Source organism: Maribacter sp. 4U21 (assembly GCF_002742365.1).
Classification (GTDB): domain Bacteria; phylum Bacteroidota; class Bacteroidia; order Flavobacteriales; family Flavobacteriaceae; genus Maribacter.
Genome location: NZ_MDGN01000015.1, coordinates 1 through 57671, shown reverse-complemented (window position 1 = coordinate 57671; position 57671 = coordinate 1). Strand labels below are relative to the sequence as shown.

55 protein-coding genes and 2 tRNA genes are annotated in these 57671 nt (G+C 40.3%); 29 read left to right on the top strand and 28 right to left on the bottom strand.

Features of this window, described 5'->3' with window-relative positions:
* Window positions 1-125: 125 nt before the first annotated feature.
* From hemL to BFP77_RS02900, 4 genes are read right to left on the bottom strand one after another with little or no spacing between them, the layout of a single operon-like run.
* Window positions 126-1406, bottom strand: coding sequence for a glutamate-1-semialdehyde 2,1-aminomutase (gene hemL, locus BFP77_RS02915; protein ID WP_099572575.1), 1281 nt, complete (start codon window positions 1404-1406; stop codon window positions 126-128).
* Window positions 1407-1409: 3 nt separating this feature from the next.
* A complete protein-coding gene (locus BFP77_RS02910; RefSeq protein WP_099572574.1) occupies window positions 1410-2255 on the bottom strand; it encodes a glucosaminidase domain-containing protein in 846 nt (281 codons plus the stop codon).
* Window positions 2252-3157: a 1-aminocyclopropane-1-carboxylate deaminase/D-cysteine desulfhydrase gene (locus BFP77_RS02905; protein WP_099572573.1), complete on the bottom strand. Its 906-nt coding sequence runs from the start codon at window positions 3155-3157 to the stop codon at window positions 2252-2254. The genes BFP77_RS02910 and BFP77_RS02905 overlap by 4 nt, the downstream gene beginning before the upstream one ends.
* 12 nt (window positions 3158-3169) lie before the next feature.
* Window positions 3170-3499 (bottom strand): hypothetical protein, encoded by a 330-nt coding sequence (locus tag BFP77_RS02900; RefSeq protein ID WP_099572572.1) that lies wholly within the window; start codon window positions 3497-3499, stop codon window positions 3170-3172.
* A 201-nt stretch (window positions 3500-3700) separates the two neighbouring features.
* Between BFP77_RS02900 and BFP77_RS16905 the strand changes: the two genes are divergently transcribed.
* Window positions 3701-3859 carry a DUF5522 domain-containing protein gene (locus BFP77_RS16905; RefSeq protein ID WP_180272293.1) on the top strand — a complete coding sequence of 53 codons (159 nt, stop codon included), beginning with the start codon at window positions 3701-3703 and terminating at the stop codon, window positions 3857-3859.
* Between the two features lie 75 nt (window positions 3860-3934).
* A complete protein-coding gene (locus BFP77_RS02895; RefSeq protein WP_099572571.1) occupies window positions 3935-4528 on the top strand; it encodes a DUF4136 domain-containing protein in 594 nt (197 codons plus the stop codon).
* Between the two features lie 61 nt (window positions 4529-4589).
* On the opposite strand, the gene BFP77_RS02890 is transcribed toward BFP77_RS02895, so the two are convergent.
* Window positions 4590-5057, bottom strand: coding sequence for an Lrp/AsnC family transcriptional regulator (locus tag BFP77_RS02890; protein ID WP_099572570.1), 468 nt, complete (start codon window positions 5055-5057; stop codon window positions 4590-4592).
* Between the two features lie 145 nt (window positions 5058-5202).
* Here BFP77_RS02890 and BFP77_RS02885 point away from each other — a divergent pair, with 145 nt between their 5' ends.
* Together BFP77_RS02885 and BFP77_RS02880 are read left to right on the top strand one after the other, a co-directional pair.
* The gene (locus BFP77_RS02885; protein ID WP_099572569.1) at window positions 5203-5676 is read left to right on the top strand and encodes a DUF3291 domain-containing protein; all 474 of its coding nucleotides are present in this window, start codon (window positions 5203-5205) and stop codon (window positions 5674-5676) included.
* Window positions 5673-7421: an aromatic amino acid hydroxylase gene (locus tag BFP77_RS02880; protein ID WP_099572568.1), complete on the top strand. Its 1749-nt coding sequence runs from the start codon at window positions 5673-5675 to the stop codon at window positions 7419-7421. Before BFP77_RS02885 ends, BFP77_RS02880 begins: the two co-directional genes overlap by 4 nt.
* Before the next feature lie 96 nt (window positions 7422-7517).
* Here the strand turns inward: BFP77_RS02880 and BFP77_RS02875 are convergent, their stop codons facing one another.
* Genes BFP77_RS02875 through alaS form a run of 3 tightly spaced genes read right to left on the bottom strand, consistent with a single transcriptional unit; the run spans window position 7518 to window position 11826 of the window.
* Window positions 7518-8132, bottom strand: coding sequence for a DUF4230 domain-containing protein (locus BFP77_RS02875; protein WP_099572567.1), 615 nt, complete (start codon window positions 8130-8132; stop codon window positions 7518-7520).
* A gap of 55 nt (window positions 8133-8187) precedes the next feature.
* Complete coding sequence (locus BFP77_RS02870) at window positions 8188-9150, bottom strand: GSCFA domain-containing protein (protein ID WP_099572566.1); 963 nt, start codon at window positions 9148-9150, stop codon at window positions 8188-8190.
* Window positions 9151-9207: 57 nt separating this feature from the next.
* The gene (gene alaS / locus BFP77_RS02865) at window positions 9208-11826 is read right to left on the bottom strand and encodes an alanine--tRNA ligase (RefSeq protein ID WP_099572565.1); all 2619 of its coding nucleotides are present in this window, start codon (window positions 11824-11826) and stop codon (window positions 9208-9210) included.
* Window positions 11827-11930: 104 nt separating this feature from the next.
* Here alaS and BFP77_RS02860 point away from each other — a divergent pair, with 104 nt between their 5' ends.
* The 5 genes from BFP77_RS02860 (at window position 11931) to BFP77_RS02840 (ending at window position 15186) form a co-directional block, all read left to right on the top strand.
* Entirely contained in the window at window positions 11931-12908 is a 978-nt protein-coding gene (locus BFP77_RS02860; RefSeq protein WP_099572564.1) for a M23 family metallopeptidase, read from the top strand.
* Window positions 12908-13237, top strand: a complete 330-nt coding sequence (locus tag BFP77_RS02855; RefSeq protein ID WP_099572563.1) for a MerR family transcriptional regulator — start codon at window positions 12908-12910, stop codon at window positions 13235-13237. The genes BFP77_RS02860 and BFP77_RS02855 overlap by 1 nt, the downstream gene beginning before the upstream one ends.
* A gap of 49 nt (window positions 13238-13286) precedes the next feature.
* On the top strand, window positions 13287-13886 hold the full coding sequence (locus BFP77_RS02850; RefSeq protein ID WP_099572562.1) for a LemA family protein: 600 nt from the start codon (window positions 13287-13289) through the stop codon (window positions 13884-13886).
* A 9-nt stretch (window positions 13887-13895) separates the two neighbouring features.
* A complete protein-coding gene (locus tag BFP77_RS02845; protein ID WP_099572561.1) occupies window positions 13896-14333 on the top strand; it encodes a TPM domain-containing protein in 438 nt (145 codons plus the stop codon).
* Between the two features lie 61 nt (window positions 14334-14394).
* Window positions 14395-15186: a TPM domain-containing protein gene (locus BFP77_RS02840; RefSeq protein ID WP_099572599.1), complete on the top strand. Its 792-nt coding sequence runs from the start codon at window positions 14395-14397 to the stop codon at window positions 15184-15186.
* A 107-nt stretch (window positions 15187-15293) separates the two neighbouring features.
* Here BFP77_RS02840 and der read toward each other — a convergent pair whose 3' ends face one another.
* The 3 genes from der to BFP77_RS02825 all read right to left on the bottom strand — a co-directional run bounded on the left by der (window position 15294) and on the right by BFP77_RS02825 (window position 18910).
* The gene (gene der, locus BFP77_RS02835) at window positions 15294-16598 is read right to left on the bottom strand and encodes a ribosome biogenesis GTPase Der (protein ID WP_099572560.1); all 1305 of its coding nucleotides are present in this window, start codon (window positions 16596-16598) and stop codon (window positions 15294-15296) included.
* A 76-nt stretch (window positions 16599-16674) separates the two neighbouring features.
* Window positions 16675-17559, bottom strand: a complete 885-nt coding sequence (era, locus tag BFP77_RS02830) for a GTPase Era (protein ID WP_099572559.1) — start codon at window positions 17557-17559, stop codon at window positions 16675-16677.
* On the bottom strand, window positions 17546-18910 hold the full coding sequence (locus BFP77_RS02825) for an alanine/glycine:cation symporter family protein (RefSeq protein ID WP_099572598.1): 1365 nt from the start codon (window positions 18908-18910) through the stop codon (window positions 17546-17548). The genes era and BFP77_RS02825 overlap by 14 nt, the downstream gene beginning before the upstream one ends.
* Window positions 18911-19141: 231 nt before the next feature.
* Here BFP77_RS02825 and BFP77_RS02820 point away from each other — a divergent pair.
* From BFP77_RS02820 to BFP77_RS02805, 4 genes are all read left to right on the top strand, one after another.
* Window positions 19142-19214, top strand: a tRNA-Met gene (locus BFP77_RS02820).
* A gap of 220 nt (window positions 19215-19434) precedes the next feature.
* On the top strand, window positions 19435-21078 hold the full coding sequence (locus BFP77_RS02815; RefSeq protein WP_180272292.1) for a hypothetical protein: 1644 nt from the start codon (window positions 19435-19437) through the stop codon (window positions 21076-21078).
* A 23-nt stretch (window positions 21079-21101) separates the two neighbouring features.
* The gene (locus BFP77_RS02810) at window positions 21102-22583 is read left to right on the top strand and encodes an APC family permease (protein WP_218963446.1); all 1482 of its coding nucleotides are present in this window, start codon (window positions 21102-21104) and stop codon (window positions 22581-22583) included.
* A gap of 3 nt (window positions 22584-22586) precedes the next feature.
* Entirely contained in the window at window positions 22587-24038 is a 1452-nt protein-coding gene (locus BFP77_RS02805) for an aldo/keto reductase (protein WP_099572557.1), read from the top strand.
* Here BFP77_RS02805 and BFP77_RS02800 read toward each other — a convergent pair.
* The 5 genes from BFP77_RS02800 to BFP77_RS02780 form a co-directional block, all read right to left on the bottom strand.
* The gene (locus BFP77_RS02800) at window positions 24025-24900 is read right to left on the bottom strand and encodes a flavin reductase family protein (protein WP_099572556.1); all 876 of its coding nucleotides are present in this window, start codon (window positions 24898-24900) and stop codon (window positions 24025-24027) included. The genes BFP77_RS02805 and BFP77_RS02800 overlap by 14 nt on opposite strands.
* A gap of 107 nt (window positions 24901-25007) precedes the next feature.
* Complete coding sequence (gene fahA, locus BFP77_RS02795) at window positions 25008-26228, bottom strand: fumarylacetoacetase (protein ID WP_099572555.1); 1221 nt, start codon at window positions 26226-26228, stop codon at window positions 25008-25010.
* An 81-nt stretch (window positions 26229-26309) separates the two neighbouring features.
* Window positions 26310-27491, bottom strand: a complete 1182-nt coding sequence (locus tag BFP77_RS02790) for a homogentisate 1,2-dioxygenase (protein ID WP_099572554.1) — start codon at window positions 27489-27491, stop codon at window positions 26310-26312.
* 74 nt (window positions 27492-27565) lie between these two features.
* Window positions 27566-28699, bottom strand: coding sequence for a 4-hydroxyphenylpyruvate dioxygenase (gene hppD / locus BFP77_RS02785; RefSeq protein ID WP_099572553.1), 1134 nt, complete (start codon window positions 28697-28699; stop codon window positions 27566-27568).
* Between the two features lie 68 nt (window positions 28700-28767).
* Window positions 28768-29853: a pyridoxal phosphate-dependent aminotransferase gene (locus BFP77_RS02780; protein WP_099572552.1), complete on the bottom strand. Its 1086-nt coding sequence runs from the start codon at window positions 29851-29853 to the stop codon at window positions 28768-28770.
* Window positions 29854-29964: 111 nt separating this feature from the next.
* Here BFP77_RS02780 and BFP77_RS02775 point away from each other — a divergent pair, with 111 nt between their 5' ends.
* Window positions 29965-30411, top strand: a complete 447-nt coding sequence (locus BFP77_RS02775) for a MarR family winged helix-turn-helix transcriptional regulator (protein ID WP_099572551.1) — start codon at window positions 29965-29967, stop codon at window positions 30409-30411.
* 168 nt (window positions 30412-30579) lie between these two features.
* Window positions 30580-30653, top strand: a tRNA-Arg gene (locus tag BFP77_RS02770).
* A 125-nt stretch (window positions 30654-30778) separates the two neighbouring features.
* On the opposite strand, the gene BFP77_RS02765 is transcribed toward BFP77_RS02770, so the two are convergent.
* Together BFP77_RS02765 and BFP77_RS02760 are read right to left on the bottom strand one after the other, a co-directional pair.
* Window positions 30779-31492 carry a ribonuclease activity regulator RraA gene (locus BFP77_RS02765; RefSeq protein ID WP_099572550.1) on the bottom strand — a complete coding sequence of 238 codons (714 nt, stop codon included), beginning with the start codon at window positions 31490-31492 and terminating at the stop codon, window positions 30779-30781.
* 6 nt (window positions 31493-31498) lie between these two features.
* Entirely contained in the window at window positions 31499-32443 is a 945-nt protein-coding gene (locus BFP77_RS02760) for a sugar phosphate isomerase/epimerase family protein (protein WP_099572549.1), read from the bottom strand.
* 275 nt (window positions 32444-32718) lie between these two features.
* Here BFP77_RS02760 and BFP77_RS17440 point away from each other — a divergent pair, with 275 nt between their 5' ends.
* The 11 genes from BFP77_RS17440 to BFP77_RS02705 all read left to right on the top strand — a co-directional run bounded on the left by BFP77_RS17440 (window position 32719) and on the right by BFP77_RS02705 (window position 47675).
* Window positions 32719-34773 carry a polysaccharide lyase family 7 protein gene (locus tag BFP77_RS17440; RefSeq protein ID WP_099572548.1) on the top strand — a complete coding sequence of 685 codons (2055 nt, stop codon included), beginning with the start codon at window positions 32719-32721 and terminating at the stop codon, window positions 34771-34773.
* 124 nt (window positions 34774-34897) lie between these two features.
* On the top strand, window positions 34898-35275 hold the full coding sequence (locus BFP77_RS02750) for a cupin domain-containing protein (RefSeq protein WP_099572547.1): 378 nt from the start codon (window positions 34898-34900) through the stop codon (window positions 35273-35275).
* Between the two features lie 171 nt (window positions 35276-35446).
* On the top strand, window positions 35447-36211 hold the full coding sequence (locus tag BFP77_RS02745; protein ID WP_099572546.1) for an SDR family NAD(P)-dependent oxidoreductase: 765 nt from the start codon (window positions 35447-35449) through the stop codon (window positions 36209-36211).
* A gap of 655 nt (window positions 36212-36866) precedes the next feature.
* A complete protein-coding gene (locus BFP77_RS02740) occupies window positions 36867-40025 on the top strand; it encodes a SusC/RagA family TonB-linked outer membrane protein (RefSeq protein WP_099572545.1) in 3159 nt (1052 codons plus the stop codon).
* Window positions 40026-40035: 10 nt separating this feature from the next.
* On the top strand, window positions 40036-41352 hold the full coding sequence (locus tag BFP77_RS02735; protein WP_099572544.1) for a RagB/SusD family nutrient uptake outer membrane protein: 1317 nt from the start codon (window positions 40036-40038) through the stop codon (window positions 41350-41352).
* A 224-nt stretch (window positions 41353-41576) separates the two neighbouring features.
* Window positions 41577-42278 carry a FadR/GntR family transcriptional regulator gene (locus BFP77_RS02730; RefSeq protein WP_099572543.1) on the top strand — a complete coding sequence of 234 codons (702 nt, stop codon included), beginning with the start codon at window positions 41577-41579 and terminating at the stop codon, window positions 42276-42278.
* A gap of 228 nt (window positions 42279-42506) precedes the next feature.
* Window positions 42507-43802: an MFS transporter gene (locus tag BFP77_RS02725; protein ID WP_099572542.1), complete on the top strand. Its 1296-nt coding sequence runs from the start codon at window positions 42507-42509 to the stop codon at window positions 43800-43802.
* Between the two features lie 22 nt (window positions 43803-43824).
* Complete coding sequence (locus BFP77_RS02720; protein WP_099572541.1) at window positions 43825-44586, top strand: SDR family NAD(P)-dependent oxidoreductase; 762 nt, start codon at window positions 43825-43827, stop codon at window positions 44584-44586.
* A gap of 98 nt (window positions 44587-44684) precedes the next feature.
* Window positions 44685-45725, top strand: coding sequence for a sugar kinase (locus tag BFP77_RS02715; RefSeq protein ID WP_099572540.1), 1041 nt, complete (start codon window positions 44685-44687; stop codon window positions 45723-45725).
* A gap of 2 nt (window positions 45726-45727) precedes the next feature.
* The gene (locus BFP77_RS02710; RefSeq protein WP_099572539.1) at window positions 45728-46396 is read left to right on the top strand and encodes a bifunctional 4-hydroxy-2-oxoglutarate aldolase/2-dehydro-3-deoxy-phosphogluconate aldolase; all 669 of its coding nucleotides are present in this window, start codon (window positions 45728-45730) and stop codon (window positions 46394-46396) included.
* A 4-nt stretch (window positions 46397-46400) separates the two neighbouring features.
* Complete coding sequence (locus BFP77_RS02705) at window positions 46401-47675, top strand: NRAMP family divalent metal transporter (RefSeq protein ID WP_099572538.1); 1275 nt, start codon at window positions 46401-46403, stop codon at window positions 47673-47675.
* 58 nt (window positions 47676-47733) lie between these two features.
* Here BFP77_RS02705 and BFP77_RS16900 read toward each other — a convergent pair whose 3' ends face one another.
* From BFP77_RS16900 to BFP77_RS16895, 7 genes are read right to left on the bottom strand one after another with little or no spacing between them, the layout of a single operon-like run.
* Window positions 47734-47871 (bottom strand): hypothetical protein, encoded by a 138-nt coding sequence (locus tag BFP77_RS16900; RefSeq protein WP_180272291.1) that lies wholly within the window; start codon window positions 47869-47871, stop codon window positions 47734-47736.
* 34 nt (window positions 47872-47905) lie between these two features.
* Window positions 47906-48109 carry a hypothetical protein gene (locus BFP77_RS02700; protein WP_099572596.1) on the bottom strand — a complete coding sequence of 68 codons (204 nt, stop codon included), beginning with the start codon at window positions 48107-48109 and terminating at the stop codon, window positions 47906-47908.
* Between the two features lie 19 nt (window positions 48110-48128).
* On the bottom strand, window positions 48129-48299 hold the full coding sequence (locus tag BFP77_RS17205) for a hypothetical protein (RefSeq protein WP_257212841.1): 171 nt from the start codon (window positions 48297-48299) through the stop codon (window positions 48129-48131).
* A 27-nt stretch (window positions 48300-48326) separates the two neighbouring features.
* A complete protein-coding gene (locus BFP77_RS17200; RefSeq protein ID WP_257212840.1) occupies window positions 48327-48563 on the bottom strand; it encodes a hypothetical protein in 237 nt (78 codons plus the stop codon).
* An 11-nt stretch (window positions 48564-48574) separates the two neighbouring features.
* Window positions 48575-49783 carry a Pycsar system effector family protein gene (locus tag BFP77_RS02690; protein ID WP_099572537.1) on the bottom strand — a complete coding sequence of 403 codons (1209 nt, stop codon included), beginning with the start codon at window positions 49781-49783 and terminating at the stop codon, window positions 48575-48577.
* Between the two features lie 27 nt (window positions 49784-49810).
* Window positions 49811-53542: a ShlB/FhaC/HecB family hemolysin secretion/activation protein gene (locus BFP77_RS02685; RefSeq protein ID WP_099572536.1), complete on the bottom strand. Its 3732-nt coding sequence runs from the start codon at window positions 53540-53542 to the stop codon at window positions 49811-49813.
* A gap of 48 nt (window positions 53543-53590) precedes the next feature.
* Window positions 53591-53758 carry a hypothetical protein gene (locus tag BFP77_RS16895; RefSeq protein ID WP_180272290.1) on the bottom strand — a complete coding sequence of 56 codons (168 nt, stop codon included), beginning with the start codon at window positions 53756-53758 and terminating at the stop codon, window positions 53591-53593.
* A gap of 279 nt (window positions 53759-54037) precedes the next feature.
* Between BFP77_RS16895 and BFP77_RS02680 the strand changes: the two genes are divergently transcribed.
* From BFP77_RS02680 to BFP77_RS02670, 3 genes are read left to right on the top strand one after another with little or no spacing between them, the layout of a single operon-like run.
* Window positions 54038-54370 carry a YtxH domain-containing protein gene (locus BFP77_RS02680; RefSeq protein ID WP_099572535.1) on the top strand — a complete coding sequence of 111 codons (333 nt, stop codon included), beginning with the start codon at window positions 54038-54040 and terminating at the stop codon, window positions 54368-54370.
* On the top strand, window positions 54371-54718 hold the full coding sequence (locus BFP77_RS02675; RefSeq protein ID WP_099572534.1) for a hypothetical protein: 348 nt from the start codon (window positions 54371-54373) through the stop codon (window positions 54716-54718).
* Window positions 54719-54721: 3 nt separating this feature from the next.
* Complete coding sequence (locus BFP77_RS02670; RefSeq protein WP_099572533.1) at window positions 54722-54916, top strand: hypothetical protein; 195 nt, start codon at window positions 54722-54724, stop codon at window positions 54914-54916.
* Between the two features lie 9 nt (window positions 54917-54925).
* Here the strand turns inward: BFP77_RS02670 and BFP77_RS02665 are convergent, their stop codons facing one another.
* From BFP77_RS02665 to BFP77_RS02655, 3 genes are all read right to left on the bottom strand, one after another.
* Window positions 54926-55972 carry a helix-turn-helix transcriptional regulator gene (locus tag BFP77_RS02665; RefSeq protein WP_099572532.1) on the bottom strand — a complete coding sequence of 349 codons (1047 nt, stop codon included), beginning with the start codon at window positions 55970-55972 and terminating at the stop codon, window positions 54926-54928.
* A 173-nt stretch (window positions 55973-56145) separates the two neighbouring features.
* Window positions 56146-56637 (bottom strand): Dps family protein, encoded by a 492-nt coding sequence (locus tag BFP77_RS02660; RefSeq protein WP_099572531.1) that lies wholly within the window; start codon window positions 56635-56637, stop codon window positions 56146-56148.
* 94 nt (window positions 56638-56731) lie between these two features.
* A complete protein-coding gene (locus BFP77_RS02655) occupies window positions 56732-57346 on the bottom strand; it encodes a DUF2652 domain-containing protein (protein ID WP_099572595.1) in 615 nt (204 codons plus the stop codon).
* Window positions 57347-57671: the final 325 nt, after the last annotated feature.

Here is a 57671-nt window from a genome sequence, read left to right as displayed (position 1 = left end):
ACCTGCTGCAGAAACCATATCCTCTATCTTGAAAAAACTAAACCTAGAGCACATTAATTATACTTGGCATCTTTTAATAGGAGAAAGAGGTAGGTTCTACCATTTATGAGACCAGTTTCAAAATATCAAAAATCTATCTTTTCTAATGCCATGATGGTTTTATCCAAATCCTCATAACTTAAGGCATCATTTAAAAAGTAGCTTTCAAAGGCACTTGGCGGTAAATAAACGCCCTGTGCCAACATGCCATGGAAATATTTTTTGAATTTATCATTGTTCCCCTTGGCCGAGGTTTTAAAATCTACTACGGGCGCATCAGTAAAATGCACGGATAGCATACTTCCAAAACGGTTGATTTGATAAGCTACCTCCTTGTTAGATAAAATCTCATCCAATCCCTTGTGTAAATACGCGGTTTTCTTCTCTAGGCTTTCAAAAATCTGAGGCTTGTTGTTCAGTTCGGTAAGCATCGCTAATCCAGCGCTCATGGCCAAAGGATTACCGCTCAACGTACCCGCCTGGTACACAGGTCCGTCCGGTGCTAAATGATTCATGATTTCCGCTTTGGCAGCGAAAGCACCTACGGGCAGACCACCTCCAATAACTTTACCAAAAGTGACGATATCCGCTTGAATTCCCAAAGCTTCCTGTGCTCCACCTCTTGCCAAACGAAAGCCTGTCATTACCTCATCAAAAATGAGTAAAATGTCCTCTTGTGTACATAAGGTGCGAAGCCCTTTGATAAACTCGTCCGTGGGAACAATGCAACCCATGTTCCCTGCTACGGGTTCAATAATAATAGCTGCGATTGCTCCCTTATTGGCTTGGATGAGATTTTGAACGCCCACTAGGTCATTATAATCAGCCAACAAAGTGTCTTTTGCGGTTCCTTGGGTAACCCCTGGACTATTAGGACTCCCAAATGTAACGGCACCACTACCTGCCTGAATCAGAAAAGAATCCGAATGTCCGTGGTAGCAACCAGCAAATTTTATAATCTTATCCTTACCGGTATAGCCACGGGCCAAACGTACGGCACTCATACAGGCCTCCGTACCACTATTTACGAATCTAATTTTATCAATATTGGGCACCATGCTAATGGCCAATTTGGCCAACTCGGTTTCAATTTCGGTAGGCATTCCGAAAGAAGTTCCTTTCTGTGCTTTTTCTATAATGGCATCGATTACCGGAGCATGGGCGTGACCCAAAATTAACGGCCCCCAAGAAGCGATATAATCAATCAACTTGTTCCCATCCTCATCGTACAAATAAGCACCCTTGGCCTCCTTCACAAAAATGGGGTCTCCTCCTACCGCTTTGAAAGCTCTTACAGGAGAATTTACACCTCCCGGAATATACTGCTTTGCCTCCGCGAAAAGGGCACTGCTTCTTTTATATATCATTTGTTAATTGTTAATATCGGTAGTTCTTACCATAAGTTTTTGTCCAACGGAAAGATTGGCGTTTTTAAGATTGTTCATCTGCATCAACTGATCTACAGAAACGTAGTATTTACGCGAAAGTGCGTACAGGGTGTCTCCCTTTTTTACAACATGTACGGCATCGGTTTCCGTGGCGACTACTATTTTATTGCCGTACCCCGCTTTTGAAATTTCGGTATCGTACTTGTATAATTGATGTTTTTCTATGAGATAAATTAATTTCTGTGGATACCTTTTATCCGTCGCATATCCCGCTTTGCGAAGTCCATACGCCCATTTTTTATAGTCCGTATTTCGATAATTGAACAAAAAAGCATAGCGACTTCTGGTCGTCAGGAAAATACTATGGTCTCGAAAAGAGAACATAGGGTGATTGTATTTTCTAAAACATTCTCCTTTTTCATCATCATCATGAAAATCATAATCACCTTGCCATCCCTTGTGACATTTAATGCCAAAATGATTATTGGTCTTCATGGCCAACTCACCCTTACCATAGCCACTTTCCAAAAGTCCCTGTGCCAGTGTAATACTTGCAGGTATCCCGTAGGCCTTCATTTCTAACTGTGCGATCTCTGAAAAGGTATCAATATATTCCGGAATGGATGCTATGCTGAAGGCAGTAAACTTTCCGGAATCATTGGGTAAGGAAGTGTCCGTATTGGAAGAAGTTGCCCGGGTCTTCGTTTTTTTTCTTTTACGTTCAGAAAGTACATTCTTCGTACGTAGATTATCGGAGTAGGCCTTCTTCGATTTACAACCCACCACAAGGATGCTCAGCATCAAAAGCGTTACTATATTCTTGTTCATATATGTAGCAAAGGTAATTTTTTCTTTTTCAGCCTAAGGTTCATTCCCGCAATACCCTGAAGCCCTCCTGTATGAATGGCCAATATCTTGGTTCCTTTTGCAAAATTATCATTCTTAATCATATCCAACAACCCATAGAGCATTTTTCCCGTATAGACGGGGTCTAAAGGTATACCTGTTGTTCGTTTGAATTTATTGATAAAATGTACCAGTTCGCCAGTAACCTTACCGTATCCGTTAAAATGATAATCGGATATCAGTTTCCAGTGCTTTTCGGTAGTCATTTTGGTAATCTCCCCTTCTAAGAATTCCCCTTTCAACGCTGCAAACCCAATAACTTGTTGATGCGGTCGTGACGAATTTATCAGGCCGGCCATGGTACCACCTGTCCCCACGCAAGTACAGACCATATCAAAATCTTCGTCGGCCTGGGTCAAAATCTCCTCACAGCCTTTTATCGCCAAAGAGTTAGTGCCTCCCTCGGGAACTAGGTAAAAAGGGCCATACTCCTCTTCAAGTGTAAGGAGAAAGTCCGAATCGGTTTTGTTCCTATAAGCTGCCCTAGAAATAAATTTAAAGACCATACCGTTCTGGTGCGCCATGGCCAATGTTGGGTTATCTTGCCATTTATCCATTAATTCCTCTCCTCGGATGATCCCTACTGTCGCCAGACCCTTTTCCATTCCGGCATAGGACAAAGCGACAATATGATTAGAATACGCCCCTCCAAAGGTGATTAAAGTCCGTAGGTGTAGATTTTGAGCCTCTTGGAGATTATATTTTAATTTTCGGTATTTATTTCCAGAAATCAATGGATGCAGCAAATCCTCTCGCTTCAGAGCCAGTGTAATTTCTTTTTCTTTTAAAACTGGAAGGCCTAGGTAACTATTTTTGGACTGCAATTGAACTTACTTTCAGCGACAAAGATATTTAATAAAGCTAAACGGTTTGCGTTGCGTTAAATAGTTCAATTGATTTTCATTCGCATAGGCCTCTCTTTCAAAACTTATATTCTGATAGGCACGATATGTATCCAAGTACAGTAAAGAACGTAAAAGCCATTCCGTCATATATAAAATATAGAAAGGAAGTAACAGTAATTCTTGCTGTTGCCTTAAATGTATTTTCTCATGATTTATAAGAACAGCATCCTCTTTTAAGGAATTACTTTTCAAGAATATAAATGGCCAGAGGGAAAGGCCCACATAGTTTTTATAAAAAAAATGTTTAAAAACTAAAATCATTACTGCATTAAGAATTGATGCTAAACAAAGATAATTCTTACAAGGGAGTCTACGTTAACTTAATTGTTTTCTTGCCAACAAAACCGGTAAAGGGTAAAATAGTTTGATATCCATAATAAAACTAGTGTTTTCCAAGGGTTGTAAAAATGGTTATCAACAGAAATTCTTTAACTTTACCTGTACTACAATGCAAGGGCTCGAATGAAAAAAATAATTCCTATTGAAGAAGGGGACTTTTACTGGTCCGATGAAGGTTACCGGGTTTTTACAAAGCAGTTTCATTTAAAAAGAGGCTACTGTTGTGAAAGTGGCTGCAGGCATTGTCCTTACGGGTACGACCCAAAAACTAATACCCAATAGCGAACAAGCTATGTTCGGCATGATTTTTGAAGCTTAAGTAAACAAGAAAAAGTCCGTAAACTTAAAAATATTGTTATGAATAAATTAAAATTACTAGCGCTACCAATCCTAGCCCTGCTATTCTTAAGCTCCTGTTCTTCAGTTCGTGTGTTATCCGATTATGACCAGAAAGCTGATTTTAACGGCTATAAATCATATGCCTTTTATAAAACGGGTATAGATAAGGCACAAATATCCGACTTGGATAAAAAAAGGATTCTTAGAGCTATAGAAACGGAAATGGCTTCTAGAGGATTCGTAAAATCTGAAAATCCGGATATACTCGTGAGTATTTTTACCAAAGAACAAGAAAGAGTTGATGTCTACAATAACAACTTCGGCTGGGGAGGCTGGGGAGGTTTCGGCGGATGGGGCTGGGGCTGGGGAGGTCTCGGATGGGGACCTGGACTCGGCTGGGGCTGGGGAGGTGGCAACCTTGTAAGTACTTCAACCGAAGGATCGCTTTACATAGACCTTATCGATACCAAGAGTAAGGAACTGGTATGGCAAGGAAAGGGAGAAGGAACACTCGCCAACACCAAGAACATTCAAAAGAAAGAACAACGTATTCAACAATTTGTAGCACAGATTTTGGAACAATATCCACCTGATGCACTAGTATCGAAATAAGAGAAACATACTTTTCAAAAAGCCTGCACGGTACATTGTACTATGCAGGCTTTTTATATATCTACAACAAAGGAAAATATTGCTGATTTTTAGCCTCATTGAGTACAAAGGCACTTTTTACCGCACCTATGTTCGGTAAGGTTGCAATCTTTGATTTCGCAAAATCATAATAGGCATCCAAATTTTTTACGGTTACCTTCAACAAAAAATCGAACTCCCCTCCTACCACATAACACTCGGAGACTTCGTTGAATTGCTTTACTTTTTCCAGAAAATCGTCCATTAAACTGCCTTTTTGAGCTTCGAGGGACACAAAACTGAACACGGTTATACTTTGTTCAATTTTATCCGTATCCAAAACAGCTACATAATTCTTAATATAACCTTCCTTTTCTAACCTTTTGATACGTTCATAAACGGGTGTTTTGGTGAGACCCAACTGCTCTGCTATGGACTTTGCGACCGTCTTTGCATCCTTTTCCAGGATTTTTAAAATTCCACGGTCAATAGCATCCAATTTCTCTAACATACAAGTTCCTTTTAATTCGTTCAAAAACCTTCAAATTCTATACTATTTCCTTTTTATAACTACTATTAAAGGAAATATCCCTAAAAAATTATAATCTATATACAATAATAACCAAAATAAATATCTTTATTAGAAAACTGTTTTTATGTATCATCTTGCGCAGGCCAACATAGCTCGTTTCAGAGCTCCTTTAAGTCATCCAACGATGAAGGAGTTTGTAGACTTCTTGGAGCCGGTGAATAAATTTGCGGAGGAAAGCAAAGGCTTTGTTTGGCGTTTAAAAGACGAGGAAGGGCGCTCTGCCTCGTATCTAGAGTCACCCTTTCAAGATGAAATGATGGCCATAAACATAAGTGTCTGGGAAGATATGGAATCTTTTAAAGGCTTCGTTTACGGCTCTGTGCACAGTTATTTTTTAAAGCATAAAAAGAAATGGTTTGACCTTTCCAAACCATCACAATTTATATTATGGTGGATAAAAGCCGGTGATACACCAACGTTAACCGCTACCAAAGAAAAATTAGAACTTCACCAATCACAGGGAGATTCTCCCGAGGTATTTTCAATGCGCTCCTTGTACGATGCGGAGGGAAACCCTATTAAAACCCACTACCGATGACCTACGAAAGCAATCCTATTCTAGACAAGCTTCCCAAACATCTGAAGCAGTATATAAAGCCTCAAAATTACGAGGAGTACACTGCTATAAACCAAGCGGTATGGCGTTATGTTATGCGCAAGAACGTAGATTACCTTAGTCAGGTAGCGCATGGTTCTTATCTAGATGGTTTGCGAAAAACCGGTATCGCCGTTGACCATATCCCAAATATGTATGGCATGAACCGTATACTAAAAGATTTAGGATGGGCGGCCGTTGCCGTGGACGGATTTATTCCTCCAGCGGCATTTATGGAATTCCAAGCTTATAACGTTTTGGTCATTGCATCGGATATTCGCCAGTTGGCGCATATTGAATACACGCCCGCACCCGATATTATTCATGAAGGTGCCGGCCATGCTCCCATTATCGCCAATCCCGAGTATGCTGAATATCTAAGACGTTTTGGTGAAATTGGCTGTAAAGCGGTCTCTAGCGCAAAGGATTTTGAACTCTACGAAGCAGTGCGTCATTTATCCATTATAAAGGAAGCTCAGGGCACAACGCCGTCAGAAATACAAAAAGCCGAAAAACATATCGAAGAATTACAGGAGCATATGGGAGTGCCCAGCGAAATGGCCCTCATACGAAACCTACATTGGTGGACCGTGGAATACGGCTTGATAGGTACCGTTGAAAATCCTAAAATTTACGGGGCGGGACTTTTATCCTCAATAGGGGAAAGTGCTTGGTGCATGACGGATGAAGTAAAAAAAATACCCTATTCCATTGAAGCTGCCCATACCCCTTTTGATATTACCAAACCGCAACCTCAACTATTCGTAACTCCGGATTTCGCTTTTCTAAGCCAGGTGCTTGAAGATTTCGCGAATACTATGGCCTTGCGCACGGGGGGACTTAGCGGAATTAAAAAACTTATCGACTCAAAAGAATTAGGTACTATCGAACTGAGTACGGGGCTCCAGGTTTCTGGAAATTTCGATAATGTCATCGCCCATAACGGAGCACCCATCTATTTTCAGACGAAAGGAAAATCGGCCTTGGCCTTCAGAGAAAAAGAACTAGTAGGCCAGGATACCAATCAACACGTGACAGGTTTTGGTTCCCCCATAGGCAGGTTAAAGGGTATCAATATTCCTATAGAAGAAATGAGTCCAAGGGATTTAAAGGCTTATAAAATCTATGAAGGCGAGCACGTTTCCCTAGATTTTGTAGGCGGTATCAACGTAAGCGGAAAGATTATTACCGGTACTAGAAACCTACAGGGACAAATAATTCTAATCACTTTCGAAAACTGTACCGTGCGCCACCACGGCAAAGTATTATTTAAATCTGACGAAGAACTATATAACATGGCCATTGGGGAGCGTATAGTATCGGCCTTTAACGGGCCTGCCGACCTGAAGAGTTTTGACCTTCTGGACCACGAACTCAGTAAAACCTTTTCAGATAAAAAGAGCGACAATGAAAGTGAATTGGAAGGATATTACCAACAAATCAGGGATTTTAGGGAAGGTAAAAACACTACTATTTCCAGAAATAAGGTGTTTAAAGAAGTACAACAAAACTTTCCTAAGGACTGGCTATTATCTGTAGAACTTTACGAACTGGCGATTACCAACGGAGATACCGGTTTTGCCACGGAGATAAAGCATCACCTAGAAAAAGTGAAACAGGATAACCCTAGCTTGGGACACCTCATCGATGATGGCTTAAATCTTGTAGAACCCGTAAAAACCACTTAAACCACCCTGCTCTTTATATATTTTATTTGACCGTTTTGGATAGAACGGTGCTATATAAAAAATAATTTTTGGAACCTAATTCCTAAATAATTGCGCTTAGTCCTCTAAAAGGATTGGATTAAAGTTTTTCTCAATTTCTTTATCCTGATAGGTCAGAGTCCAACCCAAGCTATTGGTCAAGACATAAAATTGTTGAAGCTCGCTCAACAACCTGTTCCGGGCATTCGTTCTCAACGTAGATGCCGCTACTTTTTTCATCAAGGATGCTTTTACGTTATTCTTAATAGTATTGTAGTCATCGGCTTCAAAGGGGTTGAGATAGTCCGCAGTGACATCATAATACTCAAAATCCGGGTTTAAGCTAATTTCAGGTTCGGGAATTTGGTCAATATTAAGCGTGCGCTTATCCGCATCCAACGTAAACTCAATTTTTGATAAATCATAGGCGATGGTCACCGCGGCGTTAACGACCACCAATGCTTTTTTATCCGCAGTCAAGAAGGGTCCAAAGAGTTCTTTGGAATCCTTGTAATTATAGACTTCCGCAAAATGACCTTCCGTAACAATAAGCTTGGAAACGTTAGCTATTTGTTCTTGAATGAGCATGGAATTTTCCTTAAGGATTGCTTCAGATTCCTTTTCCTTGGCACAGGAACGAAATACCAAAACTATGGCCAGTGTAACTACTGCTCCTATTAAAATTCTTTTCATATAATTCGCTTTAAACAAATAGTTTGCCCATAAAGGCGGTAACGCTAACCCCCTATTAGAAAGTCATAGCAGGATGTTCTTTTTTAATATACGAGATTTTCTCCTTGAGCGACTCTAGAAATTTTTGATGTTGTTCCGAATTTGGATTAAAAGGTCTATGTTCCAATCCTCTTTGTATTTCTTCCACCAGTTTCATGGTAACCTGTGCATCATCTGAGACCCACACCTCGGAAAATTTTTCCCAGATATAATCAATAGCTAAGGTATTTGGATGAATCATATCCGCTTTATAAAAACGATAATCCCGCAGCTCGTCCATCATCAATTCATAGCTTTCAAAATAGGCTACCCTGCTTTTTTCTTCGTCAGCATAAGCGTTTACGATGTCGTGCACTGCAGCAATCAGATGCGCCTTACTTCGTTGATTTTCTACAAAACCGTCTTTTAGATGACGTACTGGGGAAATAGTGAAAACGAGTTGTGCGTTTTTGTTAACGGTTCTAATTTGTTGTATTGCCCGTTGCAGACTAGCCGTGATTTCATCAACGGTCAGCAACTGTTTTTTAAATTCTTTTTGGGGTATTTTGTGACAATTGGCCACCGTTACACCTGTTTCCCTTTTTTGATAGGTCCACCCCGTACCCAGCGTGATGATGATATGGCTTGCCTTAGACAAAAGTTGTTCTGTCTTCCGTAACTGCCCGTTTAGGCCTTCCAAAACTTTTTCGTTAGAAACATTGCTCGTATTGGAGTGGGCATCAAAACAATGCCAACGCTCATTATGATAAAAAAGGTCTTCCGGCGTATACCCTCGCTTTTGAATGGCCCTTGTAATCAAATTTTCTATAGCCAGTGGATGAAAAAAGATGCCAAAGGGGTTTTGTAGTGTCCGGAATTTAAAGTAATCCAACTTTGCCCCAATATGTTCCGAGAAACAAGACCCTAAGAGCATTAACTCACTAGCGTAGTCTATTTGCTTGTCGGCTTTCCGAAAAGAAATCTGGGTTTGGAGGTTCATGTTATCTAGTATATCGCGTTTTGCTTTACGTAATGCTTAAGATTCCCCCTTTGGGGATTACGGGGCTAAATATCCTTTTGCCTTTTCCAAGGCCTCGGCTATACCGTTCGGGTTTTTACCCCCTGCCGTTGCAAAGAAAGGCTGACCACCGCCTCCGCCCTGAATAAATTTCCCTAGCTCGCGGACTATGATACCGGCATTCAAATTTTTGGATGCAACCACTTCCTTTGAAATATAACAGGACAACAAGGCTTTACCGTTCTGTTCCGTACCAAAAAGCAAGAACAGATCATCTTGATTCTGCCCCATTTCAAAGGAAAGGTCCTTAATTCCTGCGCCATCTAAATCTATTTTCTTGGCCAAGAACCGAACCCCATTTACTTTCTCTAATTCCTGCGCCAATGCTCCTTTTAAGTTCTTGGCTTTTTCTTTGAGCAATTGTGCTACCTGCTTCCTCAAATCCGCATTTTCTTCCTGCAGACTGGTTACCGCTTTTACAGGGTCTTGAGCATTGCCCAACGCATCCTTTATCTCATAAAGCGATCGGTTATTTTCAAAATAAAAATCCTTTACCGCGTCACTGGTTATCGCTTCAATTCTTCTGATACCTGCCGCAACGGCACTTTCCGATTTTATCTTGAAATGCCATATTTCACTGGTGTTCTTTACATGGGTTCCACCGCATAACTCTACGGACTGCCCAAATTTTATGGTCCTGACCGTATCTCCATATTTTTCTCCGAACAAGGCCATAGCTCCGGATTCCAAAGCTTCTTTCATAGGAATGTTGCGCTGCTCTTGCAAGGGCAATTGCCCCTCGATACGGGCATTTACAAAATCCTCTACTTGGCGTAATTCTTCTACGCTAAGTTTGGAAAAATGTGAAAAATCGAAACGTAGGTATTTAGAGTGTACCGCAGAACCTTTTTGTTCTACATGGGTTCCTAAAATTTCTCGCAAAGCCTGATGCAGTAGATGCGTGGCCGTATGGTTCGCTTCTGTTCTTTGACGTTGCTTTATATCTACCACGGCCTTAAAACTACCATCCAATTTTTTCGGAAGGTTTTTGGTAAAATGTACTATTTCGTTATTTTCTTTTTTCGTATCAATGATATAGACCACATCACCATCAGCTGGCTCCAAGTAGCCCTTGTCCCCCACTTGTCCGCCACCTTCTGCATAGAAAGGGGTCAAATTAAAGACCAGTTGATACTGAACCCCTTCTTTCTTAGATGTAATCTTGCGATACTTCACAATTTTCACATCCGCCTCTAACAGGTCATAGCCAACAAATTCCTGTTCCGTATCAATCACCAATACCTCCCAATCTTGTTTGGAAATTTCTGATGCCGATTTAGAACGGCTCTTTTGCTTTTGCATGGCCGCATCAAATCCAGCTTCATCCAATTCGTAACCCTTTTCATTGAGGATCAAGGCCGTTAAATCTATAGGAAATCCAAAAGTATCGTACAGCTCAAATGCTTTGGCTCCGTCCACTTTTTTATCTTCTGAATTGGCGATAATGGAATCCAAGAGTACTAATCCTTGGTCCAGCGTTTTCAAAAAGGAATGTTCTTCTTCTTTGATAACATTCTGTATCAACTGCTTTTGCTCCTTAAGCTCGGGAAACGCATCTCCCATGCTTTGGGTAAGCACATTGACCAAGCGGTACATAAAGGGTTCTTTGGTTCCCAGAAAGGTAAAACCATACCGCACTGCACGCCTTAGAATACGACGAATAACATAACCAGCGCCCGTATTGCTCGGCAATTGGCCATCTGCAATAGAAAATGCCACCGCCCTAATATGGTCCGCAATAACCCTAATGGCGATATCTATTTCTTCACCCTTACCGTAATCGGCATCCGTAATGGTCTCTATCTCTCTAATCAACGGCGTAAAAACATCGGTATCGTAGTTAGATTTTACGTTCTGAAGCACCATACACAGACGTTCAAAACCCATTCCGGTATCTACGTGTTTGGCAGGCAGGTTTTCTAAGGTACCGTCCGCCTTACGATTGTACTGCATAAAGACCAAGTTCCATATTTCTACCACCAAGGGATGATCGGCGTTGACCAAACTTGCTCCGGGAACTTTAGCCTTTTCCTCTTTAGAACGTATATCTACATGAATTTCAGAACAAGGACCGCAAGGACCTTGATCGCCCATCTCCCAGAAATTATCCTTCTTGTTGCCCATGATGATACGTTCCTCGGGAACGATTGCTTTCCATAAACCAAAAGCCTCGTTATCCTTCTCCAAATTATCTGCGTCATCACTACCTTCAAAAACAGAAACGTATAAACTGTCCTTGTCAATTTTCAGCACGTCGGTCAGCAATTCCCAAGCCCAGTTAATGGCTTCTTCCTTAAAATAATCGCCAAAACTCCAGTTACCCAACATCTCGAACATGGTGTGGTGGTAGGTGTCCTTGCCAACCTCTTCCAAATCGTTATGCTTGCCACTTACCCTAAGGCACTTTTGCGTATCTGCCACGCGTGCATTTTTTGGTATGGAAATCCCTAAAAAATACTCCTTGAACTGATTCATTCCGGCATTCGTAAAAAGCAGGGTTGGGTCATCCTTTATGACCATTGGAGCAGAAGCCACGATCTTGTGCTTTTTGCTTTCAAAAAAGTTTAAAAATTGCTTTCGTATATCCTTGGAATTCATCTAAAATGCTAAGCTTTTACAAATTTTAACTGTTTATTGAAAACAATTTTTATATTTGTTTGTTATGTTAAAACGAAAGAACAAAAATAGAATAAAATCTATTCATGTCTAAAGTAAAATACTATTACGACCCGGATACACTTTCTTACCGGAAAATTGAACCTGAAAAATCCAAGCGATACCGGAACATCGCCTTTTTCTTTTTGGGATCCCTACTTTTCGGTTTTCTAGGTCTGCTATTACTTTTGAACACTAATCTAATCAATACGCCCAGAGAACTTTCATTACAACGGGAAGTAAAAAATTACGAACTTCAGTTTGACCTGTTGGATAGAAAAATGGGCCAAATCGAAGAAGTCCTTGCCAACATTGAGGACCGTGACAACAATATCTATCGGCTATATTTTGAAGCCAACCCAATTCCAGAGGAGCAACGTAAAGCCGGATTCGGTGGTATAAACAGGTATAAGTCCTTAGAAGGTTTCAATAACTCCGAGATGATTATCTCCACCACCAAGCGCTTGGATATTATAAAAAAACAGATGGCCATACAATCCAAATCCTTGGATGAAATCACCAAACTGGCCGAAGAAAAAGAAAAACTTTTGGTTTCCATTCCTGCAATACAACCCATCAACAACGAAGACCTTACGCGCATGGCATCAGGTTACGGGTGGCGTTCGGACCCTTTTACCAAGGCGAGAAAAATGCATTATGGCATGGATTTTACCGCACCTAAGGGTACTCCCATTTACGCTTCTGGAGATGGTAAAGTGACTAGGGCGGACAATAATTCCTCTGGTTACGGAAAACATATTAGAATAGACCATGGCTACGGATATTTAAGCCTATACGCCCACTTGAGCAAGTACAACGTAAAAAAAGGACAGAAAGTAAAACGAGGCGACCTTATCGGTTTTGTAGGTAGTACGGGAAGGTCTGAAGCCCCGCACTTGCACTATGAAGTGTGGAAGGAAAAAGACCGCATTAACCCTATCAATTTCTACTACGGAAGTTTATCTCCCGAAGAATTTGAAAATATGCTGAAATACGCAAACCAAGAAAATCAATCCCTGGATTAATGCAAATAGACCTGCCAGAAAGACGTTATTATGGAATTGGAGAGGTAGCACGTGCCTTTGGGGTAAATACTTCTTTAATTCGTTTCTGGGAAAAGGAATTCGATGTATTACAACCGAAAAAGAACGCTAAGGGAAACCGAAAATTCACTCCGCAGGATATTAAAAACCTGCAGCTCATCTATCATCTTGTCAAAGAGCGTGGTTTTACGCTTGAAGGGGCAAAAACACACTTAAGGGAGGAAAAACAAAAGACCTTATCCAATTTTGATATCATTCAAAAGCTGGAACGTGTTAAAACGGAACTCATCAAAATCAAGAATCAACTATAAACACTAATAATTCTCCTGACAGGGAGAATAATTTAAAACTACACTAATCATGAAAAAAGGAATAATCGCACTTGTGTTACTAGCGGTCCTAGCATTTGGCCTATACCAATGGGGAGTAGGATTTAACAATACCGCCATCGCTCTAAAAGAAACATCGACCAAGACTTGGGCAAACGTAGAAAGCGCATACCAAAGAAGAAACGACCTCATCGGTAATTTAGTGAAAACGGTACAGGGTGCTGCCGATTTTGAGCGCGGAACACTAACCGATGTTATTGAAGCCCGTTCCAAAGCTACAGCAGTGAGTATAGACCCAACGAACATTACGCCAGAACAACTAGCGCAATTCAACCAAGCGCAAAGTGGTCTAAGCGGAGCGTTGAGCAGGCTTTTAGTTACTGTTGAGCGATATCCCGATTTAAAGGCCAATCAAAACTTTCTAGAACTACAATCTCAACTAGAAGGCACTGAAAATAGAATTAATGTGGCACGAGACCGTTTTAACGCCACGGTGGAACCTTATAATTTGCACATCAAAAAATTCCCGAATTCCATTCTTGCAGGGCTGTTCAACTTTGACGAATTGGCCTACTTCAAATCTGAAGCAGGTTCCGAACAAGCGCCCGATGTAAATTTTGAATTTGAATAAACCCGGTATATGTCCAGAGTAGAAGATTTTTTGACGGCAGAAGAAGAACAAGAAATTGTTGAAGCTATCCTGCAAGCAGAAAAAAATACCTCGGGCGAAATAAGGGTTCATATTGAGGCGCATACACGAACAGACCATTACGAAAGAGCAAAAGAGCTGTTTCATTTACTTAAAATGGACAATACCAAAGAGGAAAACGGAGTTCTTATCTATGTTGCGGTAAATGACAGGAAGTTCGCCATCTGCGGTGATAAAGGTATAGATAGGGTAGTTCCGAAGGATTTTTGGAAAAGCACAAAGAATACCATAGAGAAACATTTTAAAGAAGGTGCATACAAAACCGGAATCGTTGCGGGGATACTTAAAGCGGGAACCGAGTTGGAACATCATTTTCCTTGGAAGCATGATGACACAAATGAACTAAGCAATGAGATATCCAAAGGATAGGCCCCTATTGACCTTCCCAATGGGTAGGAGAATATTGAAAAACTTCAATCGTCTCATCCTTATGGAGCCAAGAAGAATTTTATCTGTTTTTTTTATTTTCCTTTTTGCTCATTCAAGTTGGGGACAGTTTCAAATTCCTGAAAAACCGCAAAAAGAAACCAGTGTCTATGATTACATTCAGCTGCTGCCTGTATCTCAAAAAACGAGTCTGGAACAAAAACTCATTCGTTACTCGGATAGTACTTCTACCCAAATTGTAGTAGTAATTATTGCAAGTACTGAGGGAGAAAACATCACCTATCTTGGAGCCCAATGGGGACAAAAATGGGGTATTGGCCAAGCCGGAAAAGACAATGGTGTCCTTGTACTGTTAGCTAGGGATGACCGAAAAATAGCCATTAATACAGGTTACGGCGTAGAAGCTACCTTGACCGATGCCATGTCGCGCAGGATTATCGAGGGTATTATTATTCCAGAATTTAAGACGGGCGATTATTATGGCGGACTCAACAGAGGTGCCGATGCTATTTTCCAAGTACTTATGGGAGAGTTTAAGGAAGAACGTTCTTTTGAGACCAATGATGGTTTATCAATAAGGGCGCTTTTACCCTTCATTATATTCTTCATCATTTTAATTATCCTTTCCAAACGCAACAAGGGTAACGGGCGTGGAAACGGTGGTAGAAGAAAAAGAGGCTTGGACCTTTGGGACGTCATCATACTTAGCAACATGGGCCGCAGTGGAGGCTCTGGTGGTTTTGGTGGTGGCGGAAGCTTTGGAGGCGGTGGAGGTTTTGGTGGTGGATTTGGCGGTGGCGGCTTTGGAGGCGGTGGTGCCTCTGGAGGGTGGTGATTCCTTCACGTAAATACAAGTTCAATCTTAAAAATCAAATCCAAACTAGGCATTAAGTTCAAAATAATTTATCACTTACTTAGAGCAATACAAAAATGCTGAACAAATTACTTTTTCCTCATAAAAATACTGATAGGAACGCCTGAGAAATCAAACTCTTCCCGCAGCTTATTCTCTAGATAGCGTTTATAAGGTTCTTTAACGTACTGGGGAAGATTGCAGAAAAAAGCAAACTGCGGGTAGGGTGTTGGCAACTGCGTACAAAACTTAATCTTTACATGTTTACCCTTGTATGCCGGGGGTGGATAATGTTCAATTAATGGCAACATTACTTCATTGAACTTACGTGTAATGATCTTTTTACTGCGGTTCTTGTAGACCTCTACCGCCGTTTCGATAGCCTTAAAAATACGCTGTTTCGTTAATACAGAAATAAAAAGTATCGGTACATCTGTAAACGGCTCTATGGCCTGCTTAATTCGCTGGGTATATTGTTTCATGGTATTGGTCTCTTTATCGGCTACCAAGTCCCATTTGTTCACCAGTATTACAATACCCTTATGATTACGTTGTGCCAACCAAAAGATATTGGCCACTTGCCCGTCAAAACCTCTGGTAGCATCCAACAATAACAAACATACATCGCAATGCTCTATTGCCCGTACCGAACGCATCACGGAGTAAAACTCCAAATCTTCCTTTACTTTTGACTTTCTCCGTATCCCGGCTGTATCGACTAGATTAAATTCAAAACCAAATCGGTTATACTTGGTATCGATACTATCTCTTGTGGTTCCTGCGATGTCCGTTACAATATATCTATCCTCCCCTATCAAGGCGTTGATAAAGGATGACTTACCTGCATTTGGCCGTCCGACCACCGCAAATCTTGGTAGCTCGCTTTCCTCTTCTTGAACATCCGGAAGCTTTTCTACCAGAGCGTCCAACAATTCTCCCGTACCACTTCCGTTGATACTGGAAAGCGTGTAATAGTCACCCAATCCCAATGCATAGAATTCAACCGCATCTTCTTGACGCATGGCATTATCGACCTTATTTATAGCGAGAAAGACGGGCTTATTTACCCTTCGTAATAATTTGGCAACATCCTCATCCATTCCCGTGACACCACTTTCCACATCGACCATGAAAATAATGGCATCCGCTTCTTGTATCGCCAGTTCTACCTGCTTGTCTATTTCCTGCTCAAAAACGTCATCGCTACCTACAACATATCCACCCGTATCGATAATGGAAAACTCTTTCCCGTTCCAATCACTTTTACCATAATGACGGTCTCTAGTAACTCCGCTCACGGCGTCCACAATAGCCTCCCTACGCTGAATTAAGCGGTTAAAAAAAGTTGATTTACCAACATTTGGCCTTCCTACAATGGCTACGATAGCTCCCATACCTCTGAATTTGGCTGCAAAGGTAGTATAAACAAAAGAATAGGAGTTAGTTGATGGCGTATTATAAAACTAAAAATCAGCTATTATAACCGAACCTTTTTAACTGCCTACTATCATTTCGCCAGTTCTTGTTCACTTTTACGTATAATTCTATATGCACTTGCTTGTCAAAGAATTTTTCAAGGTCTTTCCTGGATTCGACACCAACTCGTTTTAAGGCGGAACCTTTATGCCCTATGATGATTCCTTTTTGGGTTTCGCGCTCGACCATAATAACAGAGCGAATTCGGATGATTTTTTCGTCTTCAAAAAACTCTTCCGTTTCTACCTCAACGGCATATGGAATTTCCTTCTTATAATACAGTAGAATTTTTTCCCGTATGGTTTCGTTTACAAAAAAGCGTTCCGGCTTATCGGTTAACTGGTCTTTGGGATAGTATGCAGGGGAATTTGGCAATAGCTCCAGAATGCGTTGAAATACGTTTTTTACGTTGAAATTTGATAATGCGGAAATTGGGTGTAACTCCACAGATGGTAATTGTTCTTGCCAGTACTGCACTTGTTCCTCCAATATTTCTTGGGTAGTCGTATCAACCTTATTCAGGAGTAATAAAACAGGAATTCTACTATTTTTTATTTTCTCGAAAAAAGCCTCATCCTTTAATGCTTTTTCGCCAATTTCAACCATGTAGATCAATACATCTGCATCTTCAAAGGCCGACTTTACAAAATTCATCATGGACGACTGCAAATCGTAGGCCGGTTTTATAATCCCAGGCGTATCGGATAAAATAACTTGAAAATCGTCTCCGTTAACAATCCCTAGAATACGGTGTCTTGTAGTTTGCGCTTTTGACGTAATTATGGACAACTTCTCACCAACAAATGCATTCATCAAAGTGGACTTCCCAACATTAGGATTTCCAATAATATTTACAAATCCTGCTTTATGCTCCTTCATTCCTTAGTTTTTGAAAATATATCTTAGCGGCGGCGTTAACCTTTGGAGCCAACAAAAGTACGGCAATCATATTGGGTATTACCATTAAGGCATACGATAAATCAATGAGATTTTTCACTAATTCTAAAGATGCTACCGCGGCGAACACGATCATAATTACAAAATACCAATTGTAATACCTACCAATTTTTGCATTCGTCAAAAAAGAAAGACATTTAACACCGTAGTAGGAGTACGTAAATAACGTGGACATGGCAAACGCTGCAACAATTACCATTAAAAGCACTCCTCCCCAACTTCCCAAAGAAGTATTGAACGCATTTAAGGTCATTACAATTCCGCTTCCGTCCTCTAGATAAGCCCCACTTAATATAATGACAACTGCGGTAAAAGTGCACACCAAAATAGTGTCAATGAAAGGTCCCAACATGGCAACCAAGCCTTCTCTAATAGGCTCATCGTTTTTAGACTGTCCGTGGTACATGGGCGCACTACCTAAACCCGCCTCGTTAGAGAACATTGCCCTACGAACACCAATGATGACCAAGCCCCAGAAACCTCCCGTTACCAAGGTCTCAAAATTCCATGCTTCGGTCACTATAAGATTCAGGGAGGGGATTACCTGTGAAGCATTCAAAACCATCACCAATACAACGGCAAGCAAATAAATAAATACCATAAAAGGTACAATTGCAGTGGCTACTTTTGCAATTTTAGAAAGCCCCCCGAAAATCACAAAGGAGGTGATTATGGCCAGTGTTACCCCAACGGATAATTTCCAGTTGAAATCGCTCATTTCAAAAAGCGTTTCCGAAGGTTGGATCACGCTCATAAACGTTTCCGTAAATTGATTGGCAGTGAATACCCCTAAAAATCCAAAGAGACCAGCAATACAAAAGAAAATGGCCAAAGGTTTATACTTTTTCCCCAGTCCTTGCGTAATGTAGAACATGGGGCCGCCCTGCAAATTTCCTTCAGAGTCCTTTCCCCTGAACATAATGGATAGACTACAAGAATAAAATTTAATACACATACCTATAAGGGCGGTCATCCAAATCCAAAATACCACACCCGGACCACCATCATGAATAGCAATCGCCACCCCAGAGATATTGCCTAAACCAACCGTAGCGGCTACGGCAGCAGAAAGTGCTTGAAGCGAGCTCACATCTCCCTCGGCATTATCATCGTCATACTTACCCCTTGCAATGGCTATTGCATGACCAAAAAAGCGATAGGGCAGTAATTTTGAACGGAATATTAAGAAAATACCTCCTCCGATAAGAAGAATAAACATAGGCCATTCCGTACCTGAGATGGCACTTACCAAAAAGTCGTTGAGTTGCTCCATGATTCCGAAGGTAGTTATTTCATTTAAAATTTTATTAGACACCCATGGATTCCATTTATTTTTAAATCAAATCTTCTATAAATTTGGAAATAAGCTTAAAAGCGTTGTATCTTTGTCGTCCACATCGTGGGATAGAGCAGTATCCTTCGACCACGCTCAGGATACGGTGCCTACTTAAAACTGAGTCAACATATTGAAAATTCGTTTCCAAAAGAAACAAAACGCATATATCGCGGGATAGAGCAGTAGGTAGCTCGTCGGGCTCATAACCCGAAGGTCACTGGTTCGAGTCCAGTTCCCGCTACTAAGGAAGTCATCAACGAAAGTTGGTGGCTTTTTTTGTATATAGTTAAATCATTAGGGCCCACATCCGCCTGAGGCGGGCACTGGTTCCCCCGAGGCTTCGGGGCAGTTCCCGTTACTGGAAAAAGCTTCATAAAAATATGAGGTTTTTTATTTTCCCTATTATCAGTTCTTACTTTTAAAAATCTCTTGAATAAGTTATCTTTTGAAAAAATATAGAAATGACCTTCAAAAGACCTTTATCCGTTCTCCTATATTTCTTGTTTTCATTTCAGTGGGGAATGGGGCAAATAGAATCAAATACCTCGTATGAAACCTTGGAAGCCCTTTACAAAGAATGGCGCGCTTTTGAAGAACCACCAAAGTACCAAGGGGCTCCAGATTATAGGACCATTACTTTTGATAACAGACAGGCTGCTTTTAAGGTGTTACAAACAAAGTTAAAAGATATAAGTATCATACACTGGCCAGTATCCGAACAAGTTGACTGGCACATTTTGCTTGCAGAAATGAACGGTTACGATTTTAATTATCGCATACTAAGACCCTGGCATCGAGACCCGGCCTTTTACAAAACCGTTAGGATGAGCCGAAGCGATGTTCCCGCTCACGAAGGTCCTACCCATCATGCACTGCTGGAGGTTTGGCAATACAACTTTCCCTTAGACCAAAAATCCAAGGAAAAAATGATGAAAGAACTGCAGGTTATTCCCGTTCTTAACGAGCAGGCAAAACTTAACTTAACCGGAAATGCCAAAGACCTCTGGATAACCGGTATACGAGATATCCGAGAGCAAATCAATAATCTAGAGGCATTGCAAAATATGTTAGGAATCGCAAAAGACAAAGCTCTTTCCAAAGCAATAACCAAAGCAAAAGAGGCTACGATAAATCTTGTTAAGTGGTTAGAAGAGCAGGCTTCTTCTAAGACTGGACCCAGTGGAATAGGGAAAGAAAATTACACATGGTACCAGCAGAACGTACATTTGGTACCCCTCACCTGGGAGGATGAAGTATTATTATTAAAAAGAGAGCTGGCCAGAGCATGGACCGCTTTAAAGTTAGAGGAGCATAGAAACAGGAACTTACCAAAGCTCGTCGCGGCAGATTCTCCTGAGGTGTATCAAGAATTAGCTGCTGCATCCGCTGAAAGTCTGCTAAAATTTTTGGAACAGGAGGATATTGTTACGGTTAAAGAATATTTTAAACCTGCGCTAGCCGAACATTATGGGGCCTTTGTTCCCGAAGAGAAACGTAATTTCTTTTGGATAACTGCACACTATGACCCAAGACCCCTATTCTCTCATTTTTATCATTGGTTTGAGTTGGCCCGTATGGACGAAGAACCAAATCCGAGCATTATTCGAAAGAATCCTTTACGCTATAACATTTTCGACTCTAGAAACGAAGGTTTGGCCACGGCGGTAGAGGAAATGTTTCTACAGGCCGGTCTTTACGAAAACAACCCCAGAGTGCGGGAAATTGTATATATTATGATTGCGCAACGGGCGGCAAGAGGTCTGGGTTCACTCTATGCCCACGCCAATGAAATGACCATGGAAGAAGCCGGAAAAATACATTCTGACTATACTCCACGAGGGTGGATGAAAACCGAAAAAGAACTCTTGATTTTTGAACAGCATCTCTATTTGCGTCAGCCAGGCTATGGCACCAGTTATATTACCGGTAAGTATCTGGTAGAGCAGGCCTTAGCGGAATATACCCGTCTCTCTGAGAAAAAAGGACAGCCTTTTCAACTGAAATCTTTTTTTGACAAATTAAACGGTATCGGTAACATCCCCATTACTTTAGGACAATGGGAATTAACAGGAAGTAGGGACCATTTAAATAGTATCCTGGATTAATAAGTTCATAAGCCCAATTCAATTTGAGTAAAGCACCCAAACTTTCTAGACAATTAGGCCTTTTGGCTTTGACGGCTACTGGCGTTTGCTCTATGTTGGGCGCTTCGATAAACGTTGTGCCGTTTATGATTCAAAAGAATGTTCCGGGTATTGGTCCGTACGTGCTATATGCTTTTGCCTTTGCCGCAGTGCCTGCCATTTTCGCTGCACTTGCCTACGGTATTCTCGCCTCGGCAATGCCCAGAGCAGGTGGCAGTTATATTTATGCCAGCAGGGGACTGCACCCCTATTTGGGTTTCGTAGCAAGTTTTTCGCAATGGTTTGGACTCTCTATCGTCATCGGGGTCATTGCTTATGTTACTATCCCCTTTATACGTGATATTGCTATGGAACTGGGATGGGTAGGAATGTCCCAAACCTTAGAACTGGGATGGGTAAGGATTTCTTTGGCACTACTACTGATATGGAGTTTTGTAGGGATCAACATCAGAGGGGCAAAATCCTACGCCTTCACCTTATTACCCATGATGTTTCTTATGTTCGTTTTAGGCGGCATTGTTATAATAGCCGGATATTATTTTACACCTTCAGATTTTGTAACGGCCTTAGAACTTAGAGAAAATAGAAATTTTATACCCATAGAAAACGCTGTTTTTGACTGGCGTATCTTCCTCTCCGCAGCAGCGCTGTTATTTTCTAGTTTTATAGGTTTTGATTCCATTGCTCAGGCTGGCGGTGAGGCCAAAAACCCAACAAAGACCTTACCTAGGGCCATTATCTTATCTATCACTTCGGTTGGGCTTTTCTATTTCCTATTTGCATCGGCGGTATACCATACCGTGCCTTGGAGTTTTGTTGCAGAAGAAGCCATTAAGAAAGATATCTCGGCCCCTGGTCTACTCAGTTATGTACTACCTTCCGGTCTTGGCATTGCTATTTTGTTGGGCGCCACCATCGCCTTGATCAATGATTTGCCCGCCATGTTGCTTTCCGTTTCGCGTTTAATGTTCGCCTGGGCCAAGGACGGCATCTTTCCGAATTTTATTACCACTATCCATAAAACGTATAAAACCCCTAATGTTGCTTTACTACTAGCCGGACTCATGGCGAGCGTTGGCGTATTCGGTTCCCATTTTGCAGGCGATTTTTTCTTGGGAATAGATATTATGGTCACCTCAATGATGGTGAATTTTTTATTGATGTGCATTACCCTGATAACACTACCCAAGGTCAATAAAGAACTTGCGGATAAAATTAGTATGTTTAAAAATAGAAGGTTACAACTGATCATCGGGTGGGCGGGTATCGTTTCCTTGATTCTTTTCCTAGCGGTACATACCTATAAGGACCTTAGTTCTAACGTGGAGGAATGGTATTTTCACTCCACTCCTATTTGGCTTCTTGTTATGGGAATGGCAAGCTTGCTCTTTGTAACTAAATGGAGACAACTCAAAAACCAAGGCTCCGACCCAGATAAAATCTTTAAAGTACTCCCAGAAGAATAAATTATGACAGCTAAAATTCACCTTGCGAAGAATTTAGAAATTTCCAGAATCATTACCGGTCTTTGGCAAATAGCCGATATGGAACGTGATGGAAAAACCCTAGATCCGGTGGCGACTGCTGCCTTTATGGAACCATACGTGGTCGACGGATTTACCACTTTTGATATGGCCGACCATTATGGCTCTAGCGAGATTATAACCGGAACTTTCAAAAATAACAATCCGCTGGGAAATCAGGTACAGTTGTTTACCAAATGGGTGCCAGAACCGGGAGATATCACTTTAGCCGATGTAAGAACCGCAACACAAAAAGCCTTAGACCGTATGCAACAAACGAGCGTGGACCTGATGCAGTTTCATGCATGGAACTATCCCGACCCAAGTTGGTTAGACGGACTCTTTCATTTAAAACAATTACAGGAAGAAGGTCTTATAAAACATATCGGTGTTACCAATTTTGATGCTGCCCATTTACGAATTGCCTGCGCTAGCGGAATCCCTATTGTGAGTAATCAAATCTGCCATTCTTTACTTGACCAAAGGGCTGCCACAGAAATGACAGATGTTTGCACGGAGTACGATGTTAAGTTGTTAGCGTTCGGCACCTTGGCGGGCGGATTTCTAACCGATAAATGGTTGAACAAAGATGAACCTACCGAAACCGAATTGACAACGTGGTCCCAAATGAAATACAAACGTTTTATTGATGCCGCAGGCGGATGGGCCAACTATCAAAATGTGCTTAGTGCCACAAAAAAAGTAGCGGATAGACATGGCGTATCCGTAGCAAATATCGCAAGCCGATATATTTTGGAAAATCCTAAAGTAGCGGCGGTTATCGTTGGTGCCAGATTGGGAGAACGAAACCATATTCAGGATAATAAGAAGATACTAGCCATAGACCTTTCAGCAGAGGATATTAACACGATAAAAGAGGCCCAAAAAATGCTGCTGCCCATTCCTGGCAACTGTGGAGATGAATATAGAAAACCTCCTTTCTTAACGGCCTCGGGAGACTTGAGCCATCATTTAGAAAAAATACCTAAACCGTTTACAATCAATAAGTCAAGTGAATCCAGAGAACAAATTTTCAGCGGGACCGAATGGGAGTCCTTTGCTGGATATTGCCGTGCCGTAAAACAAGACAACCGTATTTACATTTCTGGCACAACGGCCACCCATGGTTCGCGTAAGATTGGCGGAGGGGATGCAGCAGCACAGGCACATTTTGTCATCGATAAAATAGAAGCAGTACTACAGACCTTTGAAACAACCTTGGAAAGTGTAGTGCGTACGCGGATATTCGTTCGCAACATAGATGATTGGGAACCCGTTGCCCGCGCACACGGCGAACGCTTTAAAAACATAAATCCTGCCAATACTTTAGTGGAAGCGAAGTTAGTGGGTGAGGGTTATCTGGTAGAGATTGAAGCCGAGGCCATTATTCAAAACTAAAAAGTAAGGATAAAGCATCTTGCGTCCTACCTTTCTCTAACCATGATTTGGCCAATTGATGAACTTTTGCCTTGTCACCATCAGAAAGTTTCGCTTTAACCTCCTTATCCGTAAGAATGTCATCTATTTCCGATGCGGTTGGCACACGTTCCAAATTACCCAAACGTCCCAAGTTATTTCCCGTAAGAATTTCACTTTCCCGAACGGATGCCGGAAGTTGGTCCACTCCGATACCTTTTGTCCGTATGGGCTTGGGAATTTCAAAAAGTGCTGTGCCACTTGCCCGTGTATACCAACTTTCGCCCATTCTACCTACCAAATCCAGCTTTTGGGTATCTAACTTGTCGTCCGTTAAATATTCTTTATTGATGTGGATGAGCTCCACTTTGGCTAAAATCAAATTTCCTGCCCCAGGCGTATCCGCCAACTCAATTACTTCGGTAACCGTACATTCTAGTGCCACTGGTGCTTCACCAACACGGGGAGGTTTTACTTTTTCGCTCTGCACCTGAGTAAGTCCCGCTTTTACGAACTCGTTTACGCCTTTATCGTAGGCCGTACTGGATAAGGACATTTGCTCTACAATAGGATAATTTACGATGTTAATGACTACTTCTGGCACTTCTTTTACATTCTGATGGGAATGTTTTAAACTACCGTCCCTACCGCTGCGTGCGGGGGAGAATATGAGTATCGGCGGATTGGAACTAAAAACATTGAAGAAGCTAAAAGGACTTAAATTCACCCTACCCTCCGCATCAATGGTACTGGCAAAACAAATTGGCCTTGGTGCCACTGCGGAAAGTAAATATCCGTGTAGCTCCGGTTGAGAAATTGCTTTTGGATCTATGGTCTTAATCATTATATTTATTTCATTCGCGTCTAAGTGCTAATTTGTTTTTCTATTGTAAAATTCTACTGAAAACACCTCACTTAGTATCCCCCTTTTTTTAGGAGGTTGCTGTTATTTTAATTTGCTGGCAGTATTTTGGCACTTACCGCTCCAAAGCCTACACGCTTACCTTCTTTCTCCGCAAAACCGCGCATGGTCACCGTATCCCCATCATTTATGAATTTACGTTCGGAACCATCGTTCATTTTCAATGGTTTAGTGCCCATCCAAGCCAATTCTAGCATAGAACCATAGGAGTTTTCATCTTTTCCAGAAATAGTACCGGAACCGTATAGGTCACCGACCTTTATATTACATCCATTTACGGTATGGTGTGCCAATTGTTGCGCCATATTCCAATACATGTATTTAAGATTAGAATTACAGACCGTTTTTTCTTCACTCCCTTCCGGGGTAATGCTGACAGATAAATTAACATCATAATTCTTCTGCCCGTTATACTGTAGATAAGGCAGTACTTCAGGTTCTTGTTTTGGTCCAGCAACCTTAAAAGGCTCCAAAGCCTCAAGTGTAACGATCCATGGTGAAATGTGTGAAGCAAAATTTTTAGCCAAGAAAGGCCCTAGCGGTACATATTCCCATTTTTGGATATCACGTGCGGACCAGTCGTTCAATAAAACCAATCCGAAGATATAATCATCTGCCTCCGAGGTGGAAACCGAGGAACCGAGCTTGGTATTTTTTCCGGTGATAAAACCCATTTCCAATTCAAAATCTACGCGTGCCGAGGGACCAAAAATAGGTTGGTCCGCACCATTGGGAATGGTTTGCCCTTTTGGTCTATGCACCGCGACATCGCTTACCATAATAGAGCTTGCCCTACCGTGATAACCTACGGGAATGTGTCTCCAGTTCGGAAGTAAAGCGTTTTCCGGGTCGCGGAACATTTTTCCAACATTTGTAGCATGTTCTATACTGGAATAGAAATCGGTATAGTCTCCTATGGAAACCGGCAGGTGCATTTGTGCTTCTGACTGCTTAACAAAAAGTTCTGGCCTTCCTGCCAATACCGAAGTATCGTCTTTTAACCAAGCCTGAATATCGGTCCTTACCTTATTGGTAATAGGCTTGCCCAAATCTATAAAATCGTTGAGCGTGTTTTTTTCAAGCACCGCAGTGTTAAAGTCAAAGACCTCTAATTCCGCCACAGCGACCAAATCTAAAATATGCTCGCCTATGGCAACTCCCGCTCTTGGACTTCTATCAGTTGTAGAAAAAATCCCAAAAGGAATATTATATATGGAAAAATCTGAATTTTCAGGTATGTGTACAATCATTTTATCAGTGTCTGGAAATAATAAATAAGTATAAGGACGTTTGTCCTATATCTTGTTTCTAAGTTCTTGTTTCATTTGTTCTCACCCTTTTTGGGAATCAGAAGGATCTTCTAACCAAGATTTGTAATATTTACCATCATCGATCTTCATTGCATTTTCGGTAAGCTGCAGTGGTTTAAAGGTATCAATCATTACCGCGAGTTCCTCGGTCTTCGTTTTACCAATACTGGCCTCATAAGTTCCGGGGTGTGGTCCGTGCGGAATACCTGCGGGATGCAGCGAAATATAACCTGGACCAATGCCCGTTCTACTCATAAAATCCCCGTCAACATAATACAACATTTCGTCAGAATCTATATTGGAATGGTTGTATGGTGCTGGTATGGATTTTGGATGATAATCGTATAAACGTGGACAGAAGGAACATATCACAAAAGCGCTTGTTTCAAACGTCTGATGTACTGGTGGCGGTTGATGCACCCTACCTGTAATGGGTTCAAAATTATGTATAGAAAATCCGTAGGGATAGTTATAACCATCCCACCCTACTACATCGAAAGGATGTGTTGCATATACAAGATGGTGCAACATGCCCTGTTTCTTGATTTTCATAAGAAACTCACCTTTTTCGTCATGTGTCTGTAAGTCTTGCGGTAGTTTGTAATCGCGCTCGCAAAATGGAGAATGTTCTAATAATTGCCCAAACCAATTGCGATAGCGTTTTGGAGTATAAATGGGATGAAAGGATTCAGCGTACAGTATGCGGTTCTCTTCGGTATCAAATTCAATTTGATAAATCATCCCGCGAGGAATTATCAGATAATCTCCGTATTCGAAAGGTATATTGCCTAAAAAGGTTTTTAATGTTCCCGTGCCTTTGTGGATGAACAACATCTCATCAGCATCCGAATTTTTGTAGAAATATTCGGTCATCGATTTTTTAGGAGCTGCCAGCCCAATTTGAACGTCATTATTGACAAGCATAGGTTCTCTGGATTCTAAAAAATCATCTTTTGGAGCAACATCAAAACCTATTAGCTTTCTGGATTTTATGTGCTTTGCTTCGGCTATTTTTGGGCTCATATCAATGGCCTCACCAATCTCCTTTACCTGTGTGGGCCTATGAACATGATAAAGTAGCGATGACATCCCATCAAAACCAATAGTCCCGAATAATTGCTCATAATATAAACCTCCACTTGGTTTCTCAAATTGAGTATGTCTTTTTGGCGGAAACTTTCCTAATTTATGATATATGGGCATGATTTTAACTTATGCGTTATGGTTAGTAATGCTGAATTTAGAACCTAGTCCTGTATGCAGCAATCCTAACTTAATTAATGTAATGTACCTCTTAATTGTTGTTCTAGTTCAATGGCTTCGAACAATGCTTTAAAGTTACCTTTTCCAAATGACTGCGCTCCTTTTCTTTGAATAATTTCAAAGAACATGGTCGGTCTTGGCTCTATGGGTCTGGTGAAAATCTGTAGCAGGTATCCTTCATCGTCCCTATCCACCAAAATCCCAAGCTCTTTTAACGGTGCAATATCCTCGTCTATTTTACCGACTCGGTCTGTAACCGCATCATAATAGGTATCGGGGATTGTCAAAAATTCTATACCCCTACTCTTTAAATCGCGTACCGTTTGGATAATATCGTCCGTTGCAACGGCAATATGCTGAACACCTTCACCTTCATAAAAATCCAAATATTCCTCTACTTGAGATTTTTTAGCTCCTTCCGCAGGTTCATTGATCGGGAATTTTATTCGTCCATTACCATTACTCATCACCTTACTCATTAAGGCCGTATATTCGGTAGAAATATCATTATCGTCAAAAGAAAGGATATTTACAAAACCCATTGCCTTCTCATAGAACTCCACCCAATAGTTCATCCTATCCCAATCTACATTACCCACCATATGGTCTACATACTTTAACCCTGTTGGCGCTGGATTATAGTCTGGCGTTTCCCATTTCGTATATCCCGGTAAAAAGGTTCCCTTGTAATCTTTACGCTCTACAAAAATATGAACCGTTTCTCCATAGGTATAAATACCTGCACGCACTACTTTACCTTCTTCATCTTCTTCGGTAACCGGCTCCATGTAGGATTTAGCACCTTTGCTTACCGCTGTTTCATACGCATAAGTAGCATCGTCTACCCAAAGTGCCACCACTTTAACCCCATCACCGTGCCGATCAATATGCTTACCGATCTCGGTACCACTCTTTAATGGCGAAGTTAATACCAACCGTATCTTATCCTGAACTACCACATAACTTTCGCGGTCCTTTAATCCCGTTTGTAATCCGGCATAGGCGTACGATTGAAAGCCAAAAGCCGTTTTATAGAAGTGCGCTGCTTGTTTGGAATTACCCACGTACAACTCAATGTAGTCGGTGCCATTGATAGGCATAAAATCCTTGGCATCTTCATGCAATTTTGGTAAAGCTGTCGTATCCATAATTATTTCTTTCTGTTTATTGTTGCATATGCAACAAATATATTAAAAAAATTGTTTTGTTCTTAATCTTATCTATTATTTAACAGCTCCTTCAGAACTGCCAACATCGCTTCATTTGCCTTTCGGACTCCAAAAGATATCCTCACCTTTCCTGGAGCACCAAACACGCCTACAGGCCTCACCATGATTCCCCTTTCTTCCATAAATTTTGTAAACTCCATGTCAGCTATGGGTGGGTCTATCATCACAAAATTTCCTTCGGTAGGCCAAAATTTTATGCCAAGCTCCCGTAGACCTTCCAAAACAAACTCCCTTTCTACACGAACCAATTCCACGGTACGTTGTACAAAATCTACATCTTCCAGAGCGGCAATGGCCCCTTCCAATGCCAAGGAGGACAATAAGAAGGGTTTACAGACTTTTCGAATATAGTTGCTCAGCGCTAAAGGAGCATAGCAATACCCAACGCGCAAACCTGCCAAGCCATAGGTTTTTGAAAAGCTATTTACAGCAATAATATTATGGCCCTCGAACACAAATGGCAATGCCGATGTATAATCCGACGCTACCGCAAAATGTCGGTAAACCTCGTCATAAACAACTATAATTTCTTTAGGTAATCGCGAAAAAAAATCGGCTAGAACATGACGGGGAATGTGGTTACCGGAGGGGTTATTCGGCGAAGCCAAAAACACCAGTTTTGTCTTCTTGGTAATTGCTTTTAAAATACCCTCTAGATTGTAGTCATAGTCCGGTGTCATCGGCACATTAATAGCTTTGGCACCCATCCAACGCGTAAAGGCCGTATAGGGCAAAAAGCAAGGTTGCGATACGATGACTTCATCGCCTTCTGACAAAAACACCTTTGAGATAATATCTATGATTTCAGAACCGCTATTTGCCGTAACAAAATGGTCGGGAGCTAATTTCCCCTCAAAATCCTTGGACAGGGCTTCTCGCAACCTTATATCCGTATTGTCGGGATACAGGCTCAAATCATTCAGCGCGTTGGTGATTGCAAGGCTTGCTTTTTGGGAAAAACCTAACGGATTTTCATTCGATGACAACTTGTGTACCTCAATACCCTCGGGCATCACTATTTTTTTGCCTCCGCCCTTGTAGGTGCTATCTTCTTGAATATAGGATTTGTACATAATTCTCTTAAACCTTAGTAGTCAAAAGTAATGCATTTTTTCATTATTGTTGCATTAACAACATTATTTTATATTTTCTGCTTACTTTTGAGAACTACAACGATTTTATCTATGGACACAACAGAAGGTTTTGGAGTGTATCTTGACCGTACCCTTAAAAAAGTACAGCATACTTTCTTGAGAACTTTTATCGAAAACGATATTGATCTCACCATTGAGCAATGGGTTATTTTGCGCAGGGTGCATCTTTTGGGGCCGGGTGCCTCCCAAGCAGAAATAAGCAATACCAACTTTAGGAACAGGGCAACAACCTCTAGAGTTATCCGTGGACTTTGTAAAAAGGGTCTTTTAGAGAAAACGCGTTTTGGAAATGATCAAAAGCGTTACAGACTTTTAATGACCGATGCTGGTAAGAACCTCATGGATAAAGTAATGCCACTGATAAAGGATATTCGTAAAATAAGCATTAAGGATATCAGTGATTACGAATTTGATATATTCCTTAAAGTTTTGGACCAGATTTGGGAAAACTATGACCAATATGAAGCTAATAGATAAGTACTTAAGGGCAGTTGGAAATTAGCGTAATGTTCCTTTAGTCCATAAAATGAGTACGCTATAAGAAACGTGTCGTTTTTTATAGCATCTTTTAGCTATTTTGGTTTTACAGCTATATAAAATTTAGTAGATTTGCACCCACATTTGAAAAACCGTTTCAAATGTTAGGGTCGCATAGCTCAGCTGGATAGAGCATCTGCCTTCTAAGCAGACGGTCGGAGGTTCGAATCCTCCTGCGATCACAAAAAATACCTTAAAGACCCTACATCTTTAGGGTTTTTTTATGGCCAATCCGTAGGGCATCTGTAACTATGAAGTAAGCCTTAGCTCGCTATATCTTGCATTAATTACAAAACTTGACTGTGGATTATCTTGATTTCTTCCATATTTCAAACTGATTTCCGATAGCATCATCCGTAAGCGGATAGAGCCCAACAATGGTTTTTCCGTTTTGAACTTGCTCCATCACAAATTCCTCATATAAGGTCATCTTTGAACATTCTTGGACCACTTCATCAATTAAATGAGCGGGAATAACCATGACACCATCATCATCACCTAAAATAATATCTTTCGGAAAAACCGCAACATCTCCACATCCTATGGGCTCATTTATAGCTATGGCTTGGTGCAAGGTTAAATTTGTTGGCGCCGAAGGACTGTTGTGATAAGCGGAAAAATCCAAATCGGCAATCTCAGCGGAATCACGAAAACCCCCATCGGTTACAATACCGGCAACGCCACGTTTCATTAAACGTGTTGCCAATATAGAACCCGCGGAGGCCGCACGCGCATTTTTCCTACTATCAATAACAAGAACGGCACCTTCAGGACATGTTTCTACAGCTACACGTTGCGGATGGTCAGGGTCTTTAAAAACTGTTATTGTATTTAAATCTTCTCGGGCGGGTATGTACCGAAGGGTAAAAGCATCTCCAACCATGGTAGGTCTTCCTTTTTTAAGCGGAACAACGTTTTGTATGAATTGATTTTTTAACCCTTTCTTGAATAAAAACGTAGCTACGGTAGCCGTGCTAATAAACCTAAGCTTTTCTCTATTTGTTTTAGATAATTTACTCATATCTCGCTATGCTTTTTTCCATGCCTCTTTTAAGAAATTCAAGTCTTTCTTTACACGCAAAAAGACTTCCTTTTTTGAAATATTTATTGTGGATGCGCCGCGCTCTGCACCGCCCAAATCGTGCTCTACATGCAATGAAACAGGCACCTGTATATCGTATGCTTTCAATAACGAAAAATAACGATTAAAATCAACCATCCCCTCTCCTAGTGGTACATGTACAGGTTTCCATTTACCATTAACCTTAGCCCATTTAAAATCTTTAATTACGATGGATTTAACGTAGGGTTTAATTAGTCTTAGGCCAAGTTCCCAACTAGTTCCGCCTTCTACTACGGCATGTCTTATATCATACTGGCACCCCATAAATTCATTAGCTGTTGCAGAAAGAATCGTGGATAAATCCCATATGGGAGCTCCTACATTCTTACCTGCATGGTTCTGGTAACAGCCTACGATGCCAAAACGCTTGTTGACCAACTCTAAGGCCTTGGCCTGCTCCCCGAACAAACGCTGACTGTCCTTTAAATTTTTATGCTCATCATATTTTAACCAATCTGTACGGTAATGGGTAAAACCTAAATTACTGGCTGTTTCTAGCACCGTTTTATGCACTGCACTACTACTATCCCAAACATTGGTGGTCATGAGCTGAGGCCGTAACCCATACTTTTTCATGGCGGCTACAGCTTTAGGCAAATCAGCAACTACCTTTTCTGGCCATACGTGTCCTTTGGGCCTAACGGTCAAATCCAGACCGTTAAATCCCATATCGGCAGCTGCCGCAGACATCTCATCGTAATCTAAGAACTGTAAATGCTTGGAAAATAAATTCACTTGAATAGCATCGCTGGCTTTCGAGGTCAGATTATGGAGCGTATTACTGAATCCCATAAGTGGAACACCTGCTGTGACTATGGCGGACAACTTGGTGAAATTTCTTCTGGACATACTGTTTCGCGCGCTTTCATTTCTACTAAGTTTTTGTTTAATCAAGGCAAAATAAGTTAAAAATTTGTGAGTCTTACAAATATATGTATTTTTGGTAAACCAAACTGGTTAACCAATTTTATTGAATTTTCATGTTTTCGTTTTTTTATAAAAACAGATCCATAGAAAACGGTCTCAATAAAATTTTAACTTTACGGGTATAGTACTTATTCTAAATAATTAAAATTACTTAGGGATTACATAATGACGGCAACAACTAAATACAACGGAACAACATGAACCAAGAAACAGCGCAATCTTTAAATAAAGTCTTTCCTTATCTCATAGGTATTATCGTACTGTTCACTTGTTGCAACGGTGGCAACAAGAAAACCCCCGAACATTTAAAAGACCTTTCATCAACAACTATCAAAGCAAACGACGTGATACCTTTCTTTGAACATTGGAACTTGATTTTAGGCGATGGAACTAATGCGGGCCCAGCGGTCGACTTTGAAAACAAAGATTTTTTTTACACTTCGACCGATGAAAATGGCAATTGGGTCGTATTTAAGTCGCCCAATGCGGGAAATACGCACGGCACTTCCAACAACACAAGAACAGAACTAGCTCAACTGAAGAAGTGGACACCCATGACCTCTGCTAAAATGAACGCTACACTTAAGGTAATGAATGTTTCTACGACAGGAGACGCTCGTGTTGCATCCACGCATTCTGTGGTAGTCGGCCAAATTCACAGTGCGGATGGCCACGAGAACGAACCCCTCAAAATATTTTACAAAAAATTTCCTGGTCATACCAAAGGATCCGTTTTCTGGAACTATGAAATTAATACCGCTGGTGAAGATAATTCGCAGCGTTGGGATTATTCCTATCCTATTTGGGGTTATGATTTTTCAGTCGTTGGCTCCGATGAAAACACCTTTCCCCCAGAACCGGAAGATGGTATTGCATTAGGAGAAGAGTTTAGTTACAGTGTAGAAATAAAAGAAGGAATGATGCACCTTACTTTCACCAGTGACGGCCACGAAACCAAAACTTTTGCAAAAAACCTTATTGTTTCAGATTATGCGAAACGCTCCAATATACCTGAACAGGTAAAGACTCTTTTTGTTCCTATAGGGCAAGATGGTATAGAACGCCAAAATGCTTATCAGGGCGAGGGGCTCTTTTTTAAATTGGGTACATATAATCAAACCAACGGCAAAGACCCTAAAGTCAATAAAGTATGGTGTTCTGGTGCCGAGACCCATGGCGGTGACCTACAAAAGCAATATGCGGACGGCAACTATGCCGAAGTCTGGTTTAAATCGGCCAATATCACTATTCCGGATGATGCTATTTCCAATGCAGGCTATTTTGAGGCAAACGATGGATTAAGTGCAAAAACAGTTTATCCGAGCGAGGTAATTCCCTTTATGAATAAATTTAAAATCCTTTTAGGAAATGGTATCAAAGAGGAAAATTTAGTAGGTTATGAGCATAAAGATTTTTTCTACACGGTCATAGACGGTACCCGTCGTTGGGTAGTTTATAAAACGCCTAACTCCGGAATAACTTCGAAAAACTCTAGCAATACAAGAACGGAATTGCACGAGAAAAGGGAGTGGACGCCTGAGGAAGGAGGTAAATTGACCGGCACCTGCAAGGTAATGCAGGTCTCCGTTTCTGGTGACGCCAGGGTAGCCGCCTCTTATTCTACCGTGGTGGGACAGATACATAGTGGCGAAGGGCATGAAAACGAACCTATAAAAATCTTCTACAAGAAATTCCCTGGTCAAACAAAGGGGTCCGTGTTCTGGAACTATGAAATCAATACTGCAGGTGATGATAATTCCGGCAGATGGGATTTTTCCACAGCCGTGTGGGGTAATGACATGTCGGTCATTGGAAAAGATAAAGAGGACTATCCTGCCGAGCCTACGGACGGCATAGAATTGGGAGAAGAGTTCAGTTATGAAATTAATGTGTATATGGGCATAATGTATCTTACTTTTGAGAGTGAAGGTCACGAAACAAAAACCTTTACTAAAAATTTATTGATTTCCGAATATGTTTCTCCTTCGGATATACCAGACCAAGTAAAACGATTATTCGTGCCCATAGGACAGAACGGGACAGAAAGAGCAAAGGCATATGGTGGCGAATTGGGTTACTTTAAACAAGGAGCCTATAACCAAACCAATGGAAAAAGTCCGGATACCAATAGGGTATGGTGCGCGGGAGCGGAAACCTACGGAGGAGACATCACCAAACAATATGAAAATGGTTGTTATACCGAAGTTTGGTTTAGAGAAGCCACCGTTGGGCCGGGTGTGCCAAATAAGTAAATTATTTCGGAGCAGGCCCAAAAGGGTATAGAAGTAAAGCCAATATTCATTGCAACGCAAGCGTAGCGATATAAATATCGATTGTCGAGTTAATCAGTCACTTTTAAAATTAATCAAGAAGAAAATGAAACGATATAGCGAAAAATACATCATCTCAAAAGAGGTAGAATGGGAAGAGCTCGGTGGAGGGGTATCTAGAAAATTCCTGGGTTATGATAACCAGATTATGATGGTAAAAGTCAAATTTGAAAAAGGTGCCTTAGGGGCCCCACATCAACACTTTCATACACAAGCCACCTTTTGTGTTTCAGGTAAGTTCGAATTTGAAATCGATGGTGAAAAGAAAATAGTAGAGGCAGGAGATGGCGTCTATATTGAACCTAACCTATTACACAGCGCAATCTGCCTGGAAGAGGGAATGCTTATTGACACGTTTAGTCCGGTAAGGGAAGATTTCTTAAGTGGTGACGCAGTATCCTACTTTGGAGATAAACAATCGTAAAAAAATAAGGTATACATCAGCGACGCTCCCAATAGCAGAGGCAAGCTTCAAGTTGTTCACTACAAAACTGCACTTCGCGTAAGGGATAAGAAAAGCACAAAGGTCCTTATGCAACGGTATGTTAAAAGAATTAATATCGAATAAAGAATTCGTTTCTTATTATTTAATATCATGAAAAACAAACTATCTGGAAAGAACGTACTAATTACTGCCGGCGCACAAGGAATTGGGAAGTCTATAACCAAACACTTCATAGATAGCGGAGCTAACGTTGCCATACACTACTTTTCTAGCGCAGATACTGCTAATGAATTGATGAAATATGCGAAGACTAAAGGACAAAATGCGATTACGGTTGGTGGTGATTTGACTAAGAAGGCTGAAGCGCATCAACTCGTTGAGAAAACCGTTGAGGCACTTGGCAGTTTAGATATACTAATCAACAATGCAGGATCATTAGTTGCGCGTAAAATGCTCACTGAAATGGAGGCTGAGTTCTGGCATAAAGTAATGGATATTAATCTTACTTCTATGATGTTCGTTACTCGTGCTGCATCCCAACACCTAGGAAAAAATGAACATAGTAGCATCGTTAACTTGGCATCACTTGCCGGTCGAAAAGGAGGACATCCCGGATCATTGGCATATGCTACGAGCAAAGGTGCAATTCTCACATTTACACGAGCGCTATCTGCAGAATTAGGTGCTCAAGGTACTCGTGTTAATGCGGTCGCACCGGGTTTAATACTCGGAACTTCCTTTCATAATACACATACCACAAAAGAGTCGGCAGCGGCAACTACAGCAAGTATTCCAATTCAAAGACCGGGTAATGCGGACGATGTAGCAAGAGCAGTTGTATATCTTGCGTCCGAATTTGACGGCTTTATCACCGGGGCTACCTTAGATATCAATGGTGGTGTTTACAATATGTAATTATAAAAAAAGATTAGGTACGGATTAAGGGCGCATTACCCTGCCTATGCAGAAAGCACATGGTACCATTTAAAGGAAACGGGGATGTTCAAAACTGAATTTCTGAGCTAAGTGAGCTGCATCGAAAATATGCCATGGGTATCCAGAGCACATAAGAATATTATTAAAAGGATGTCCCATGAACAGGGAAAATTACCGAAATCAAACTTCAATAATCTGTAAATCAGATTTTTAATGCCTAATTCGCAAAAAATATAAAATTGAAAATTAATTTTTATTTAACAAACTAATAACATATATTTGGTAAACCAAATTGGTTAACCAGTATGGAAAACCAATTTGAACTAATTAAAACTAACAGTATTAACCTAACTAAAAAAAACTATGGAACGCTAAGATAATCTCATAAAAAAGGACGGGCACGGACCCATCCTTTTAGTAAAATGATTACTTCATTTCTAAGGGAAGTAATACGAAAAACATGTAAACATTACTACAAACACATTTCCTACAAAAATAGGAATTTCATTGACGCAAAATGAAAGGATGTGTAGTAGTAAATTGAAGATTTCGATGTGACCCATAAATCACATTAAGGTGTTGATAATAAATATGTTATCAACCAATTCAACAGTACTAACTTAATCAGACACAAATGAAATTTAAATTAAAACTCTTTATGATTGCAATGTTGCTCGTCAACATTCAACTGTTTGCGCAAGACACGTACAGTATATCAGGTACTGTACTGGATGAAGCGAACGTACCAGTTCCAGGAGCTTCTATTTTAGTGGTGAACACTACTAGAGGAACTTCCGCGGATTTTGATGGAAATTACTCCATCACTGTTAGTAACGGTGAAATTTTGGAATTTTCTTCCATCGGATTCATAGCACAACGTATAGATGTGACAGGACAAACAACTATTAACGTCACCTTAATAGAAGACTCTGCACAACTAGATGAGGTTGTAGTAGTAGGTTATGGTACTCAGAAAAGGTCCAATCTTACCGGTGCGGTTGCCAAGGTAGGAGGAGCTGAAGTCGCAGCAATACAAGCGGCTCGTGTTGATGACGCACTAGCGGGTAAATTAGCAGGTGTATTAATACAGAATCAAAGTGGTGAGCCTGGTGAAGATCCAAAGATTCAAATTAGGGCAGCGTCCTCTATCTCCGGAGACTCAAATCCTCTAATTGTTGTAGACGGGTATCCTATTTCAGGAAGTTTAGCCACGGTTAACCCCAACGACATTCAAAGTTTGGAGGTATTAAAAGATGCCGCTTCAGCCGCCATTTATGGATCTAGAGGAGCCAACGGTGTTATTTTGGTCACCACTAAGAAAGGAAAAATGGGCAAAGTAAGTTTTAGCTACAACGCTTACACTAGCATCTCCAATAAATATCAAAAAGACAATCTTCTTTTAAATGCCAGTGAATGGGCCGATACCATTGAGAGGAATATCGCAAACGGAAGTTTTGACGTCTCTGAGGTAGACCCAGCTTTAGTTGATTATAGAATAAATGCCTACAGAAATTCACCGGGAGCTATTAGTCCGGAAGAGTGGCTTTTTCAAACGGGGACAAGCACCAATCATGACTTCAGCTTAAGTGGCGGTACTGAAGATGTAAATTACTTTGCTTCTTTGGGTTATCTAAATACTAAAGGTATTGCACGAACGCAAGGTTTCGAAAGAATCAACGCACGTATGAACATTGACGCTAAATTGGGTAACAAGTTAAAAACGGGATTAAGCTTCAATGGGTTTACTTCTGATAGAGAAATATTAGCTCATGACCAAAGAGACCTTTTAAGAGCATATGGTGTGCATCCTGTTTACCATACAGAAGAGTCCATTGCCTTTGTTCAACAACTTAATTCTCAGGCAATCGCTCTAGGTCTAGCACCGTTCGATGATGGCTACAGAGGAGGCGATGCTCCTTTTAACAATAGTATTTTTACGCTACAACCCGGTGATACTGCGCAGGATTGGCATTACGGAAGATCAGGTAACGGAATCGGAGGTTCTGGTGATGCAGGTCCCGCAACGAAACTGGACAACCAAGAGCGTACGCAAAGAACGTATTTTGCCAATGTCTCATCTTACTTACAGTACAATCTCTTCGACGGTCTTAACATAAAAACCGTTTTAGGTGCGGATATTATAGATACGCAAGATTTTTACTATAGAGGACTTGAGGCCGATTCTAGAGCGCGTACCAACCAAACCAATTTAGATCAAACTGACACGAAAAGAACCTCGGTCTTGAGCGAAACCACCTTGAACTTTGCCAAAACGTTTGGCAAACATGAAATCTCTGCCGTACTAGGTCTCGAATTTCAAGATTTCAGGATCATAGCCACAGCGGTAGAAGGTAATAATGTACCCTTTGGCGATATTCAGAACTACAACCTGTTCGATCCCGCGGACATTATAGTTACAGAGCGTGATGAGACCGTTTCGAGAAGAAGTGTTTTCGGAAGAATAACGTATGCCTTCGATAATCGCTATTTGTTATCCGCTTCCCTAAGAAGGGATGGTGATTCTCGTTTTGGTGCTAACAACAGGTTTGAAACGTTCCCTGCACTTTCTTTAGGTTGGAACATACATAACGAGTCTTTCTTGGCGGACAGTGAGGGATTGAGTCGATTAAAACTCAGATTTAGTACAGGTTCCTTGGGTACGACCTCTTTCCTAGGATCCTATGATGCCTTAAGTCTACTTAACCCTGCACCTACGGTAATAGGAAACGGGTTTTTGATATCGGACAATATAGCCAACCCGAACTTAACTTGGCAGACCAATACTGAAACGAACTACGGAGCTGATTTAGGTTTCTTTAATAATCGCTTTACCCTAGGTGTAGATTACTACACATCTAATGTTGAAAACATCCTATTGGGAAGAAGTGTTTCAGAAGTTAACGGTACCCCTTCTGTAACTGTAAATGCCGGTGATATAGAAAGTTCTGGTTTAGAACTTGAGTTAGGTGCGAGCTTAATTCAGAACAAAGATTTCACTTGGAACATGAGTGCCAACATATCTACCGTAAACACAGAAATTAAAGACCTTGACGGTCTTGATGAACTACCACCAACTATTTATGGTCAGAGCGGTAGAGGTCCTGAATTTAGAAACCGTGTAGGTGGCGAAATCGGAGAAATGTGGGGATTAGAGACCATAAGGCAAGTAGAGTCTATACATATTGAAGACCCTACAAGAACCTTAGGTGCGGATAGTGGCGAGTACTACGTTGTAGATCAAAATGGCGACGGCGAAATCAACCGGGACGACTACGTTAAAATAGGACAGAACACACCTGATTACTATTGGGGTCTTAATGGTCAGATGCGCTATAAGGAGTTTGACCTGTCGTTCCAATTTCAAGGAGCTCAAGGAGCAGAAGTCTTTAATGTAGACCCTTTATATTGGCAATCACAATTTGGAGGAAGACTAAGAGATAGTTTTGATGCCAATGATGATGGTATTGCCGATGCTACCGGAGAGTTTTATACCCGAGCAAGGGACCAAACGGATTCTCCTATTCAAGATGCGTCCTATTTAGCGCTGAGGAATTTAACCATTGGCTACACTTTCGCTTCGGATTTAACCAGTAAGGCAGGTATTAGTTCCGCTAGATTATTTTTGGCCTCGACCAATCTACTGTATATCTGGGGAGATGATTATACATCTTTTAACCCGGAAGGTATAGAAAGAACAAATGGTGGTTATCTAGGCCCTACGACTTCAGGGGTTCAGGTAGGTGCAAGCCCAGTTGTTAGAAGCTTTACGCTTGGTTTAAACATTAATTTTTAATAGAAAAAAGATGAGAAAAATATATTTATTATTGGGATTGATGCTATTGACAATAGCATGTGATAATGATTTGGACCAAGTTCCGCCGAATCTTGCTACTTCAGATTCTTTGACCGATTTTGAAGGAGTTCTGAACGCTGCGTACTTCTACCAGCATGCCTCTATAACGCCCATGGCCGTAATGGGAGATTTCAGAGCGGATAATGCCTTAATGGAGGAAGAGCCCTATCCTGCATTCGATAGGTACAACAGCGATTTATTGGACGGTTCTTTGAACAATCAGTTCTTTCGCCCTTTTTATGTTGCACTGTACAGGTCCATATTAAGTGCCAACAATGTAATCGAAAATTCTACTTCTGCTACGGATATTGGGGAAGCAAAATTTTTGAGAGCGCTATCCTACTTCAAACTGGTTCAGATGTTCGGCGCGGTAACCGTAAACTTATCCGCTTCTCCCGATCCTCTAGATACTTCTAACTTGGCCAGACAGTCGGCCGATGATGTATACAATAATGTAATCATCCCTGATTTGCAGGATGCTATCTCCTCTTTAAGCCCAACAAATTCGAATGGGAGAGCTACAAGTTTAGCTGCACAAAGTTTATTAGGAAAAGTCTTCGTTACCCGAGGTGATTTTGGTAGTGCAACACCTTTATTACAAGCTGTTGTAAACGGAGCTGCTGCCGCAGGCGTTAGCTTACAAGAGAATTATGCCGATATTTTTGGTGTAGATAATGATTTAAATTCAGAAATCATTTTTGCCACTCAAGTATCAAGTTCTATATCGGATGAATATGGTTTCTCTGAATTTTGGTCATGGTCCGGCGGACTTGACACTAAATCCTTAATGCCCTTAGACCCCTCTTTGATTGCAGCTTTTGATGCAAGTGAAGCAGGTGGACAAACCGATCTAAGAAGAGTGGTAACAATTGACGAGGCACTTATGGCTTCACCCAAATTTCCACAAGCCGGTGGTCCTGACCACGATTGGATAGAAATTAGATTGGCAGATGTCATATTGCTATATGCGGAGGCTTTAAACGAAACAGGTGCTACCCCTGCGGCTTTGACGGAACTAAATAAAATTAGAAACAGAGCAGGTTTGGGCAATTCTACGGCAACTACCCAAGCAGCCGTGAGAACAGCTATTGCAAATGACCGAAGATTGGAGCTGGCCTTTGAAGGGCAAAGATGGTTTGATTTGGTGAGAACAGGTACTGCTCAAACGGTATTAGGGTTTTCAGATGCTAACTATTTATTAGCACCTATTCCTATCTCCGAAATAACATCAAGTGAAGGTATAATTACTCAAAACCCGGGCTACTAGATAAGCTGGAGTTGAAGAATAAAAAAAGTTGTTTTGAGTTAGTTTTTTTAAAAGGCATTTTACCGGTTCAAAACCAGAACCGGTAATAATGCTAATGTTTCAAGACGATTTTACCCCTAATTACAGACGATTAGAGCATGGATATTTTTCTTAAGACCAACTAAATTGGCTAATTTTAACAAACCAATCTGGTTAACCAATTTTAAAATGTCCTATAAGAACTTATGAAGATAGAAATACTAACAAGAGGGGAACATCAAGAAATTCAACATAAAATTATTTCTCAGATTAGAGATTTAATGAATTTTAAAAATTTAGAACCTGGGGATAAGCTTCCCTCGGAAAGAATGCTTTCTGAAAAATTTGGAGTAAGTAGAACAAATATTCGAGAAGCAATACAGAAATTAGAGTTTTACGGCTTGGTGTATTCTAAACCTCAAAGTGGAACCTTCGTGGCAGATATTGGTCAAGTTGCCATGAACGGCATGATTGAGGATATTTTGAGATTGGAAGAACCTGACTTTAAATCCTTGGTAGAAACGAGAATATTATTGGAACTCAAAACGGTAAGGCTAGCGGCGCAAAGGCGAACCAGAGCAGATTTAAATCAAATGCAAATGGCCTTGGAAGCATATGCGGAAAAGGTAACTAACGGAGAGGATGCGGTGCAAGAAGATCTTCTCTTCCATTTAGCGATTGCAAAGGCAAGCGGAAACAGCACCATGAATACGTTCATGTTAATTATCACGCCAGAAATCATTACCAATTTTGAAAAGTATCATGTGTGTGACAAAGGATTGGCATTTCGAGGAATTGAAGAGCACCAAGAAATCTTCGATGCCATTAAGGAACAAAATCCACAGTTGGCGAAAGAAAAAATGAAGATTCATTTTAAAACCTTATATCAGTATTGTTACAACATATAGTGAACTAAAATTGAAATAAAAATCACGCACTTTAATCCTTTCTGTTGAAAAGAAGAAGAGTAGTAATACATAGAAATTAACTAAATAAGAATGCATCGGTAATTAGCACTCAGTTGAATTACTTCCAAAAATTCTTAGCTAAATCATAAGTACTTATTAAGGCAAGTTGCTCGGGTACTCGTGTCGTAGAAATTTATCAATGTGCATTATTAAACAAATGAAAAGCCCATGAAAGTTAAAGGTTTAAGATGGTGGATTATCACATTGATTTTTGTGGCGACCGTTATTAATTACATTGATAGAACAGCTTTTGCACTTTTGTGGCCGCAAATGGGTGAAGATTTGGGCATGGATAATTCCGATTACGCCTTAATGCTTAATATCTTCATGGTAACGTATGCCCTTAGTAAATTTTTATCCGGAAGATTGTATGACAAAATAGGCACTAGAATCGGTTTTATCCTTTCTATAGTGGTCTGGTCATTAGCAGCGACATTTCATGCGGTGGCTCAGGGAATAGTTTCCCTATCAGCAGTACGCGGAATGCTGGGGCTTGGAGAGGCAGGTTTATGGCCTGGAGCCGTAAAAAGTAACGGGGAGTGGTTTCCTGTAAAACAACGAGCACTCGCACAAGGTATTTTTAACTCTGGAGCTTCCATTGGAAATGTCATAGCTCCGGTTATCATAGTCTATTTATATGCTCAATTTGGATGGAAGTCTACCTATGTGATATTGGGGGTCATAGGTCTGCTTTGGGTAATTCCTTGGTTTATCCTAAACAAATCAAAACCGGAAGATCATCCATGGATTTCCGAGGAAGAAAGAAATTTGATACTGAACGACAGGATAGAAAATAATGATGTTGCCGTCGAAGGTGCCAAAAGTCTAAGCGTAACCAAAATACTAAGTTATAAACAACCATGGGGAATATTGTTGTGTAGGTTTTTCATTGAACCAATATGGTGGTTTTTTGCCGGTTGGATGCCCATTTATCTGAATTCAAAATTTGGATTGAGCATAGAAGAAATTGGAAAGACTATGTGGATTTCCTACCTAATGGCGGCCGCAGGAGGAATCTTAGGAGGAATGTTCACTGAGGCCATTATAAAACGTACATCCGTTGATGTTGGCAGAAAAGCAAGTATAGTAATAGGGTGTCTTTTAATTATTGTAGGCTTTGTTTCCATTATAACGTTCGTCTCCGATTCTAACTACATGACCTTCATATATCTTGCAGGATTGGCCCTCTTCGGGTTCCAATTTGCCATCGGTAATATTCAGACCTTATCCAGCGATTTATTCAAAGGGCCCTCAGTAGGTACCTTGGCTGGCTTAGCAGGGACGGTTGCCGCCGTATCTCCAATTATTATGAACTGGTTTATTGGAACTATTACCAAAGGAGGTTCTTATACGCCGGCCTTTGTAGCTATCACCGTATCAGTGGTTTTAGCGGTTCTAGCTATTTTCATCTTAATTGGAAAAGTAAAATTAGTAGACACCACAATAAATAATATAAGAAATTAAAATAGATTAAAATTAATAGCATATGAGTAATAAAGGAAAAGTTGCAGTAGTTACAGGGGCTACAGGAGGAATAGGTTTTGAAGTTGCCAAGAGATTGGGAAAGGATGGGTATACCGTAGTTTTAAACGGTATTGACGATGCAGCAGGAGCTGAAAGATTAAAGGAACTGAACACAGACGGAATTACTGCCGAGTACCTGGGTTTCGATGTTACGGACGATGACGCAGTAAGTTCAAACATAAAAGCCATAGGGGAAAAATATGGTAGAATAGATGTACTTGTGAACAACGCAGGTGGTCTGGGAGGTAGATCAAGATTCGAGGAAATGACAACGGAGTTTTACAGAAAAGTAATGGCACTGAACCTGGATTCCGTATTCTTCGCTTCAAGAGCCGCTATACCCTTCCTTAAGAAAGGGGAACACCCATCAATAATCAACTACACTTCTAACGCAGGGTGGACGGCCGGTGGTCCCGGTGCAGGTATCTACGGCACATCAAAGGCGGGAGTTCATGCCATAACCAGAGCATTGGCCAAAGACTTGGCCGAATACGGTATTCGAGTGAACGCAGTGTCTCCCGGCACGATAGACACTCCTTTCCATGCGCAGATTAAAGCTACAAAACCAGAAGTCTTTGCCTCTTGGGCAAATAATATTCTTTTAGGAAGATTAGGGCAACCGGAAGATGTGGCGGGAGTCATCTCTTTCCTAGCTAGTAAAGATGCTTCCTTCATAACTGCGGAAACTATTCAAATCGGTGGTGGACAAGCACTTGGTATTTAATAACTAATGATTTAAGTACTGCTTTTTTGCCATGTAGGTGTTTATAGAACTAACCGGACTTATGTGGTAAAAGGCAGTTTTAAACTAATATGATTCAAATGAAAAAAGTAGTGACCTTTGGAGAAATAATGCTACGTTTAGCTCCTCCGGGATTTTTAAGATTTTCTCAAACTAATAGTTTTGATGTAGTTTATGGGGGCGGTGAATCTAATGTCGCGGTATCTCTGGCAAATTATGGGGTCCCTGTTGATTTTGTTACAAGACTACCAAAGAATGACATCGGAGAATGTGCATTAATGGAAATGCGGAAGAGAGGCGTTAATACACAGAACATCATTTTTGGAGGAGACCGTCTTGGCATCTATTTTTTAGAGACAGGTGCTGTAAGCAGGGGCAGTAAAGTAGTTTATGACCGTGCCCATTCTGCCATATGCGAAATAGAACCTGGAATGATTAATTGGAAGAACGTTTTCAAAGATGCAGGATGGTTTCATTGGACGGGTATCACTCCGGCTATTTCCCAAGGAGCGGCAGATGCGTGTTTGGAAGCAGTAAAGGTAGCAAGTGAAATGGGCATCACAATTTCAACGGACTTGAATTATCGCGCCAAATTATGGAATTATGGGGGAGACCGGGAAGGCATAATGACAGAGCTTACTTCCTATTGCGATATTATTTTAGGGAACGAGGAAGATGCCGAAAAACACTTTGGAATACACCCAAAAGGCCTTGATGTGCATAAGCACGGCAGTGAAGTAAAAGCTGAAGCCTTTTTATCCGTATGTAAACAGATGATGAAAAAGTTTCCAAAAGCCAAGAAGGTAATCACGACCTTAAGAGGCTCCATATCGGCATCTCATAATACCTGGGCAGGTGTGCTTTATGATGGGGAGAAAATGTATGAAACGCGTCAATATCAAATTACGGATATCGTTGATAGAGTTGGGGGAGGCGATTCTTTTATGGGCGGATTAATATACGGACTACTGCATTATCCCGAGGATGACCAAAACGCTTTGGATTTCGCCGTAGCGGCATCCTGTTTAAAACATACGATTAAAGGTGATGCCAATTTGGTAACCGTCGAAGAAGTAAATAAACTAAAAGGAGGGGATGCCTCCGGTAGAGTAGCAAGATAAATATGGCTCAATATTCGAGAATAGAAGTAGCAACCATAATGAAGGAATCGGGTATGGTTCCTTTATTTTATCACCCAGACATCGCATTGGGGAAAAAAGTACTGAAAGCCTGTTATGATGGTGGCGCACGACTTATGGAATTTACCGCGAGAGGTGACTTTGCCTTTGAGGTTTTTTCCGAACTGAACAGGTACGCAATTGAAAAACTTCCGGGAATGATTATGGGAGTTGGCTCAATAACCGATGCGGCGGCCGCATCGCTCTTTATGCAGATGGGGGCCAATTTTATTGTAACGCCGTCCCTAAGGGAAGACATCGCAATCGTATGTAACCGTAGGAAAGTCCTATGGTCCCCCGGCTGTGGTTCCCTGACCGAAATAAATAGGGCCGAGGAACTAGGTTGCGAAATTGTAAAACTCTTTCCCGGAGCTATCTATGGCCCTGGTTTTGTAAAGGGCATTAAAGGTCCGCAACCTTGGACGAGCGTCATGCCTACGGGAGGTGTTAGTACGGATGAGGAAAACCTAAGAGCCTGGTTTGGTGCTGGGGTTACCTGTGTTGGCATGGGTTCCAAACTCATAAGTAAAGAAATTCTAGCAGATCAAAATTTTGCTGGCTTGGAAAGTTTAGTCGTTGAGACTTTAAGTAAAATTAAAAAGATAAGAGCCTAGCAAGATGAAAACCTCAAAAGCAGGTAATTCGGTTTTAAAAAAGTTACTTGCCGCCGTACTGACCTTTGGTCCGGGCATTTTCGCTATCGGTTATACCATCGGAACCGGTAGCGTTACCTCCATGATCGTTGCAGGAAGTACTTACGGAATGCAATTATTATGGGTGCTCCTATTAAGTTGTGTTTTTTCAGGTCTATTGATGTTCGCCTACGGCAATTATGCTTTGATTTCAGAAGAAACGGCATTGTATAGCTTTAAGAAACATATTAAGGGTGGAAAGATTCTCGCCGTCCTAATAATCATTGGTATATCTTTTGGACAATGGAATTCACTAATGGGCATTTTAGGGATTTCATCAAATATCATTTATGAAATTTTCTTAATTTATTTTCCCCAACTAGAAGGCCTGCGATATGAGACGGTGCTGTTAGTTGCAATTGCGGTCATTGCAATTATGTATGCCTTATTGCTTGTGGGAAAGTATACTTTTTTTGAAAAAATACTGGTCATATTCGTGACCGTAATGGGGCTTTCGTTCATAATATCCCTTTTTATGGTATACCCCCTACCCATCGAGGTAGTTCGCGGGTTGGTGCCGTCGATTCCCAAAGTAGAGGGAGGCCAAATGATGGTAGCCGCTTTTGTAGGAACCACTATGGCCGCAGCTACATTTTTATCTAGACCGCTATTTGTTAAAGGCAAGGGATGGACCATTGAAAACCTAAAGCAACAAAAGAAGGACGCCATAATAGCCGCATGTCTCGTATTTGTAATAAGTGCTTTTGTAATGGCAGTTGCTAGCGGTGCATTGTTCCATCAGGGCCAGCCTGTTACGAAAGTTTTGGATATGGTGAATACCTTAGAGCCCATAGCTGGAAAATTTGCTTTAACGCTCTTCTTTTTTGGGACATTGAGCGCAGGATTATCGTCAATTTTTCCTTGCTTATTAATAGCTCCTATCCTCGTTGCCGATTACCAATCAGGCGAGCTGGACACTAGTTCCAGACAATTTAGAATAATTACTTTTTTTGCCTGTTTATTCGCCTTAATTGTTCCTGTTTTCGGTGCGAACCCCATTGAAATGCAGATTGTATCTCAAGTATTTAATGTCTTCGTCCTTCCTCTTGTAATTGTGGGCATACTCCTCCTCATCAACAATAAAAAAATGATGAAAGACCATAAAACCAGTATATGGGTAAATATTGGTTTGGGAATTTCATTACTCTTTGCCTGTACCATTTCCTATAATGGTGTGGTAGCCTTACTGGCCTACTTTTAGCGCTGTCTGACCACTTGTCCCGTAATTCTAAAGCTTATTCATGACTTAGTGTGATGAATTAAAAGTAGTTAAGTACATAACCGAAAATCCAGTAAAGTATTAGAAATACAAAAACAGTTCCGATACAACCGCATTTACCTCCACCAATTTTCTTGGCTCCGTACCCTGCTACTATAATTTGAATAAGTTTTTTCATTTAATTTGTGTTCTTTAATCTTGAAAAAACTTAATTAATTATCGTCGGTTTCTCCATCAAGTTCTTCCTTTACATCATCGTAAGCGCCTTCTACCTCTTCTGCAGCGCGTTCTAAACCGTCTTCTGCCTTCTCCGCTGCCCTTTCAAGAGAACCTTTATCTTCTTTTTGTTCCCTACATGCACCCATGAACATGAAAGTGCTTAACGCTATGAATAGGAATAATTTACTAGTTCTCATACTGCTTCTGTTTAAAAAATTAATTGATTCGTTTACCATCGCTTAAAAATTCTAAATCCTTCTTCTTACCGTCAATCTTAATCTCGACGTAATAGAAGCTTCCTTTGGTCGTGTGGTATACCTTTTCAATTTCAACGATTTCTACATCTTCAAAATCCGCTTCTAAAGCCTTTAGAATGGCCTTTGGCAATTCTTTTTTCTTAATGTTCGATTCTGTTTATATCCACTCGCCGTTCGGTGCAAAGTCTGCTCTGTAATGTTCCCCATCTTTCTTAAAATGAGATTCAAAATTTCCATTCTTGTCTTTTCTCCAATCCGGGTCGGAGTCGTTGGGATATTTACTTTTAAATGACTTTTTTACGGCCTCGGGAGTCTGTCCTTTACTTTCCGATTGGCATGCCAAAAGAAAACTTATGGTCATTACAGAAAGTACAAATCGTTTGATTGTTTTCATAGTTTTCATTTTTATTCCATGGTTGGTAATTCCAACATGCGTTCAGGACCATAAAATTTTAGTGCAATCCCAAAGACTAGAACAGAAAGTATCATCCCTATCATAAAAACGGTATAGGTCCACCGCAAGAGTCTGTACTTTCGCTCCAACACTAGACCCAAGTAGTAGAGGTCTTTTGTTAAAGAATCATATATATAATCCCTATCCTTCACTAACTCTTTCATTGCCCAACTGTATTTTGATAATTCCATCTTATGAAAATTCCCAAAAAATAAGAGGTTCACATTTTTATTGGCGACATCCTCATCTGTAAATTCACCACTAGTTACATTCGGTTTAGTGGCTAAAATGGACATTACCATGGAAACAACACTAAAAACAATAAATATAAATGTTGGATAAATTAGGTAATCGTTGGAGGGATTATCTAATTTGGGAATCAAATTCGCAAGGGCCAAAGAAATAATAATGGCGTTTACCGAAAGTAATATATTGGCCTTAGTGTCCGCGATATCACTAAGCTTTAAATGATTTCTAAGGGTAACCCTGTATAACGTCTGTATACCCCTGTCCGGTAAATTTCCTTTAAACTTTGCCTTTAAAGTTTCTTTCTTAACCAGCTTTTTACTCTTTTTCTTCGCTTTTACCAGCTTTTTTACGTTCTTATCTTTCTCTTTTTGCCAGTTCTCCTTGGCGTAATCCGTATAAAATCTATGTTTTACCCTTAACAGTCGTATGTTTTCTTCTTGCCATTCGTCATTGGAGTATTGTGCTACTCCCAAGAGCGAAAGCTCCTCTCTCAAAAGCTCCGTAGTGGCCATAAAGCTTTTTTTCGCGAAATGAGAAGAATCGGCATCCCTGATAATTTCTTCCAATTTGTTTCTAGGTTCGTAATCTTTTTTGGTGGCTCTAATTAAATCGCACACCTCATCCATGTAATCGGCATCAACAGCTTCTTGCTCTAGAAACTGTTTGGCCAAGGAGCAACTGTGCTCCTCGTGGTCATTGATAGACTGTGTATAGCCCAAATCGTGAAACCAGGCCGCAATAAGCAGCTTTTGACCATCATCTTCCGTAACCTTCTCCCCTTCTATTAATTTTTTTGCGCTGTTCACAACCCGCTGTGTATGTCTTAGATTATGGTAAAGGAACGACCCATTGGTCTCTGAACTTAACATTTCTACCACGTATGCTTCTACTTTTGATAGGATATCCGACATTGGTTTGTTTTTAGTTAAAAATCGATATTAGACAGCGAGATTGAAACCAACCTGAACCAAGTTACTTTCCCTTGAATTAAAATATCCTACGTTAAAGGTGAGTGCCTTTAAACTACTTATCCATAAACCCACACCTTGGGAGGTATGCCACACCTTAGAATTTTCGCCCGGTTGCCAAGTACGACCGTAATCGAACCCACCATAAAGACCTATAGTTACCGGAGATACGGCAGTGATGTAACGCTTTAATCTTAGCTTTAAATCCGAACTTTGATAAAAATAGGATTTTCCTGTAAAACGTTCGTCCCTAAAACCTCTGAGCCCGTTGGCTCCTCCCAATGATGGCCGATGATAGAAAAAGACGTCTTTTTCGTTAAAAAGCGACCTATATTCTGCTGTAGCACCAAAGACCAATGCTCCCGAAGAAGTAATTTTATGATTGAAACCTACTTTTAAACTAGCGTAACCAAACGCATTGTCCGCTAGAGTCAAATTTGATTTGTACCCCGCCTTAAGTCCTATATAAATGGACTTTGAAGGAAAGTCCTTGGCATCTGAATTATCATAGTATCCACTTAATTCTGCTCCGCCATAATTCTGATTCTCAAAGAGTACAGGATTTAAATTATTTTTATTGAACAACCGTTGATCATTCTCATTTACCCTAAAGGACTCAAACAATCCTCTTAAACGTAGGGTATAATAGGCAATTCCCGCGCTGGCCTTAAACTGCCTTAAGCGTGCTCTATAAAAATCACGGCCTACGCTATCTTCGTCATTAACGGACTCATTGCCGATACCAAAAAAGTTTCTTACATAACTATCGCTAGTGTAGTATCCATCCAATTCAAAATTCCATTTAGGAAAAATGTTACCCCATATTCCTGTATATTGAAATTCCGAGGCCTGAAAACCAAAATAATAATTAGCTTTAATTTGATGTTTCTGTAAGAAAGGATTACCATTTAAGCCATTTTTAACAAAGGTATTTGCGGCGCCCAAGAAAATACCATCATCGGTCCTAAAACCAATAGTTGGTGCAACCGTATTTGTATTGGGCTTAAAGTAACGCCAATGATAGGTGTTGGTTTTATAGAGATCACTCATTTGCGTTTTTGGTTCCTCCTTTATAAAATCTGACTTTTCATGCTCCCAGTCAAAGATCTTAAGCTTAGAAGTATTGTCAATGCTATAGCTATCCTCTCCGTAGCCACCCACTATCTTTATTCTGGTCTTTGAAGATTCATGACCAGACAGTTTGTAATCATCATCGTCCCCTAAACCATACAACCAAATTTCTTTGGTAATCTTATCCGTGAAAACCCGCTCGTATATTTTTTCGTTCTTCTCATCGGATAACAAACGTTTTACAACAACCTTTGTCTCTCCGTTTGGCATTCTTTCGATTTCAAAGAGGTCATCTTTTTCTGTTCCTGTTATCGCTACAACTTTACTGAGATAGTTACCATATTCCTTTGCTTTCTCCGGCAACTGTTGTAGTCTGGCCGTAAGATTTGACTTTATTTTCTCTGCTGTCCCATCTTGGATTGACTCAGGTAGTCTCCTGAAAGCCAAATCTATTATTTCCTTGGTAATATTCTCTTGAATTATCTTAGCTTCACTTTCCCATACTTCGGCATCGTATCCAGTTAATAAGGCCCTATCCATTTTGTGGCCTCCCATGTTCTGCCACTTCACATTATTGATGTTATCGTCAAAGGTTTGCCATCTTCTTGCATTGGGCACAAAAAGCTTAATTAGTTTAAGTGCTGCGCCGTCAAATTTGGCAAAGGCATTATCCCTATCCCTCGGTATGGGCATAAATTCCTTATCTCCGTCTTCTCCTTCGTACTCGATCCATCGCCATTGATCTTGATGTCTATCCCAATCCCCGATGAGCATGTCGAAAATACGGGCCCTGATAAAGTTTTTCTCATCAATGGTATAAGACTCATCGCTTTTAATCTTCTCCAACATATCCGTGGTACTTTCATAATCCGTAACCACTCCGCTATTCGTATCCATGGTACGCCTGTAGCCCTTATAATTCAATTGTTCTTCAGACGGCCGTCTTTCTATAAAGTACAGTTCATCGCCAAAATCTTCATTGTACTTTCCTAGAGTTTCTTGCTTTGGTACGTAAAAGAGTTCCGTATCGGAATGATTAATACCAACCGATTTCGCTAAGGGGTCGATCACCAACTGAATATAGGGGTGTGCTGTAGTAAAGAAATCTGAAATAACTTCTTCCGCCCAGGTATCCATGAAATCGTCTTCCGTATAGGCTACCCCTGGAAGTTTAAATTTCAAGAATTTTAATGCACTTTTCTTTAACGAACGCATGGCATACTGCTTACCGTTCTCATCCTCCAAACGTAAGGAAAAGGATTGGTGCCCACCACCTTCTTTTACTACATTTAGTCCACCGTACAAGGTATCCAAACGAACCACTGGTGCCTCAACAGATTTTGTGAAATAGCTACGGTAGCGTTCTCCCCATAGAAACTCATAAAATCCGCTTTTGTCCATGTCCTCCGTAAACTCCAAAACTTGGGCGGTAACGGTCTTTTTACTTATTTTGTCAAAGTTAAACTTCTTCCCTGATGGATTTAATGAAGGAAGTACGTCAAAAGATTTATCCGTACCATTCTCCCTTATAAACGTTACATCGGAAGACCCATCGCCATAATACATTAGTTTAGCAAAACCTCTTTCGCCTTGAGCGAAGTTACCTTGATACTCCAGCGAGCCGCCGATAGCTGTCATCCTGTTCTTTCCGAGCTTTGTTGCACTTTTTGAACTTAACGAACCACTTACTATTTGATGTATTCCACCGCCAGAAAGTAATTGAAGATTTTCTTCATGACCGGATAATAGGGTAATTCTGTCATTTGCTTGGGCCAATGCACTTACGGCTATTCTAAGATAATTGTATCTACGAGAGTTCAAATGCTCAGGGTTAAACGCACCCAAATCCATTACGGTATTCCTAACAGTTCCTAGGACAGGTAATGGAGTCATGTGCTGATTAAATGTCTCATTACCGGCATAAGTGCCATTGCTAAATACAGGATGATGCATCGCAATAACAATGTTCTTACCTTGCCCATCGTTAATATAACCTTCCAATTCTTCCATGAAGCGCCTTCTGGTAACAATGTCCGAACACTTTCTATTGATATCCACCAGACGGGACCAGTTGGAAACAAACCACTTGGAATCTATTAGTATCAAATCTAAATCATCGTTTATCACTTGGTGCTCAATGGGGCATCCGTTCTCAGGGAAAACGGCAACGTTCTTTACATCCTCCTCTTTCAGGTAATCCTCTACACTTTCCATCTTATCCAAGTTATAACTTTTCCATTCGTTATTGCCAGGAAGAAAAATCGTTTTACCCTTGAACTCTGAAGTCAATGCCAGTTGTTCGTCTATTAGCTGTTTATCTTCTTTCCATTTATTTGTTAGCGGAGAAACGTTATCACCCGTAAACAAGAGCGTACTGTTTTCGTTTGCCGAGGATAATTCCTTTTTAAAGGCATCTAATAAATTTTGATTGGAAGTTTCGGAAATATTACCATATCCGCCTGCAACATAAAAAGTATGCATTATTTCTTTTGAGCGCGGAATATTTACCTGATTCATATTGGATTGTTCTTTGTAAGTGGCACAGGAAATAGGTAGTGTAGTGAGTACTATTAAAATAATTGTCTGGATTTTTGACGCTATAAAATTTACAAATATGGAGCACTTTGTCATATAAAGAATTTCGTTGAACAATAAAGTAAGAGCAAAATAAGAACTGGCTTAATTGAAGGATACTCCTGATAGGACAATACCTAAAGTAATAAGTACTAGAAAAATGATGATAACCGCAGCACCGACCTTGGTTTTGTTGTTTTTCTGAAATATGAACTTTGACGTTTCGTTTTCAGATTCCTTTACAAATTCTGTGTTTTCTTCTCCTTGCTTCATATTATTTTATTTTTTGTGATGAATTTTATGGCACAATAGCGTACCGGATTTTTTTTGACCGCATTTCACCTCAACTGTCCTACCGTTAACATGCCGTAATTACAAACTTAATTACAGTGTTTGTGCTTCCTTGTTGCATTCCCTTAAAATCTTGACCCTTTTGCCAATTGGGGATTCCGTCAACATTTAAAGTATTTGAGCTAACGAAGCCGAGCAATAAAGCGCAATTTTGTGGTGATAAATGATGAAGGACATCATAGTTAACATAAAATACATGATATGAGTAATAACAGTAACACATTATTAGCAGTAATTGCAGGGTCTGCCATAGGAGCCGCATTAGGAATTCTATATGCCCCCGATAAAGGAACCAATACAAGAAGAAAAATTGCAGACCAAGCGGCTGCTACAAAAGATACTCTTGCAGAAAACGCCGTAGATTTAAAAGAAACCGTGGTAAGTAAATTAATTTCTGAAAAAGATACCCTAGACACAAGAATGAATAATCTGGTATCTGACGTAAGTTACAAAACTGAAGATGTTATCACCACATTGGAAAAGAAATTGTCCGAGCTTAAAGCAAAGAACAAAAAATTACAGAAAACGTCATAGATGAGTGTAATTGAATCACTTAACGACACTTCCAACAAAGCTGTTGACACCGGTCAACAGCTTTATGAGAAGACCCGTGAATATTACAAGTTGAAAATATTTCAGCAGTTAGCAATGACTACGGGAATGTTCGGTAAAATGTTCCTCATAGGAAGTTTGCTGCTCTTAGCTATGATATTCTTTATGGTCGCAGGTATTATTTACTTAGGTCAAATCCTAGGGAGCATAGCCTTAGCCTGCGTTGTGATGGGAATGCTTCTACTCATCGTAGCTGCTATTACCTTTAAGGTCCGTAAAAAAATAGATAATGCTGTGGTGAGGAAACTATCCCTAAAATTTTTCGATTAAGTTATGTATACAAATTTAGAGGAAGTAGAATACGATTTAAAACGCCTTAGTCTTGAGCGAGAAATTGCCTTAGAAGAGATAAAGGGGCTAAAGCAAGATGTTAAAGAAGATTTGAGTCCTTATAGCTGGATGTCTACCGTCATGTCAGCGGTCAAGAAATACGGTATCTTATACCTTATCAGAAAAATAATTAGATAACCTTGGCTACTACAAGGCTGCCATTTCCAAATTCTGTTTTACATTGGCATGAAACTCACTGGGACTAATGCCATATTTATTCTTAAAAATTTTAGAAAAATAGCTACGGCTACTAAATCCTATGGTATAGACCACTTGGGAAACATTCATATCTGAATTACTTAGGTAGTCCCTTGCTGCCTCCAATCTCGCATGTCTTATATATTCCGTAACCGTTCTTGCGTACAAAAGCTTAAAACCTTCCTGTAGCTTAGCCTGTGACAAACCGGATTCTAAAGAAAGCTTATCCAATGTGTAGTCTTGGGCTACATTCTTCACTATTTTAGTAGCTAGAGACCTTACAATTTTCAACTCACTTCGTAACAATGACGTTGGCGGTAAATCTCCCTTATTATCTTTTTCGTGCTGAGCAATATGAAGGGCCAAGGTCTCATAGACTAGACCCTCTATCTGCATAATACGAATCATTCCATTTTTATTTCGCACCTTACGAAAAGCACCAATTTTATCGGCCAGTTTTAAGTTGTAGGAACCATAATAGGCAAAAGCATTATCATGATCGGTATCTACAAAAACCTCGTAAAGCTTTTTATTAAGAGCATCGACCCCATTAAGGCGCTTATTCAAGAACTTCTTTCTTGTTATTTGTATGACGTTAATGGCAAGCTTCTCATCTTTTGGAAAATATCCGTAATTATGACCTCCATCCCTACTTGTTATAATGACGGACTGAAATTGCTCCAGTGTCTTTATTTCCTGTTCGGTTTGATTTCCAAAACGATGTTTACAATAACCCTCTAAACAATAGGTAAAATGGATGGGGTTATATTCCGAGGTATCCATAATAAGTGTTACTTCGTCATGAAAGGTGATTTCATATTCTAACAGACTTACCCCCCAATCAAAAGTTATAAAACGAATATTACCTGTTGCATATTTGCTATTTACGGTCAACATATATTCTCCCCATCTTTCGGTTATCTTGCCTCCAATGACCTCTTGGATTTGCTTTACGGTACCTGCTGTACTTTTTGCCGTGATTTGAATCGTAATCATACCTATTTACCTCAGATATTAAGAAGAAATTATTTCCAACGTAGAAAGGTACATTATTTTAAGATTGAAAATTAAAACTGTTTCAAAAAAAACTGTATGGACAATTATTTTCATTTTATGAGCACAAAAAAAGTCCCGTATGCGGGACTTTTAAGTTTGTTATTTAGGTTGAATTATTTTCCTGCCAATTCACCGTCTGTGTCTTTACTCCAAGCATTTAGCATCCAACTCACTTTTTCTAAACTACCAATATATGCTCCTATCATATCTATGGTTCCCTCATCGCCGGCATCCTCTGCTTTTTTAATTACTTTGCTTAATTGCCTAAGAATGGTTTCATGGTCTTTTAAAATACTTTTTACCATTTCGTGATCTGTAATCATTGATGATACTTCCTGTACGGAGGCATTTTTCAAATAGGAAGAAAATCTACTTTTGGGATGATGTCTAAGGGTAAGGATACGTTCGGCAATTTCATCAATTTTAATGCGTGCATCACCATACAATTCCTCGAATTTTTCATGAAGGTCGAAGAAATTCTTTCCCAATACGTTCCAATGAAACCCCCTTAAATTTTGATAGTATACATGATAATCTGCCAATAAGATGTTCAACTCTTCAATTATTGGTTCTATTTTGTCCGATTTAATATCCAAATAACTCATAATCTTTCTTTTTTTGTTACACCACGAAGTTATGAGAACAAACTCTTAATGCTTGTCGTAGACCAAAGAGACTTTGACCCATTTAAAAAAGCGACTAATACTTACCGCTATCTACCAATGGCTTTAAATCTATAGAGGAGTATTTTATCTCGCCAACATGATCATATATTGTAGAACTCTCCTTTAATCTGGCCCATTCAAAGTCTTCATTCAGATTGTTGCGCTTATAATAATCGGTCAAGCCTTGCGAGAGCAATAAATATTCGTCCATTTCTATATCATTTTTAAGTAGTCTATGAGCGACTATCAAATCCTCTCCAAATAATTTAATACGAGTACCTACCTTAGTCAATGCTATCGCTGCCCCATAGTGCAATATAATTTTTAATCCCAAAATTTCTGGAATTACGGTTGCATCTTTGCTGTCCCTATATTTTTCTCTAAGTATATCCATCTGTTTATAGAACTCTGTATAAAAATAGACACATTGCTTAATTAAATTTACAAGTGATGGCATCTCACCAGATTTATAGAACAAAACGGCATCGCCCTCAATTTCCGATACTTTTAGCCCTATTTCATTGGAGTAAATGATATTGTTCAATAATGTGGGTATCACTTTGGAGCTCAAATCAAAATCCGTCTCACTCATAAATTCAGTAAAACCACTGATATCCGGAATACAGATTAATGTTGGTAATCCTTTCATAATGTTGTCTTTATCTAATTCTGAAGGGTTTCCTAACCATAGTAAAATCCTACTAATGAAACTAAAGCTATTTATCTCAGCTACCATCCATAAGCACGATTGTTTTATTTATCAGCAATGTACATGGATTACGCTTTTAACAATTCTAAGTTCAAGTCATAAGTGCAACATGCATATTTAAAATACTTGGGGCTAGCCCCAAGTATTTTAGGTTCAATATTTATATTGATCTTGCATGAAACATTACAAACAATTGACCCTATCTCAAAGGTATCAAATTCAGAGTCTTTTACAAGTCGGATTTACTCAAACCCAAATCGCATTA

Bases quoted from the DNA above. Each gene is read 5' to 3' on its own strand.
- BFP77_RS02885 (WP_099572569.1), top strand. From the start codon at position 5,203: ATGTATCATCTTGCGCAGGCCAACATAGCTCGTTTCAGAGCTCCTTTA.
- BFP77_RS02690 (WP_099572537.1), bottom strand. From the start codon at position 49,783: ATGTCGGATATCCTATCAAAAGTAGAAGCATACGTGGTAGAAATGTTA.
- BFP77_RS17200 (WP_257212840.1), bottom strand. From the start codon at position 48,563: ATGAAAACAATCAAACGATTTGTACTTTCTGTAATGACCATAAGTTTT.
- BFP77_RS02680 (WP_099572535.1), top strand. From the start codon at position 54,038: ATGAGTAATAACAGTAACACATTATTAGCAGTAATTGCAGGGTCTGCC.
- BFP77_RS02895 (WP_099572571.1), top strand. From the start codon at position 3,935: ATGAATAAATTAAAATTACTAGCGCTACCAATCCTAGCCCTGCTATTC.
- era (WP_099572559.1), bottom strand. From the start codon at position 17,559: ATGAAGGAGCATAAAGCAGGATTTGTAAATATTATTGGAAATCCTAAT.
- BFP77_RS02660 (WP_099572531.1), bottom strand. From the start codon at position 56,637: ATGAGTTATTTGGATATTAAATCGGACAAAATAGAACCAATAATTGAA.
- BFP77_RS02675 (WP_099572534.1), top strand. From the start codon at position 54,371: ATGAGTGTAATTGAATCACTTAACGACACTTCCAACAAAGCTGTTGAC.
- BFP77_RS02890 (WP_099572570.1), bottom strand. From the start codon at position 5,057: ATGTTAGAGAAATTGGATGCTATTGACCGTGGAATTTTAAAAATCCTG.
- BFP77_RS02655 (WP_099572595.1), bottom strand. From the start codon at position 57,346: ATGAAAGGATTACCAACATTAATCTGTATTCCGGATATCAGTGGTTTT.
- BFP77_RS17440 (WP_099572548.1), top strand. From the start codon at position 32,719: ATGAACCAAGAAACAGCGCAATCTTTAAATAAAGTCTTTCCTTATCTC.
- BFP77_RS02840 (WP_099572599.1), top strand. From the start codon at position 14,395: ATGGAGCCAAGAAGAATTTTATCTGTTTTTTTTATTTTCCTTTTTGCT.
- BFP77_RS02855 (WP_099572563.1), top strand. From the start codon at position 12,908: ATGCAAATAGACCTGCCAGAAAGACGTTATTATGGAATTGGAGAGGTA.
- BFP77_RS02700 (WP_099572596.1), bottom strand. From the start codon at position 48,109: ATGAGAACTAGTAAATTATTCCTATTCATAGCGTTAAGCACTTTCATG.
- BFP77_RS02665 (WP_099572532.1), bottom strand. From the start codon at position 55,972: ATGATTACGATTCAAATCACGGCAAAAAGTACAGCAGGTACCGTAAAG.
- fahA (WP_099572555.1), bottom strand. From the start codon at position 26,228: ATGATTGTACACATACCTGAAAATTCAGATTTTTCCATATATAATATT.
- BFP77_RS02760 (WP_099572549.1), bottom strand. From the start codon at position 32,443: ATGTCCAGAAGAAATTTCACCAAGTTGTCCGCCATAGTCACAGCAGGT.
- BFP77_RS02845 (WP_099572561.1), top strand. From the start codon at position 13,896: ATGTCCAGAGTAGAAGATTTTTTGACGGCAGAAGAAGAACAAGAAATT.
- BFP77_RS02730 (WP_099572543.1), top strand. From the start codon at position 41,577: ATGAAGATAGAAATACTAACAAGAGGGGAACATCAAGAAATTCAACAT.
- BFP77_RS02880 (WP_099572568.1), top strand. From the start codon at position 5,673: ATGACCTACGAAAGCAATCCTATTCTAGACAAGCTTCCCAAACATCTG.
- BFP77_RS02710 (WP_099572539.1), top strand. From the start codon at position 45,728: ATGGCTCAATATTCGAGAATAGAAGTAGCAACCATAATGAAGGAATCG.
- BFP77_RS16900 (WP_180272291.1), bottom strand. From the start codon at position 47,871: ATGAAAAAACTTATTCAAATTATAGTAGCAGGGTACGGAGCCAAGAAA.
- BFP77_RS02910 (WP_099572574.1), bottom strand. From the start codon at position 2,255: ATGAACAAGAATATAGTAACGCTTTTGATGCTGAGCATCCTTGTGGTG.
- BFP77_RS02725 (WP_099572542.1), top strand. From the start codon at position 42,507: ATGAAAGTTAAAGGTTTAAGATGGTGGATTATCACATTGATTTTTGTG.
- BFP77_RS02850 (WP_099572562.1), top strand. From the start codon at position 13,287: ATGAAAAAAGGAATAATCGCACTTGTGTTACTAGCGGTCCTAGCATTT.
- BFP77_RS02735 (WP_099572544.1), top strand. From the start codon at position 40,036: ATGAGAAAAATATATTTATTATTGGGATTGATGCTATTGACAATAGCA.
- BFP77_RS02705 (WP_099572538.1), top strand. From the start codon at position 46,401: ATGAAAACCTCAAAAGCAGGTAATTCGGTTTTAAAAAAGTTACTTGCC.
- BFP77_RS02800 (WP_099572556.1), bottom strand. From the start codon at position 24,900: ATGATTAAGACCATAGATCCAAAAGCAATTTCTCAACCGGAGCTACAC.
- BFP77_RS02720 (WP_099572541.1), top strand. From the start codon at position 43,825: ATGAGTAATAAAGGAAAAGTTGCAGTAGTTACAGGGGCTACAGGAGGA.
- hemL (WP_099572575.1), bottom strand. From the start codon at position 1,406: ATGATATATAAAAGAAGCAGTGCCCTTTTCGCGGAGGCAAAGCAGTAT.
- BFP77_RS02750 (WP_099572547.1), top strand. From the start codon at position 34,898: ATGAAACGATATAGCGAAAAATACATCATCTCAAAAGAGGTAGAATGG.
- BFP77_RS16895 (WP_180272290.1), bottom strand. From the start codon at position 53,758: ATGAAGCAAGGAGAAGAAAACACAGAATTTGTAAAGGAATCTGAAAAC.
- BFP77_RS02765 (WP_099572550.1), bottom strand. From the start codon at position 31,492: ATGAGTAAATTATCTAAAACAAATAGAGAAAAGCTTAGGTTTATTAGC.
- BFP77_RS02780 (WP_099572552.1), bottom strand. From the start codon at position 29,853: ATGTACAAATCCTATATTCAAGAAGATAGCACCTACAAGGGCGGAGGC.
- BFP77_RS02875 (WP_099572567.1), bottom strand. From the start codon at position 8,132: ATGAAAAGAATTTTAATAGGAGCAGTAGTTACACTGGCCATAGTTTTG.
- BFP77_RS16905 (WP_180272293.1), top strand. From the start codon at position 3,701: ATGAAAAAAATAATTCCTATTGAAGAAGGGGACTTTTACTGGTCCGAT.
- BFP77_RS02860 (WP_099572564.1), top strand. From the start codon at position 11,931: ATGTCTAAAGTAAAATACTATTACGACCCGGATACACTTTCTTACCGG.
- BFP77_RS02805 (WP_099572557.1), top strand. From the start codon at position 22,587: ATGACAGCTAAAATTCACCTTGCGAAGAATTTAGAAATTTCCAGAATC.
- hppD (WP_099572553.1), bottom strand. From the start codon at position 28,699: ATGGATACGACAGCTTTACCAAAATTGCATGAAGATGCCAAGGATTTT.
- der (WP_099572560.1), bottom strand. From the start codon at position 16,598: ATGGGAGCTATCGTAGCCATTGTAGGAAGGCCAAATGTTGGTAAATCA.
- BFP77_RS02740 (WP_099572545.1), top strand. From the start codon at position 36,867: ATGAAATTTAAATTAAAACTCTTTATGATTGCAATGTTGCTCGTCAAC.
- BFP77_RS02745 (WP_099572546.1), top strand. From the start codon at position 35,447: ATGAAAAACAAACTATCTGGAAAGAACGTACTAATTACTGCCGGCGCA.
- BFP77_RS02900 (WP_099572572.1), bottom strand. From the start codon at position 3,499: ATGATTTTAGTTTTTAAACATTTTTTTTATAAAAACTATGTGGGCCTT.
- BFP77_RS02715 (WP_099572540.1), top strand. From the start codon at position 44,685: ATGAAAAAAGTAGTGACCTTTGGAGAAATAATGCTACGTTTAGCTCCT.
- BFP77_RS02775 (WP_099572551.1), top strand. From the start codon at position 29,965: ATGGACACAACAGAAGGTTTTGGAGTGTATCTTGACCGTACCCTTAAA.
- BFP77_RS02870 (WP_099572566.1), bottom strand. From the start codon at position 9,150: ATGAACCTCCAAACCCAGATTTCTTTTCGGAAAGCCGACAAGCAAATA.
- alaS (WP_099572565.1), bottom strand. From the start codon at position 11,826: ATGAATTCCAAGGATATACGAAAGCAATTTTTAAACTTTTTTGAAAGC.
- BFP77_RS02670 (WP_099572533.1), top strand. From the start codon at position 54,722: ATGTATACAAATTTAGAGGAAGTAGAATACGATTTAAAACGCCTTAGT.
- BFP77_RS02825 (WP_099572598.1), bottom strand. From the start codon at position 18,910: ATGGAGCAACTCAACGACTTTTTGGTAAGTGCCATCTCAGGTACGGAA.
- BFP77_RS02790 (WP_099572554.1), bottom strand. From the start codon at position 27,491: ATGCCCATATATCATAAATTAGGAAAGTTTCCGCCAAAAAGACATACT.
- BFP77_RS02685 (WP_099572536.1), bottom strand. From the start codon at position 53,542: ATGACAAAGTGCTCCATATTTGTAAATTTTATAGCGTCAAAAATCCAG.
- BFP77_RS02815 (WP_180272292.1), top strand. From the start codon at position 19,435: ATGACCTTCAAAAGACCTTTATCCGTTCTCCTATATTTCTTGTTTTCA.